Consider the following 55,449-nt stretch of genomic DNA (forward strand, 5'->3'; position numbering starts at 1 on the left):
GCCACCGCGATCTGGCACAACCACCACACCGGCGCACCAGTCACCAGATCACTGACCGCCTTCGATCACTGACCACATCGGAACTACTCGTCTAGACGCAGCGGATACCAGCGCAACGCCTTGAGTCGTCTCCCAAGCGCGGACATACGGGACGTACCTTCGTTGGATGTCGAGGATCACGGCCTCGATGCGGAGCATCGAGTCGACCCGGCACCACCCGAGCTCCAGGTAGCGCCAGTGCAGGAGCCAGTAAGAGCGCATCGACGGGTCGTACGCGATTATCCATTCGGAGAAGCGGGCCTTGATGTGCTCGATGGTGAGAGTGTCGTCGATCACGAGAACCTCCGCACCATTGCCCAGACGACCTTCCCTCCCGAAGCGCTCGGGGAGATTCCGTGTCGTTGCGAGTAGCTCCTGACTATCGCGAGGCCGCGTCCTTTCTCGCCGGCCGGGGTCGGGCGCTGTCGTCGGGGTAGCTCGTTCGCGGGGTCGTAGACGTAGATGGCGATAAGGTCCTTGATCGGGAAGATCGATATGTCGATCTGTTTCCCGGGGGCCGCAGCGATCGCGTTCGTGGCCAGTTCGGAGACGATCAACTCTCCGTCGTCGATCGTGCTGGGGCTACAGCCGAGCCCATCCAAAGTTGTGCGCGCGAATGCACGGGCCCGCTTGGCCTCTTTGGGGTCACCTGTGATCGTCAGGGTCCGGACGCTGTCCGGCTCCGTAGCACGTCGCTGTACAGATCGTCCCCTCGGACGCCAGCCCGAGACTGTCGAGGGCCTTTACAATCGGGACGATCGACGGTAGTGAGGTGGGTTATATAGACACGGCCGTTCGCGGGATCGTCACCGGCAACCACGAGGACATAGCCGCCTTAGAGGATGTGTGGGAGACGATCCGCACCCATGCCCTTTCCCAGCGAGAGTCGTTGGACCTCATCAGGAGAACGGCGGAAGAGAGATGGACGTGAACGAGGCGCAGTGGCGGAAGTCTAAGCGCAGCAGTGACAACGGCGGAAACTGCGTCGAGGTGAAGCTGATCGACGGCGAGTGATCAGATGAGCCTTACGGACGTGCAGTGGCGGAAGTCGAAGCGCAGCAGTGACAACGGCGGCGACTGCGTCGAGGTGACCGTGCTCGACGGCGAATGATCAGGCGGCGGTGGCCCCGGATGGACTCGCGAACGCGTTGCTGAGAAGGGAGACGGTCTCCGCGTCGCGGCGGAGGCCGTTTTCCGTTACGCATCTTCATCTTCGGGGCGACAGGAGGCAGGCATATGGATCAGGGATCCGGGGCCCCGGACGTGTTCGAGCCGGCGCGGCTCGGGCCGTTGACTCTTCGTAATCGGGTCATCAAGGCGGCGACGTTCGAGGGGATGACGAAGGGCGCGGTGGTCACCGATCAGCTCATCGAGTTCCATCGGCGGCATGCGGCGGGCGGGGTCGGCATGACGACGGTGGCGTACTGCGCGGTGGCGCCGGAGGGGCGTACCGAGCGGCATCAGATCTGGATGCGTCCGGAGGCGCTGCCGGGTCTGCGGCGGCTGACCGACGCGGTGCACGCCGAGGGCGCGGCGATCTCGGCTCAGCTCGGGCACGCCGGGCCGGTGGCGAACGGCAGGTCCAATGGCGTCCCCTCGCTGGCTCCGTCCGGGGGGTTCAACCCACAGAGCATGCGGATGAACCGCAAGGCCACTCCGGCCGACATCGAGCGGGTCACCAAGGCGTACGGCGACGCTGCGTTATTGGCGATCGAGGCGGGGTTCGACGCGGTCGAGATCCACCTGGGGCACAACTATCTCGCCAGTGCGTTCCTCAGCCCCAAGCTCAACAAGCGCCGGGACGAGTACGGCGGCTCACTCGAAGGCCGGGCGAAGGTGGCGCTCGGCATCGCGCGGGCCGTACGGGACGCCGTCGGGGACCGGATCGCCATCCTCGCGAAGTTCAACATGGACGACGGCGTACCGGGCGGGTTCTGGCTGGACGAGAGCCTGCAGGTCGCCCAGTGGCTGGAGCGCGACGGCGGCGTCGACGCGCTGGAGCTGACGGTGGGCAGTTCGCTGCTCAACCCCATGTACCTGTTCCGGGGCGACGCGCCGCTCCGGGAGTTCGCCGGGGCGTTTCCGCAGCCGCAGCGGCTGGGCATCGCGCTGGTCGGCGGGCGTTTCCTGCGGAGCTACCCCTACCAGGAGGCGTTCCTGCTGGACAGCGCCCGGCAGTTCCGCGCCGCCCTGAATCTGCCCTTGGCGCTGCTGGGCGGCATCACCGAGCGGGCGACGATGGACCGCGCGATGGCCGAGGGCTTCCAGTTCGTCGCCATGGCCCGCGCGCTGCTCCGCGAGCCCGACCTCGTCAACCGCATCCGGAAGGACCCCGCAACCCGGTCGCTGTGCATCCACTGCAACAAGTGCATGCCGACGATCTTCAGCGGCACCCACTGCGTACTCGCCTGAACACCGGCGGCCCCGCCCGGAAAGGACGATCCGCATGTCGCAGCGTTTCGCAGGAAAGGTCGCGCTGATCACCGGGGCGGCCTCCGGTATCGGTCGCGCCACCACACTCCGCCTGGTGGGGGAGGGCGCCACGGTGTTCGCCGTCGACCTCGACGCCGAGCGGCTGAAGGAGACCGCGTCGCTCGCGGACGGGACGGTCACCACCTGCACGGCCGACGTCTCCGACCCCGCGGCCTGCGCGGCGGTGGTCCGGGAGTGCGCCGACACCCACTCCCGGATCGACGTGCTCGGCAACATCGCGGGCGTCGCCCGGTCCGACCACTTCACCGAGCTGACCGTCGAGCAGTACCGCCGGCTGATGGGCGTCAACGTGGACGCGTGCTTCTTCCTCACCCAGGCCGCGGTGCCGCACCTGCTGGAGACCGGCGGGAACATCATCAACATCGCTTCCAGCGCGGGGCTGGTGGGACAGGCGTACACGGTGGCGTACTGCGCCTCGAAGGGCGCGGTGATCCAGATGACCAAGGCGCTGGCGATGGAGTACATCAAGCGGGGCATCCGCGTGAACGCCATCGCCCCGGGGGTGATCGACACGCCGCTCATCCACAGCTGGGAGTTCCCCGACGACGTCGAGGTCGACCTGCTGATGCGGTACGCCCCCCTCCGCAACGCGGGTGAGGCGGAGGACGTCGCCTCGCTGTTCGCCTACGTCGCCTCGGATGAAGGACGCTCGATCCACGGCGCGGTGCTCAGCGTCGACAACGGCATGGCCGCCGGCTGACCGACGCGGCGAAGCGAACGACCCGGTGACTCACCGAGTCACCGGGTCGTCTTCGAGCTCTTGCCTACAGGGCGGGCTTGCCCTCGCTGTAGACCCACGCCTTGAACAGCTTGTCCAGGTTCTTGTGGGTGAAGTGCTCGGTGAAGGCGACGAACTGCGCCGTCGTGGCGTTGCCGTAGCGGTGCTCGGCCGGCCACGCCTTGATCAGCTGGAAGAACACCTTGTCACCGACGGCCTTGCGGAGCTGGTGGATCGTCATCGCGGCCCGCGTGTAGGTCAGGTCGTCGAAGATGTGGTCACGGCCCGGGTCGGCGACCTTGCCGGTCCAGTCGGTGTCCGGGGAGTTGTACGCCTGGTCGAAGTACTGCTGCGCCGTCTGACCACCGTGCTGCTCGCTGTAGAGCCACTCGGAGTAGGTCGCGAAGCCCTCGTTCAGCCAGATGTGCTTCCACTGCGCCGGGGTCACGGCGTCGCCGAACCACTGGTGGCCCAGCTCGTGGGCGAGCAGGTCCGCGCTCGGGAGCGCCCCGGCCGACCGCCGCGCGTACACGGGACGGCCCTGCGTCTCCAGGGAGTAGCCGACGTTCGGGGCCAGCACGTTGATGCCGCCGACCGAGCCGAACGGGTAGCGGCCGTACAGCTTCTGCTCCCACTCGATGACGTCGGAGGTCGCCCGGTTGAAGTCGTCGGCGGCCGTGGCCGACTTAACCGAGGTCGGGTCGACGGCGGTGATGTTGCGCAGACCGCTCGGCGTACGGGTGTCCTTGACGTCGAAGTGGCCGATCGCCACCATGACGAGCTCGCTCGCGGTCGGCTGCCGGTCCACCCAGCGGTACGTCGTGGTCGACCCGTGCGTGCGCGTGCCGGCCGGCTCGCCGTTGGCCAGCGCCTGCAGGCCCTTCGGCACCGTGATGGTGAAGTCGTACGTCGCCTTGTCGTCGGTGCTGTCGTTGACCGGGTACCAGGTCGCGGAGCCGAACGGCTGGGAGAGCGCCACCGCGCCGTCGTGCGTCTGGATCCAGCCGGAGATGCCGAGCGCCTTGTCGTCGATCATTTGCGGGACGCCGGAGTAGGCGACGTCCACCGTGAACGACCGCCCCTTGTGCAGGCCGTGCGGAGGTGTGATCACCAGCTCCTGCGCGCCCGTGCGCTCGAACTTCGCCGGCTGCCCGTCGACCTTGAGCTTGCTGATCTTCAGCGGGCCGAGGAAGTCCAGGTCGAACCGGGAGAGGTTCTGCGTCGCGGTCGCGGAGATCGTGGCCTGCGCGTCGATCGCCTTGGTGCCGGCGTCGTACGAGAGCGACAGGCTGTAGTGCCGGGCGTCGTAGCCGCCGTTGCCCATGTCGGGGAAGTAGGGGTCACCGGCGCCGGGCGCGCCGGGGGTGAATCCCGTCTTGGCCTGTGCGGCGGAAAGGGGGGTGAGCAGTCCGGCAGCCGCCACGATGGCGGCGATCGACAGAGCTCGTGGGGTAAGCCTTGCCATGCACCTCTCCAGTTGTCTTCGAGGGCGCGACGCCTCAGGTGTCACGCGGGACACAGCATGCTCTCTGTCCTCGCCGATCACAAGGTTCCACTCGTGCTCACCACGAGGTCGGGCGCGTCTTTCCGTACAGCCACACCTGGAAGAACCTGCCGAGATCCCTGCCGGAGACCTTTTCGGCGAGCGCGATGAACTGCGCCGTCGTGGCGTTCCCGTGGCGGTGCTCGCTGGTCCACGCCCGCAGGATCGCGAAGAACTTCGCGTCCCCCACCTTCTGCCGCAGCGCGTGCAGGGTCATCCCGCCGCGCTCGTACACCGCGCGGCCGAACAACTGCGACCGGCCCGGCGCGGCCGTGGGCACCGACCACAGGTCCGGGCTGTCGACCTGGCGGTACCGCTGGTCGAACTGCGTCTGCACGGACGGACCGGTGCCGGTCCGCTCACCCCACAGCCACTCGGCGTACGTCGCGAAGCCCTCGTTGAGCCAGATGTCGCTCCAGCGGGTGATCGTGACGCTGTCGCCGAACCACTGGTGCGCCAGCTCGTGCGCGATCGTGGTCGGGTCGGCGCCCATCGTCGGGTTGTACTCCGGCTTGGTCTGCGTCTCGAGCGCGAACCCGACCCGGAGGTCGTCGATGACGCCGCCGGCCGACGCGAACGGGTACGGCCCGAACAGCTTCGACCACGCGTTCACGACCTGTGCGGTCGTGGCGTACAGCTTGTCCGCCGTGGTGGTCGTGACGGCCGGGTCGACCGCCGCGTACACGGGGACACCGCCGGGCGTACGGCCGGTGCGGACCTTGAACCGCCCGACGTCCACCATCGCCAGGTAGGTCGCCATCGGGGCGTCCTCGCGCCAGGTGTAGGTCGTCGAGTTCCCGCTGGTGGCGGCCTTGGTCTGGATCCCGTTGGCGATCGCGGTGAGGCCGCGCGGCACGGTGAGCCGGAAGTCGAAACTCGCCTTGTCCGCCGGGTGGTCGTTCGAGGGGAACCACGTGTGCGCCCCGCTCGGCTCGTCGCCGGTGAAGACCCCGTCCGAGGTGCTGATCCAGCCGTACCGGCCCAGCGCCGGGTCGTCGATCTGCCGGGGGGTCCCGGAGTAGCGGATCCGGACGGCGAACCGCCCGCCCCGGGCGATCGGCGTGGCCGGGGTGACGGCGAGTTCGCTGCCGGTACGGGAGTAGGAGGCGGTCCGGCCGTCGACCGTGACCTCGGAGACGGTCAGTCCGGTGAGGTCCAGGTCGAAGCGGCTCAGCGGGCTGGTCGCGACCGCGGTGACGGTCGCGGTGCCGGCCAGTTCGGGCGTCCCCTTGGGCGTGATCCGCAGGTCCAGGGCATAGTGCTGGACGTCGTAGCCGCCGTTGCCGTCACCGGGGACGTAGGAGTCTCCGGCGCTCGTGGCACCGACGGCGGGCGGCGCCGAGGCCGCCGCCGATGACCGGGCGGGGCCGCCGTGGGGCGAGCAGGCGGTGAGCGCGCCGACCAGCAGCGCGCTCACGGTGATCCGGGAAGAGGGAAGGCTCACCGCCCCAGCCTCGCCGCAAAACGCCGATAAAGCGAACTCGCCGTTTTGCCCGATCCGGCCCGCGAAACGGCGGAACCGGACCGGTCGCCGCGCCTTCGCAAAGAAGTTTTTGCGCGCCCCTTGCCGGAAATCTCCCCCTTCTCCGGAGATCGTCGACTACAGATTCCCGCGCCGTTCCTGCTCGCGCTCGATCGCCTCGAAAAGGGCCTTGAAGTTGCCCTTGCCGAAACCGAGCGAGCCGTGCCGTTCGATCAGCTCGAAGAAGACCGTGGGCCGGTCCTGCACGGGCTTGGTGAAGATCTGCAACAGGTAACCGTCCTCGTCGCGGTCCACCAGGATCCGCCGTTTCTGCAGCTCCTCGATCGGCGCCCGGACGTCACCGATGCGCTCCCGCAGCGCCGGGTCCTCGTAGTAGGAGTCCGGCGTGTCCAGGAACTCCACGCCCGCCGCGCGCATCGCGTCCACGGTGCGCAGGATGTCGTTGGTGGCCAGCGCGATGTGCTGCATGCCCGCGCCACCATAGAACTCCAGGTACTCGTCGATCTGGGACTTCTTCTTGGCGATCGCCGGCTCGTTGAGCGGGAACTTCACCTTTCTGCCGCCGTCGGCCACGACCTTCGACATCAGCGCCGAGTACTCGGTGGCGATGTCATCGCCGACGAACTCCTTCATGTTGGTGAAGCCCATGACACGCTGGTAGAACTCCACCCACTCGTCCATCCTGCCGAGCTCGACATTGCCGACGCAGTGGTCGATCGCCTGGAAGTACCTCTTGGCGGGCGGCGCCACGATCGGGTCGGCGGCGACGTACCCCGGCAGGTACGGACCGGAGTAGTCCGTCCGCTCCACCAGCGAGTGCCGGGTCTCGCCGTAGGCGGCGATGGCCGCGACCACGACCTTGCCGTGCTCGTCCTCCAGGACGTGCGGGGCCTCGACGCTCGTCGCGCCCTGGGAGATCGCGTGCCGGTACGCCGCCTCCGCGTCCGGCACCTCGATGGCCAGGTCGATCGCTCCGTCCCCGTGCTCGGCGACGTGCCGGCCGAGGTCGGTGCCGGCGCGGACGGCGCCCTTCAGCACGAACCGCGCGCCACCGGACTCCAGCACGTACGCGACCTCGTCCCGGCTTCCGGTCTCCGGCCCCTTGTACGCGACGCAGCGCATCCCGAACGCGGTCGAGTAGTAGTGCGCCGCCTGGCGGGCGTTGCCCACGGCGAAGACGACGGCGTCCATGCCCTTGACGGGGAACGGGTCCTCCCGGCGCGGGCGCGACGCGAGTTCCTGCCGCTCGGTTACCTCAGTCATGGCTACTCCCTGCACTGCGGTGGGCGAGGTTCCCCCACAATGTCGATCGCCAGGTACAGAGTGCGCAAGGCCCGACAGGTTCGCTGCACAACTTGTACAGTGCAGTCAGGCGAAGGTTGGGAGATCTGTACACCCTGCCCAGGAAATCCGTGAGGCGAGATGATCGACGACCTCGACGCCCGGTTGATCGGGCTGCTGACCGCCGAGCCGCGCATCGGCGTCCTGGAGTGCTCCCGCCGACTGGGCGTGGCGCGCGGCACCGTGCAGGCGAGGCTGGACCGGCTGCAGGAGCGCGGGGTCATCCGCGGGTTCGGGCCGGACGTCGACCCGGCCGCGCTGGGCTACCAGGTGACCGCGTTCGTCACCCTGGAGATCCGGCAGGTGGGCGGGCATGATCCCGTCGCCGCGCGGCTGGCGGCCATCCCCGAGGTCATCGAGGTGCACACGATCACCGGTGGCGGCGACATGCTGTGCCGCATCGTCGGGCGGGGCAACCAGGATCTCCAGCGCGTCATCGACCTGATCGTCGACGTGGAAGGGGTCCAGCGGACCTCCACCGTCATCGCGCTGGCCACGCCGGTGCCGCAGCGGACGCTGCCCCTCGTACGGGCCGCCACCCGGCCGTGACCGCACGCGTCATCGCCCGTACGCCGCCGGCGTACGGGCGATGACGCGCGTCAGGTCCGATCGTCTCGACGTTGCGGGATCGATCCGGGATTTCGGCCGGTGTCGCCGGGCGGGCGACCGGCCGTCGGGAGAACGGGGGCCTCAGCCGCCGACGTACGGCGTGGCATCGAGGATCTCGACCTCCATGCTCCGGCCGTTCGGCAGGTTGTACTTGGCCTTCTCGCCGACCTTCTTGCCGTTGATCGCGGCACCGAGCGGGGACTTGGGGGAGTAGACGTCGATCGGTGCGCCGCTCTCCTCCCGGGAGGCCAGCAGGAACGTGACCTCCTCGTCATCACCGACGAACTGCACGGTCACCGTCATGCCGGGGCCCACCACGCCTTCGGTGCGCGGTGCCTCACCCACGCGGGCGTTCTGCAGGATCTGCTGAAGCTGGAGGACACGGCCCTCCTGCTTGCCCTGCTCCTCCTTGGCCGCGTGGTATCCACCGTTCTCCCGCAGGTCCCCTTCCTCGCGGGCGGCCTCGATCTTCTGCGCGATCGCGATCCGGCCCTCACCCGTGAGGTAGTCCAGCTCTGCCTTGAGCCGGTCGTACGCCTCCTGGGTCAGCCAGGTGACGTTCTCATCGCGGGTCTCGGTCACGGGTACTCCTCATCCACAGGATGTGCGGCCGTTGAACTCTCTAGGCTACCGGCACTTGAACGTGAAGTAGCCGAGCGTCGAGAGCTTTATGCCGTTATGACGTTCATGTTTGTTCCCCAGTGGGGAGCCCTTTTTAACCTACGCGGCAGTCGTTGACGGTCACCGATGTGGCCCGTGAGGAAGTCGGCAGCTCCTGATGCCTCTCCACACTGCCGGTACCGGGCGGAACGGTCACCTCGGCCCGGCCGAGCTCGGAGTGGTCGGTGGCGTACGCGACCAGGGCGCAGCGCACGTCGTCGCCCTTCGGCTTGCTGATCTGGTAGTGCACCCGCACCGAGTGATCCGCCAGCTGGAAGGAGATGACCTCCGGGGTGATCCCCGGCCTGCCCTCCGAGAAGCCCACGATGATCGCCCAGCCCACGGCGCAGACCGCCACCAGGAGGCCGATGACCGCGTAGGCCACCTTGTTGCCCTTGTGGGCGCCCGGGCCGGCGGCGGGGTCGCCCGTTCCGGCGGTGTCGGGGTCGCCCGTGCGGGCGGTGTCGGGCGTGCTCATCGGCGTCGCGGCGTGGCCGCCTCGGGGTTCGCGCCGAGGTCGAACACCGCATCCCTCCCTCGAAATGTCGGTGGGGCTCGTTACCGTGGCCCCGCCCGGGAATCTTCGTGCGGGGGGCCGGTGTTCTCCGGAAGAATCCACCTGGCGGGAGCGGCCTTCGATGACCGGGGCCACCCGCGCGACGACTACGACCTTACGCTGACGGGGAGCCTACGTTGTCCGAGAGATCGACCGGTACGGAGCCGTTGCGCCTGATGGCCGTCCACGCTCACCCGGACGACGAGTCCAGTAAGGGCGCCGCCACGATGGCGCGCTACGCCGCCGAGGGCGTCGAGGTGCTGGTCGTCACCTGCACCGGCGGCGAGCGCGGGGACATCCTCAACCCCGCGATGGAGAAGCCGGAGATCAAGGCCAACCTCGCGGCGGTGCGCATGGAGGAGATGGCCAAGGCCCGGGAGATCCTGGGCGTGGAGCAGCAGTGGCTGGGCTTCGTCGACTCGGGGCTGCCCGAGGGCGACCCGCTGCCGCCGCTGCCGGAGGGCTGCTTCGCCCTGCAGCCGATCGAGGTCGCGAGCGAGCCGCTGGTCCGGGCGGTCCGGGAGTTCCGGCCGCACGTGATCCTGACGTACGACGACAACGGCGGCTATCCCCACCCCGACCACATCATGTGTCACAAGGTGTCGGTGGAGGCGTTCGACGCGGCGGGTGACCCCGACCGGTACCCCGGCACCGGCGAGCCGTGGCAGCCGCTCAAGCTCTACTACCACCTGACCTTCCACCAGGAGCGGTTCCAGGCGGAGCACACGGCGATGATCAAGGCCGGGCTCGAGTCGCCCTACGCCGAGATGCTCCAGCGCTGGGAGGACCGCCCGCTCCAGTGGGAGATCACCACCCGCGTGCCGTGCGCCGACTACTTCGAGGTCCGTGACCAGGCGCTCCTCGCGCACGCCACGCAGATCGACCCGAACGGGCCGTTCTTCGCCTGCCCGACGGAGATCAAGCGCGAGGCATGGCCGACCGAGGACTACCATTTGGCGCGTTCCCTGGTCGACACGGAGCTGCCGGAGGACGACCTGTTCGCCGGCGTCCGGGAGAAGGTGTGCCTGTCATGATGTATCTCGCGGTCAACGAAGACCAGGTCACCCCCGGGGTGGTGGCCTTCTTCATCGTCGCCGCGCTGGGCCTGACGCTCTTCTTCCTGATCCGTTCGATGAACCGGCACATCCGGAGGATCGAGGCGCCCAGCGAGGACGAGTTGCGGCAGGCCGACTGGGAGCGTCGGCAGAAGAAGAGCGTCCCGTCCGACGCGGACGAGCGCAAGGCCTGACGCCCCCCGGAGGACCTCCCGCCCGGAGTACCGGCCCTCGGTGTGACGAGGGCCGGTGTATCGCGCCGGGCCGGTGCGCCGGGTGAGGCCGCGGCGTCGGACCACGCAGGTGCGCCTCGGGTCGAGTCGCGGCGTCAGGCCAGGTGCGCCTCGGGTCGAGTCGCGGCGTCGGGCCGGGCGGGGGTGTCGCTTCAGGCCGAGGCGGGCACCCGTTGGACCGGGGATCGGCCCCGGAGCCGGTCGGCCGCGCCGGCCAGTCCGGCTCCGACGACGATCACGGCCAGTCCGGCGACAGCGTCGGCGATGTAGTGGTTGGCGGTCCCGATGACGACCGCGAAGATGGCGATCGGATAGGCCACGGCCAGGATCCGCAGCAGGCGGCGGGTGGTGTTGCGCGCGACCTGCCAGCCGCACCAGGCCGCCCAGCCCACATGCAGGGACGGCATCGCCGCGAACTCGTTGGTCAGACCGCCGAGGCCCTTGGGCGCGCTGGCGTCCCCGGACCACCAGCCCCATTCGTGGTACTTCGCGAGCGTGTCGACGAAGCCCGGCAGCATCCGCGGCGGGGCCGTCGGGAACAACGAGAAGCCCACCAGCCCGAGCAGGGTGGCGGCGACCAGCGTCGTACGGGCCCGCGCGTACTGCCAGGGGCGCCGCTTCCACAGCCACACCAGCACGACCGGCGTGACCACGTAGTGCAGGGTCGCGTAGGCGTACGACATCGTGATCCCGAGGACCGGCAGGCGGGAGACGGCGTGGTTGACGGCCCGCTCGTGGGCGAGGTGCAGCGCCCGCTCCAGGCCGAGCACGTGATGCGCGTCGGCGAACGCCTGCCCGTGGCCCGCCGCCACCAGCATCCGCACGCCGTCGTACATCAGGTACACGACGAAGAGCAGCAGTACCTCGCCCCACCATCGGTTGCGGGGGCGTGTCGAGATCGTGGGAAGTGCCGGGGGCGGTGCCGTGTACGCCCGGGGAACTTTGGTCACCAACGCGGGACCCCCTCCGCCGTCGTGCCTCTGTTCGAGGTCTGTCCGTACCCTCCTGCACCGGTGTTATGTGTAACGTACATCTACCTGGTTCATTCCCGACGCCCAGGGCCTCCGGTGCGTCTCCCGAGCGGGCTCTCAGGACGCTTTCAGGTAGCACTCAACTCAGCAGGTCACTATGGAGGGGTGACTGAAGCGCGACTTCTCGTGGTCGAAGACGAGCCCAACATCCTCGAGCTGCTGTCCGGCAGCCTGCGGTACGCGGGATTCGAGGTGGCGACGGCGACCGGCGGCACCGAGGCCGTCCAGGTCGCGCTGCAGCGTCGACCCGACCTGATCGTGCTGGACGTCATGCTGCCCGACATGGACGGCTTCGACGTCATCCGCCGGCTGCGCGGCGGCGGGGCCCACATCCCGGTGCTGTTCCTCACCGCGCGGGACGCCACGCAGGACAAGATCCGCGGGCTGACGCTCGGCGGGGACGACTACGTCACCAAGCCGTTCAGCCTCGAGGAGGTCATCGCCCGCATCCGCGCCGTGCTGCGCCGCGCCCAGGGCGGTCCCGCCGAGCCGCCGCCGCGCCTCAGTTTCGCCGACCTCGAGCTGGACGAGGAGAGCCACGAGGTCTGGCGGTCGGGCAAGCCGATCCAGTTGTCGCCGACCGAGTTCAAGCTGCTGCGCTACTTCATGACCAACGCCAACCGTGTGCTGTCCAAGGCGCAGATCCTCGACCACGTCTGGGACTACGACTTCCGCGGTGACACCGGCATCGTCGAGTCCTACGTCTCGGTGCTGCGCCGCAAGCTCGACAAGCTCGGCCCCCGGCTGATCCACACGCTGCGCGGGGTCGGTTACGTGCTGCGCCTGCCGCCGGAGCGCTGATGGCCGCCTGGGCGCGGAGCCTGTCCGCCCGGACCCCGTTGCGGATCAAGCTCATCGCCGCGGTCGTCACCCTCGTGATCCTGGCCCTCATGGTGGTCGGCGTCGCGAGCGTCTCGGTGATGCGCGACTACCTGCTGGGCCGCACCGACCTGCAACTGCAGGACCTGCTCCACCGGGCCGAACGCTCCCTGAGCCAGCCGGGCAAGCCGCTGCCGGGGCAGGGCGGCGGGTCCATCGTCCAGATTCGCGACGCCGACGGCAAGGTGGCCAAGAGCACGTCCGTGTCGCCCTGGGGGGTCGTCCAGCCGAACCCCGCGGTCCCGGAGGACTCGGCCTGGCTCGACGAGCACACCGACAAGCCGTTCACCGTCGGGGCGGAGTCCGGGGACATCCGCTGGCGGGTGCGCGTCGAGCCGGCCGGGACCGGCTACATCGTCGTGGCCATCGACATGACCGAGGCCGGGCGCACGGTGCGCAGGTTCGTGGGCGTCGAGCTGGTCGTCGGCAGCGTCGTCGTCGTCCTCATCGCCGGGCTCGGCATCGCGATCGTGCGCGCCAGCCTCCGCTCCCTCGAGGACATCGAGCACACGGCGGCCGCGATCGCGACCGGCGACCTGTCACGCCGGGTCCCCGACGCCGACCCGCGAACGGAGGTCGGCCGCCTGGGCGACGCGCTCAACGGCATGCTCGCCCAGATCGAGACGGCCTTCCACGCGCAGGCGCGGTCGGAGGCGACCGCCCGCGAGTCCGAGGAGCGCATGCGCCGCTTCGTCGCCGACGCCAGCCACGAACTGCGCACGCCGCTGAGCGTCATTCGGGGGTTCGCGGAGTACTACCGGCAGCGCGAGGACGTCGACCGCGCGGAGCTGGACCGGCTCATCGTCCGGGTCGAGGACGAGGCGGTCCGGATGGGCGCGCTCGTGGACGACCTGCTGCTCCTGGCCCGGCTCGACCAGCAGCGTCCCCTCGCCATGCACCCCGTCGACCTGCTCGCCCTGGCCGCCGAGGCCGTGCACGACGCCCGCGTCCTCGACGGGGAGCGGAAGATCACCCTGTCCGTGCGCAGCGGCTCGGCGTTCATCGTGACCGGGGACGAGCTCCGGCTGCGGCAGGTCATCCGCAATCTGCTGACCAACGCGCTGCAGCACACCCCGGCCGGTACGCCGGTCGAGGTGACGGTGCACTCCGGACGGCTGGGCGACTCCCCGGCGGCCGTGCTGGAGGTCGCCGACCAGGGGCCGGGCATGCCACGGGAGCAGGCGGAGCGGGTGTTCGAGCGGTTCTACCGGGCCGATCCCGCCCGCGGCCGCGGCGGCACCGGCCTCGGCCTGGCGATCGTCGCCGGCCTCGTGCACGCGCACGGCGGCACGGTCGAGGTCGAGACGGCACCGGGCGACGGCGCCACCTTCATCATCACCCTCCCGCTCGACCCGGACGCGGTCGAGGCGGACCCCGCGGAGACGGTCTCCGCGTAGGGCGCGTCCGGTCTTCGGCTTTTACCAGGGCCTTATTGCGCCAATTCTCAGGTTGGGCTCAGCCTCGTTCAAGACGCGGTGGACATCCTCGAAGTGTCAGACAAAGTACCGACTTTGGGGGACGAAGCCATGGAAACCCACGACCGGCCCGCGGACGAGCGTCCCGAGGAGTCGCAGCCCGGGACGAACCCGTCCGTGGAGTCACAGACGGGTTCCTCGTCCACAACCGAAGCGCAGCCCGACGACGTGCGCTCCTGGCCGCCGTCCGAGCCGCAGCCGTCCGAGGAGCGGACCGGACCGCTGAACCCGGTGCCGCCGGCGGCCGCCGAGACACCGGCCGAGCCGCCGGCGCACGGCCCGCAGGCGCCGCAGGGCGGTCAGGACGAGCAGTCGTACGGCGCGCGACCGGAGGCGGCGGCCTACGGAGTGCACGCCGAGCAGCCGCACGGCGCGGGCGCCGCGGCGTACGGAGCGCAGGCCGAGCACGGTGCCGGCGCCGCGGCGTACGGCATGCCGGGCCAGCAGCCTCCGCAGGGACCCGGAGCGTACGGATCGCCGTACGGCGCGCAGCCGGGCCCGTACGCGTACCCCGCCCAGACGCAGCAGCATCCCGCCGGCCGGCTGACGGCGCGGCGCAAGGTGGCCGCCAGCGGCATCGCCCTGGCCCTGGTCCTCGCCGGAGGACTCGCCGGAGGCGCCGTCGCGGCGCTGGTCGACCACGGCCGGACCGTGTACGCCAGCCCGACCGCCGTGCAGGGGGCGTCCAACAAGAGCGTCACCGGCATCGCGGCCATCGCCCAGGCGGTGCAGCCGAGCGTCGTGTCGATCACGGTGACCACCCAGACCGGCGAGGGCGAGGGCTCCGGCATCATCCTGCGCTCCGACGGCGTCATCCTGACCAACAACCACGTCGTGTCCGACGCCACCCAGGGTGGTCAGATGACGGTGAACTTCAGCGACGGGAAGAAGGCCTCGGCCACCGTGCTCGGCACCGACCCGTCCACGGACCTGGCCGTGATCAAGGCATCCGGGGTCTCCGGGCTCAAGCCCGCGACGCTCGGCAACAGCGACCGGCTCCAGGTCGGCGACCCGGTCGTGGCGATCGGCAGCCCGCTCGGCCTGGAGGGATCGGTGACCTCCGGCATCGTCAGCGCACTGCACCGCACCCTGAACGAGGGCGACGACCAGCAGCAACAGCAGCCCGGCTTCCCCGGCTGGGGCCAGCAGGGCGGGCAGCGGCAGAGCAGCTCGGGAGCGACGATCGGCGACGCGATCCAGACCGACGCGGCGATCAACCCGGGCAACTCCGGTGGTCCGCTGGTGAACGCCTCCGGCCAGGTCATCGGCATCAACACCGCGATCGCCACGTCCGGCGGCAGCAACGGCAACATCGGCGTCGGGTTCGCGATCCCGATCGACACCGCCAAGCAGGTCGCCGACCAGCTCATCAAGTCCGGCAAGGCCACGCACGCCTACCTCGGCGTCTCGCTGTCCGACGCGGCCGGCGACCAGCAGGGCGCGCTCGTCGCGGGCGTGCAGAAGGGCACCCCGGCGGCCGCGGCCGGACTGCAGGAGGGTGACATCGTCACCCAGATCGACGGCAAGACCATCGGGGACTCCCAGACCCTGTCCGCGGCGATCCGCGGCCACCAGCCCGGCGACAAGATCTCGCTGACCTACCTGCGGGGCGGCAGCAAGCACACGGTGAGCGTGACGCTCGCTTCCAACTCGGGCAGCTGACCCGAGCGACGAGGTCCCGGCGGGGGAACCAGCCAGGCGGCCCGGCGGAGCGGTCCCGAACGAGGGACCGTCTCGGCCGGGCCGTTTGCGTCTTGGCGCCGCCCGACCCGCCGTGAGCCGCCGGAGGAGGCGCCGTCGCCCGTCGCCCGTCGGGCAGGCGGTGGGCGTCGGGCGCCGGGGAGGGCTCCGGTCCGGGAGGTCGTCGGGGCCCTTGCCCGTGGGGGCAGGCGGCGCCCGGCGGGCGTCAGGCGCCGGGGAAGGTGCCGTCCGGGAAGCCGTCCGGGCCGTTGCCCGTCGGCAGCACGACCTTGTCGCCCGAGGACAGGCCGCCGGTGATCGCCACGTAACGGTCGCTCCGGACCCCGAGGCTCACCGTCCGCGTGACGCCCCGTCCGTCGTGTCGTACGAGCACGGTGGTCCTGCCGCCGGGCGCGGTCCGCACCGCGTCGGCGGGGACGTACAGCACGCTCTGGGCCTGGGCGGTCACGACGTCGACGGTCGCGCTCATGCCGACGAGCACGCCGTCCGGCGGGTCGTCCAGGGAGATGTTCACGCCCACCCGCGCCAGGTTGCCGCTGGTGGTGGCCGCCGGGTCGATGCCCGTCACCTTCCCGGTGTACCGCCCGTTCGGCGACATCCCGAGTCCGATCGTCGCCTGCTGGCCGACCTTGAGCCGATCCACGTCACCGAGTGAGAACAGGGCCCGTACCTGAAGGTCTTCCAGGTTGCCCAGCGTGAGGAAGCCGCTCTTCCCCGAACCGGTCTGGTCGCCGACCGCTCCCGCGATCGAGAGCACGGTGCCCGCCATCGGCGCCTCGAGGGTGGTGTCGGACAGCGTGCGTTCGGCCTGCCGTACGTTGACCTCCGCCTGGGTGACCTTCGCGGCGGCCTGTTCGGCGGCGTTCGGCTGGCAGCCGCCGCCACCCCCCGCGCCGGAACGGCCGCCGTCCGTACTGGGACGGCCACCGCCCGCGCCGGGCCTGCCGCCGGTCTTCGGGCGGCCACTCGGCTTCGGGCGCCCGGTCGGTTTGGGACGTCCGGTCGGCTTCGGACGGCCGGTCGGTGTCGGGTGGCCGGTGGGCGTGGGATGCCCGGTCGGCCGCGAGTGAGTGGGTGAAGGCGTCGGCGTCGGCCGCGTCGGGGTCGGCGTGGGTGTCGGGGTGGGCGTGGGTGTCGGGGTGGGCGACGTGCCGGTGGGCGTCGGGGCCGGCTTTCGCGTCGGCCGAGGCCGCCGGAAGCCGGCCGTCCGCACCGTCGTCCCGGACGCGCTCCCGGTGCCCCCGCTCGCGGCGTTCGCGCCCGCCGACCCGTTCGACGCGCCGCCGCCCGTGCCGCCGGAGCCCGCGCCGCCGCCGGTGCAGACACGCAGTGCGTCGGCGTAAGTCTGCTGAGCCGCCGTGAGCACTGCCTTCGCGACGGCGACCTGCTCCCGGGCCGCCGTGTCGTCGAGCCGTGCGAGGACCTGGCCCGCGTGCACCCGGGTGCCCGGCGTGACCTCGATCTCCTGCACCGTTCCGGAGGTCCCGAAGACGAGTTCGCGGGTGTCGGCACTCCGTACGGTGCCGGCGGCGCCGGCGGTGGCCGTCACGGTTCCGCGCCGCACCACGGCGTAGGCCGTGCCGGCGGCGGTGGAGTCGCCGAAGGCCACCACCCCGGTCGTGAGCATGAGCACCGCACCGGCGGTGAGCCACGGTGGCCTTCGGATATCGCGCATGGTCGGGCGGTTCACGCGCGGAATCCTGCCGGATGAAGGTCACAGGCACCCGAGCCCATCCTCAAAGTTCCCTGAAGGCGGCCTCTCCGACCGTGGTCGGCCACTGGTCGTGGCCTCGGAGCCCGTACCGCGGCCTTATGAGCTCACAGAAACCTCTCAGGATCGGATCAGGTTCGCCCAAGCAGTTTCCGGGACGCTGTGGCGGTGAAATCCCTCCTCCGACGTCGTAGCGTGCTCATCAACGGCGCTCTGGCCGTTCTGCTCGTGGGCGGTGCCGGGGTCGCGTACTTCTCGCTGAGCGACGACGCGGGCGCGTCGTCCCCGGGCCGGACCGTCCAGGTGAGCCGTGGCACCGTGGTCGCCTCGGTGTCGGCCTCCGGCGCGGTGGCCAGCGCCCGCTCCCAAGACCTCTCCTTCGCGACCAGCGGTACGGTCGACAAGATCAACGTTCAGGTGGGCGACAAGGTCAAGAAGGGCCAGGTTCTCGCCACCCTCGACGACGCGAACGCCCGGGACGACCTCGAGGCCGCGCGGGCCGCCCTGAACGCCGCCGAGGCCGGCGACACGTCGACCGCCTCGGGCTACTCCTCCTACATGCAGGCGAAGACCTCCTACAACAGCGCCCAGCGCGCCCTCGACGGCACCGAGCTCGTCGCGCCCTTCAGCGGCACCATCGTCGCGGTCAACGGCACCGTCGGCGGGTCCTCCAGCGGTTCGAGCAGCTCTTCGAGCAGTTCCTCCGGGTCGTCGGGCTCCGGCGGATCCGGTGGTTCCGGCGCCGGTGGAGCGGCCGGCGGCTCGTCGGGTTCGGCCGGTTCGGGCGGCTCGTCGAGCGGATCCGGCGGTGGGTTCATGACCATCGCCGAGACCTCCAAGCTGGTGGTCACCGGCGACTTCACCGAGGCCGACGTCGCCAAGCTCAAGAAGGGCCAGAGCGCGACCGTGACCTTCGACGCGGTCCAGAGCGCCCAGGCGTCCGGCAAGGTCACCGCCATCGACCAGACCGCGACCACCTCCAACAACGTCGTGCAGTACGGCGTCACCGTCTCGCTCACCGACCCGCCCGCCGGGCTCCGCATCGGGGCGACCGCCACGGTGCGGGTGACGACGGCGCGGGCGGAGAACGTGCTGTACGTCCCGACCGCCGCCGTCCGGACCGCGGGCGGCCGCAGCACGGTGACCGTGCTGCAGGGCGGCAAGCAGGTCGTTCAGGTCGTGCAGATCGGCGTCCAGGGCGACCAGGGCACCGAGATCACGTCGCGTCTCAAGGAGGGCGACCAGGTCCTGATCGCGCTGAGCTCCACGGCGGGCAGCGGCGGATTCCCCTCGGGTCGCTTCCCCGGCGCCGGCGGCGGTGTCGGCGGCGGCTTCGGCGGCGCCCGCGGCGGAGGCCGGGGGTGACCGTCCTCGACGTCCAGGACGTCACCAAGGTGTACGGGGCCGGCGACACGGCGGTGCACGCGCTGCGCGGTGTCCGCCTCGCCGTCGACGAGGGCGACTACGTGGCCATCATGGGCGCGTCCGGCTCGGGCAAGTCGACGTTGATGAACATCCTGGGCTGTCTCGACGTCCCCACGGGCGGCCGGTACCTCCTCGACGGCATGGACGTCGGCGCGCTCGACGACCGGCGGCTGGCGATCCTGCGCAACCGGCGCATCGGGTTCGTGTTCCAGTCGTTCAACCTGATCCCGCGGATGAGCGCCCTGGCCAACGTCGAGCTGCCGCTGGCGTACGGCGGCGTCAAGGCCGCGGAGCGGAGGCGGCGGGCGCTGGCCGCGCTGGACCAGGTCGGCCTCGCCGACCGCGTCGGGCACGAGCCGAACGAGCTGTCCGGCGGACAGCAGCAGCGCGTCGCCGTCGCCCGCGCGCTGGTGACCTCGCCGGCGCTCCTGCTGGCCGACGAGCCCACCGGCAACCTCGACACCCGCTCCACGGACGACGTGCTGGGCGTGCTCGACCGGCTCAGCGCCGACGGCCGCACCATCGTGCTGATCACCCATGAGGACGACGTCGCGGCGCGCGCCAAGCGGGTGATCCGGCTGGTCGACGGCCGCATCGTCGAGGACCGGCGCGCGGCGCCCGTGGCCGGCCCGCCGCCCGGACCGACGGGGACGGGGGTGTGGCACCGATGACGCTGGAAGTCCTCAGGTTCGCCCTGCGCGGGCTGGCCGCGAACAAGCTGCGCAGCGGCCTCACGACCCTCGGCATCCTCATCGGCGTCGGCGCCGTGATCATGCTGGTGGCGGTCGGGAACGGCTCGTCCCAGCAGGTGCAGAAGAACATCGAACGCCTCGGCACCAACACCCTGACCGTCATGCCGTCCACGTCGGGCGGCCGCGGCGGCGGGGGCGGGGGCGGCGGGCTCGCCCGGCTGCTCCGCGGGGCCGGCGGCGCGGCGCAGCAGACCGGGCCCCGCGCGCAGGCCAAGAGCCTGACCGTCGAGGACGCCCGCGCGCTGGCCGACACGACCGACGCGCCCTCGGTGAAAAGCGTCTCGCCCGTGGTGACCGCGTCGTCCGCCAACGCGACGTACGAGGGGACCGCCCACGCGATCCAGCAGTTCGTCGGCACGTACCCGGCGTACTTCGAGGCGTCCAACGACCCGGTGGCCCAGGGCACGTACTTCACCGACGACGACGTCCTGAACGACCGCAAGGTCGTGGTCATCGGGAACACGGTGGCGCAGGACCTGTTCGGCACGGTCGACCCGCTGGGCAAACAGATCACCGTCAGCGGGGTGAACTTCACCGTCGTCGGCGTGCTGAAGACCAAGGGCTCGTCCGGCTTCCAGGACGCCGACGACGTCGCCATCGCACCGCTGCCGGCCGTGCAGCAGAGCCTGACCGGCTACGGGGCGCTGAACCAGATCGTCGTGCAGGCCAAGTCGCCGAAGACGGTGGACGCCGCGCAGTCCGAGGTGACCGACATCCTGAACCAGCGGCACGACATCTCCGGGTCCAACACCGCCGACTTCCAGATCATGAACCAGGCCAGCCTGCAGTCGGCGATCAGCAGTAGCAGCCGGACGTTCACCGTGCTGCTCGGCGCGGTCGCGGCCATCAGCCTGCTGGTCGGCGGCATCGGGATCACCAACATCATGCTCGTCACCGTCACCGAACGGACCCGGGAGATCGGCATCCGCAAGGCCATCGGGGCGCCGAGGGGCGCGATCCTCGGCCAGTTCCTCGTCGAGGCCACCGTCCTCAGCCTCCTCGGCGGATTGCTCGGGGTCGCCGCGGGCGTGATCGGCAGCCAGTTCAAGGTGCTGGGAGTGCAGCCGGTGATCGTGCCGAGCTCGATCGCGCTGGCGCTGGGCGTGTCCGTCGCGATCGGGCTGTTCTTCGGCAGCTACCCGGCCAACCGCGCGGCCAAGCTCCGGCCGATCGAAGCACTTCGCCACGAATAACACGCGTAGGGAGAGACTGTGCCTGGAACACGGCGCAAGGGCGGCGACGCACCGGTCGACGAGGTGCCGCCGGAAGAATTGCTGCGCACCTCACCGTTCGACGGGAACCTCGCCGAAGAGCTGGCGGCCGCGGAACCGCGCAAGGAACGCCGGATCCCCTCGGCCACGATGGTCCTGGCCGCCGGGGTGCTGATCGTCGCCGGGTTCGTCGGCGGCGTGCAGGCGGACCAGCACTGGGGCAAGAAGCAGACCCCCGCCGGCTTCGGGCAGTTCGCCCGCGGCGGGCAGAACGGAACCGGCTTCCCGGGCGCGGGCGGCGGCTTCGGCGGCCGAGGCGCGCAGGGCGGCGCGCTGGGGCAGCGTGGCGCGACCGGTCAGGGCGGCGCGCCGACCGGCGGCTCCGGCGCGGAAGCGGCTCCCGGTGGCGGCGGGACGACCGGCACCGTGAAGCTCGTCGACGGCGACATCATCTACGTCCAGACCGCCAACGGGATCGTGCGCGTGAAGACGACCGGCTCCACGAAGGTCTCGGTGACCAAGAGCGCCAAGGCCAAGGACCTCAAGGCCGGTGTCTCCGTGGTCGTTCAGGGCACGCCGGGCCAGGACGGCAGCGTGACCGCGACCACGGTGATCCAGCGGCCCTGAGGGACCCGCGCCGGGAACGGTGCCCGACCCCACGGCCGGGCACCGGCACCGGGCCACGTACGGTCCGGCGCTGGGCCACGTACGGCCCGGTATCGGGCTGGGGACGTCCGGTGGAGGTCTGTCCGGCTGGGCGGAGATCCGCCGGACGCCCCGCCCCTCAGCTCGCCGAGGGGCGGGGGGAGAAGGTCGGAAGCAGCGGCTTGCAGGTCTTGAGCGCGGCCGCCACCTTCGGATCGGACGTCTTAAGCCCACCGAGGTAACGCATGCCCGGAGACGGACGGGCGCCCGGCGTACGGTTCGCGTCCGGCGACCGTACGGCCCCCGGCGTCGGGGTCGGCAGCGTCACGCCGTGGTCCTTGAGGCAACTGCGGAACGCCTGCAGCTCCTGCATGCCCTGGCGCTGTCCCTGCGGGGCGAGCGACTGGCAGGCGTCCCGTGCCTCCTGACTGATGTTGCCGAAGCCGCGACCGAACCCGCCGCCCTGTCGTCCCGGCTGACCGGAGGGCCGTCCGCTGGGGCGGGCCGTCGGGATGGTGACACCGTGCTGACGGAGGCAGGCGGCGTAGGCCGCGAAGCCGTTCGCACCCGTCCTACCGGCCGACCCGGACGGCGAGGACGCCGCCTTGCCGCCGGAGGATCCGCAGCCCGCGCAGACGGCGAGCGCGGCCACCGAGGCCAGCATCGCTCCGCCATGGAGGATTCGCATGGGCCGCGATGATGGCCGATCTTCCTGGAGCCCGCCTTCGGCCTGGCTGAAAGGTTCCTCCAGGATGCGGCCGCCCCGGCGCACCGCCGCACCACGGCCGGCCTGCGGCGCCGCGCGGTGGGTCCTCGCTATCGTTCGAGCCTGAGATGTCGTCGCCGCTCAGGAGCCCGCCGATGCCGCACTCGCCGAAGGTCTTCGCCGGCGTCGAGGTGATCCCGCTCTGCGACGCGGTGGGCCCCATGGGGCCCGCGCTGCGCCGGCCGCTGGATGAGACGTTCCTCGGCGCGACCGCCGAGAACTGGGCGGTGGTGGGCAGGGAGGAGTGGGTGCTGCACTTCCACTGCCACCTGCTGCGCGACCCGACCGGCCGTACGATCCTGGTCGACACCGGGGTCGGCGGTACGGAATCACCGGCCGCCGAGTGGGCGCCCGTGCCCGGCGCGCTCATGGCCGAGGTCGCCGCGACCGGGGTGCGCCCCGAGGACGTCGACGCGGTGGTGCTCACCCACCTGCACAGCGACCACGCCGGCGGCGCGGTCGTGGGCGGCCTGCCCGCCTTCCCCAACGCGCGGTACCTCATCCAGCGCGACGAGCTCGACTGGGTCCGCGGACCCGTACTGGAGCAGGTCGTACGCCCGCTGGGCGACGCCCTCGAAGTGGTCGACGGCCTGGTCGAGATGACCTCGGGCATCACCGTGGTGCCCACGCCCGGCCACACGCCGGGACACCAGGCCGTCGAGGTCGGCCCGCTGGTACTGAGCGGCGACGTCCTGCACCACCCGGTGCAGCTGGTGAACCCCGCCATCCGCTACGCGCACGACGAGGACCCCGAACGCGCCGCCGCCACCCGCGTGGCGCTGCTGGAACGGGTCCGGAGGCGTTCTGGCACCCTGGCCACGGCCCATTTCGCCGAGCCCTTCACCACCCTGACGCCGTAGCGCCGTGCCGGTCCCCGGAAGAACCGGCCGACGCGGTCGGCACCTCGGCGTCAGGCGCCGACCGGCCGCACCTGCCACCGGGAGCGGCGGCGGCCGGCGGCTCAGAAGGTGATGTCGCCGTGGACGTCGCGGGCCTGGACGGTACCGCTGACGGTGCCCCGGACCGGCTCGTCCGGGGCGAGGGCGCGCTCGGCGCGGGCGACCCAGTGGCGGATCTGCGCGGCCCCCTGCGGATCACGGGCGGAGTCGGCGATGAGGGCCTCGGCCAGCGCCCGCATCGCGTCCGGGTCGCCGGGGCGCTCACCGAGACGCTTGGCCGCCTCGACCGAGGTGCTGCGGCGGCCGAACACGCGCCGTACGACCGAGGTCAGGTCGTCCCAGAGCTGTTCACCGACCTTGCCGGTGGTGCCGTCGAAGATCTTCGACAAGAGAGTGACGAGCGCTGAGACCGAGAGCGGATCCACTGTGCACACTCCGACCGTTGTTCGACCCTGCCGACAGGTTAAGTCCTGGGCCGGGTCCGCGTCGGTGAACGCGCCAGGCGAGATCGATACGGTGGGGATGAGACGCACCGACCGACCGGCGGGACCACCCATGAATCGACTGAAGGACGCCACGAGCCCGTACCTCCTGCAGCACGCGGACAACCCCGTGCACTGGTTCCCCTGGGGGGACGAGGCGTTCGAGGAGGCGCGCCGCAGGGACGTGCCGATCCTGCTCAGCGTCGGTTACTCCGCCTGCCACTGGTGCCACGTCATGGCGCACGAGTCCTTCGAGGACGAGGCGACGGCGGGGCTGATGAACGACCTGTTCGTCAGCGTCAAGGTGGACCGTGAGGAGCGCCCCGACGTCGACGCGGTCTACATGGAGGCCACCCAGGCGATGACGGGCCAGGGCGGCTGGCCGATGACCGTCTTCATCACGCCCGGCGGGGAGCCGTTCTACTGCGGCACCTACTTCCCCCGGCCGCACTTCCAGCAGCTCCTGCGCGCGGTGGCGCAGGCGTGGCGGGACAAGCGCGACGACGTCATCACCCAGGGGCAGAAGGTCGTCTCCGCCCTGTCCGGGCCGACCGCGCTCGGCGGCGAGGGCGCTCCGGCCCCGGACGTGCCGGAGGCCGCCGTACGGGACCTGACGCGGACGTACGACCAGGCGAACGGCGGATTCGGCACGGCGCCGAAGTTCCCGCCGTCGATGGTGCTGGAGTTCCTACTGCGGCACGCCGCGCGTGGCGGCGACGGCCTCGCGATCGCCGCGGGCACGCTCGAGGCGATGGCGCGGGGCGGCATGTACGACCAGCTCGGCGGCGGGTTCGCCCGCTACTCGGTGGACGAGCGCTGGGTGGTGCCGCACTTCGAGAAGATGCTGTACGACAACGCCCTGCTGGCCCGCGTGTACGCCCACTGGTGGCGGCTGAGCGGCGGTCCGCTCGCCCGCCGGATCGCCCTGGAGACCTGCGACTGGATACTGCGGGAGCTGCGCACGCCGGAGGGCGGGTTGGCCAGCGCCCTGGACGCCGACAGCGAGAACGCCGAGGGCCGCCCCGAGGAGGGCGCCTACTACGTCTGGACGCCCGGGGAGCTGTCCGGGGTGCTCGGCGAGGAGGACGGGGCGTACGCCGCCGGGCTGTTCGGCGTGACCGAGGCGGGCACCTTCGAGCACGGCGCCTCCGTCCTGCAGTTGCGCGCGGACCCCGATGACGCCGAGCGGTACGCGCGGATCCGCGCCGCGCTGCTCGACGCGCGGTCCCGGCGGGTCCCGCCGGGCCGCGACGACAAGGTCGTCGCCGCCTGGACCGGCCTGGCGATCGCGGCCCTGGCCGAGTGCGGCGCGTACTTCGACCGGCCGGACCTCGTCGCCGCCGCCGAGGAGGCGGTCCGGCTGCTCCGGGAGACCCACTGGCGGAACGGGCGGCTGCTACGGACCTCGCGCGCCGGCAGCCCCGGAACGAACGCCGGGGTCCTGGAGGACTACGCCGACCTGGCCGAAGGGCTCATCGCGCTGTACGGCGTGACCGGCGACGCCGGCCACGCGCGGTTCGCCGGAGAGCTGCTCGACGTCGTCCTGGAGCGATTCGCCGACGGGCACGGCGGCTTCTACGACACCGCCGACGACGCCGAGCGACTGTGGAAGCGCCCGCAGGACCCGACGGACAACGCGACGCCGTCCGGCCGGTTCGCGGCGGCGGGCGCGCTCCTTTCGTACGCCGCGCTCACCGGTTCGGCCCGGCACCGGGAGGCGGCTCTGGCCGCCCTCGGCCCCGTGACGCCGATGGCGCAGCGCCACGCCCGCTTCGCGGGCTGGGGGCTCGCGGTCACGGAGGCGGCCCTCGCCGGTCCGCTCGAGATCGCCGTCGCCGGGCCGGCGGAGGACCCGCGCACCCGGGACCTGCACCGGGCCGCGCTGCTCAGCCCGCTGCCCGCGGTGGTCGCCGTCGGCGCCGGAGTGCCGCTGCTGGAGGGCCGCGCGCCCGTCGACGGGCGACCCGCCGCGTACGTCTGCCGCGACTTCACGTGCCGGCTCCCGGTCACGGAGGTCGGCGCCCTCCAGGAGCAGATTCGGGCGGCCTCCGGGCGGTGAGCGGCCGGCCCGGAAGCCCACTCATTGGAATCTCTGTCAATAAAGATCAGTGCCGGGCTTGATCTTTCCTTTACGGCCGTGTTACCTCAGAACAGGCGCCCGCCTGCCAACGGGCGACAGCAGTGGCTTATGAGGCATATGGGTCTCTGGACGACCATCGCCGTCGTAGGTCATAGTCGTACAACGCACTGGGGAGTGAGGGAGGGCGCCGTGCGCTGGCCGAGCCGCCGCATGCTTCCGACGGTCGTTGGCCTTTCGCTGGCCACCACCATCGCCGCCGATCTGGCGATCGTGGCCGCCGGGCCGTTCCACGCTCCGACCGTGCGGCTCCCCGGCGGGCGCTATGTCGCCGCAGCGGACAGCACGAGTTACCGGGTCGCGGCGCTGCAGAAGACGATTACGCCGCACCTGCTGATTGCCTCCGCGCAGACGCTGCCCGCCGACGCGGTGGCGAAGGTCCGCGAGGCGAAGGGCGTCAAGGCCGTGGAGGTCGTCGACGCGGCGCGGGCGCTCGTGGGCGGCAAGCGCGTGGGCGTGCTCGGCGTCGAGCCGTCGACGTTCCGCGCCTACACCCCCGAGGCGAGCGCCAAGTCCGACGCCCTGTGGAACAACATCGCGGGCGGCGACGTCGCGATCTCCTTCACGATGGGCCAGGACGGCGGCATTCCGCTGGCGTCCCAGACCCAGATCGGCGGGCAGACGCACCAGACGTCCGTGCGCGTCGGCGCCTACGCCACGATGGGCATCGACCAGGTCGACGCGGTGGTCTCGCACTACACCGCGCAGACGATCGGCATGCCGTCCGACAACGCCCTGCTCGTCAGCGCCCCGCACGCGGACCTCGCGAAGCTTCGCAAGCAACTGGCCAAGCTGCTGCCCAAGGGCACGAAGATGGCCACCCTGGAGTCCCGGTTCGACGGCCCGACCGTCCCCGGCGGCACCGCCGGCGCCCCGGGCCGCGTGATGACGGCCGACCAGGTCAACACGGTGATCCGGGCCGCCGAGTCCAAGATCGGCATGCCGTACGTCTGGGGCGGCGAGTCCGACCGCGAGGGCGGCTACGACTGCTCCGGCCTCGTCCAGTACGCCTTCGCCCAGGCCGGCATCAAGATGCCGCGGACGGCCGACATCCAGGCGTTCACCGGCTGGCGGCTGCCGTACAACCAGGCGCAGCCGGGAGACCTGCTGACCTGGAAGAACGACCCGACCTTCAACGGCGTCTCGCACATCGCGATCTACATCGGCAACAACAAGATGGTCGTCGCCCGGCACACGGGCACCCGGATCCAGATCCAGGACGTCTACCTGACCAACTTCTGGGGCGTCATCCGGGTCAACCCCCAGCTCGCCGCCACCAAGGCCTGACCCGCGCCGAGGATTGCGTATAGCGCATGATGCATATACCGTCGGATGCATGGGCTTATTCAGCGTCGAAGTGGAGCCGGAGGTCCGCGCCTGGCTCGAGCGTTTGCCGCTCCGGGATCTTGCCCGAGTGGACTTCGCAGTCGGACTGTTGGCGGAGAACGCCGAGACCCTCGGCGAGCCTTACTCGCGGCATCTTGGCGGGAAGCTCCGGGAGCTCCGCTTCTACCTTGGCGGTCAGCAGACCAGGCTGACCTACTGGCTTGCTCCTAGGCGTCGCATCGTGCTGTTGACGGTGTTTCGTAAGACCCGCCAGATAGAAGCCGCCGAGGTGGCTCGCGCGCTGCAAGCGCAGAAGGTTTGCGAGGCCGAGCACACCGACACCCATGTCGATGTATTCGATCGAGAGGTGGAGTGAGATGGCCGTAGAGCATGACCGGTGGGACGACATCATGGCCGCCAAGCGGCAGGAGCCGGAATTTCAAGAGGCGTACGAAGAGGCGCATCGTGCCTACGAACTCGGCAAGGCCGTACGGGAGAGGCGGTTGGCCCTCGGCCTGTCTCAGGTGGAGCTCGCACGCCGCGCCGGGATGACGCAGCCCGCGTTGTCACGGCTGGAGGCCGGTGGTGCGACTCCGACCATCGGCCTGCTCGAACGTCTTGCGCATGCGCTCGATGCCGATCTGGTGGTGTCGATCGTGCCGCACGCGGCCTGACGAATGGATGCGTCAGAGGGGGCAGCCGGCGGTGAGGTAGTCGAGGCCGTGGTCGAGCAGCGCCAGGATGTCGTCCTCGCCGCCGTTCTCCACCCAGGCCAGGAGCGTCGTCTCCCACACGGCGATGAGCGCGGCGCCGAACGCCCGTAGCTCGAAGTCGTCGACGGGGCGGCCCAGCCGCTCGGCGAGCGCCTCGATGATCCTCTCTTGAGTCTCCCTGGTCTGCTCCCACTGACGGGCGCGCAGGGCCGGAACGGCCAGCATCAGGCGGCTCCGGTCGAGGATCCGCTGCCGGTCGGCGGCCAGCATCTCGCCGATGAGCTCGCGGAGGACGTTGCGGAGCGCCTCCGTCGGGGCCAACTCCGCCGGCTGCCCGCGGAGCGCCTCGAGGATCAACGGGTCGTACTCGTCCGTGAGGACGGTGTCCTCTTTGGTCGGGAAGTAGCGGAAGAACGTGCTGGGGGACACCTCCGCCGCCTCGGCGATCTGCTCGACGGTCGTCGCCTCGTAACCCTGCTCCTGGAAGAGCCGGAGCGCGTGCTCCTGGATGGACCGCCGGGTCTTGAGCTTCTTCCGTTCGCGCAGGCCGAGGCGTTGTTCGAGAGACCGTTCAAGCGGAGACGTACTCATGGGTCGATTGTCCGTTATCAGCGGGCGCGTCGGCACCTCGACGCGGGAGCAGGATCAGCGCGAGCAGCGCGGCGAACACCATGATCCCGGCGCCCACCAGGAGCGTGACGTCCATGCCGTGGGCGAACGCGGCCCGTGCCGAGTGCAGCAGCCGTGGGTCGTGCAGGCGCTCGGCGACCGCCAGCCCGCCTCCGACCTTGGCCCGGGCCGCCTCGGCCGCCGCGGGCGGCAGCCCGGCGACGTCCACCCGCCCCCGGTAGCCCGCGGACAGCAGGCTGCCCAGGACGGCGGCCCCGAGCGCCCCTCCCACCATGCGGAGGGTCATGACGACGGCGGATCCGACGCCCGCCCGCTCGGCCGACAGGGCGCTCATGGCCGCGTTCGTCGAGGCGGGCAGCATCAGTCCCATCCCGAGGCCCGCGACCGTCAGCCAGCCGGCTGCGAGACCGTAACCCGACTCGGCCGTGGTCGTCGCGCCGTACGCCATCCCGGCGGTGATCACCAGGCCGCCGAGGGCGATGGTGAGGCGCGGGCCGATCCGCTTGGCGAGCGGGGCGCCGAGGCGAGCGGACACCACCAGCCCGCCGATGAGGGGCAGCAGCCGCAGTCCGGACCCGAGCGGGGTCGTCGCGAGCACGGCCTGGAAGTACTGCGGGACGACGAAGAGGACACCGAACATGGCGAACGTCAGCAGCGCCGCCGGGACGACCCCGCCGGTGAACCGCCGGTCGGCGAACAGGCGCAGGTCGATCAGCGGGTGGGCGACGCGCCGGGTCCAGGCGACGAAGGCGACGAGCGCGACCGCGCCGGCCACCATCACGCCCCACACGGCAGGGCTCGACCAGCCGTACTCCTCCTTCTGAATCGTGCCGTACACCACGGCGACCAGGCCGCCGGTGGACAGCAGCAGCCCGGCGAAGTCCGGCCGGGGGGCGGAGGAGGCCCGGGACTCGGGGATCAGGACGAACCCCAGGACGAGGGCGACCGCCGCGACGGGGACGTTGATCAGAAAGATCGAGCCCCACCAGAAGTGGTCGAGCAGGTAGCCGCCGATGATCGGCCCGAGCGGCAGACCGAGGAAGGAGGCGGCGGCCCAGGCGCCGAGGGCCTTCGGCCGCTCCTCGGGCGGAAATACCACGACCAGCACCGACATGGCGAGCGTTGTGATGGCCGCCGAGCCGATGCCCATGAGCGTACGGGCCGCGATCAGACCGGCGGGGTCGGCGACGAGCGTGGCGATGAGCGAGCCGACGAGGAAGAGCGCCAGGCCGCCGAGCAGCGTCTTCTTCCGGCCGTACCGGTCGCCGATCAGCCCGGCGGGGATGAGGAGGGTGGCCGAGACGAGGGTGTAGGAGGCGATGATCCACTGCAGGGCGCTCGTTCCCGCGCCGAGCTGCGCGGACAGCGTGGGGAGGGCGATGTTGAGCGCGGTGAGGTCGAGGCTGACGGCGAGCAGGATGACGACGAGGGCGGCCAGCACCCACCACCGCCGACCGCCGAGTGAGGTCATGATGGTTACTCCCTAATGATTGAGACACTGAAATGACAGTAACTCTCAAAATTGCGTCCCTGTCAACGCCAGGGAGCTCTTGGCTGGGGAGGAAGGCTGTGTAATCATGATTACATGACTACGACGGAAGGCGCGGAGGAGAAGCTCCGCGGGTGGTTCTCCGGCCGGCTGCCCGACGGGTGGTTCGAGGAGCCGCCGCGGGTCGTCCTCGACCGCGAGGAGATCAGTGTCATCGGCCGGTTGGCCGAGCCCGCGCTCGCCGAGGGCACCTCCGAGGCGGAGCGTTCCGAGGCGATCGCCGGTCTGATCCAGCGGTTCCGTGAGGACACCCGGGATCGCCGGGTCGACATCGCCCGGGAGGCCGAGCACCGCTTCGCCCGCAAGGTCTCCTGGGGCGTCGAGTGCGGCGGCGAGAAGGTCATGTTCACGACGCTGTCCGTCCCGGTGATGACCAGGCTCCGTCAGCCTGAGCGCAGGGTCCTGGACACGTTGGTCGACGCGGGCGTCGCGCGCAGCCGCAGTGACGCGCTCGCCTGGTGCGTCCGTCTCGTCGGCAAGAACGCCGACGAGTGGCTGGCCGAGTTGCGGGACGCGCTGCTGCACGTCGAGCGCGCACGGGCCGCCGGCCCTCGGCTCTGAGCCGCCCGGCGCGCCGAGGGCTCTCCGGAGCCCTTCGTTCCCGGTGTCTTAATCGAGAAAGCCGAAACATGCTCGAAACAAAAGAAGAATTGTCGGGCCCGGTCTAGGCCAAAGGTCTAATCCAGTGGTCTAATCCAAAGGTCTAAACCAATCCTCCTATAGCGACCTTCCTTGCGGTTGAGATCACTTTGCCGGGGGATGTTCAAAATGCCGCGCGTGGGTACACTCAACAAATCCCGACATCAACCATCGGGTGTCCCCGTGCGAAGGAGCGATCGTGGCGTATGAGGTCAAGGCCGGGTCGGTCGAGTGGAATCCGACCGCGGCCCGGCTGCGCGAACTCACCGAGAAGATGCCCAACTCCCAGGTGACCGAGTTCGGCAACGTGGTGGTCAAGGCCCGCGTGGACAGCCGCAGCGCCAAGTCCACCTACATCGTCGACGACTCCACCAACACCACCAAGCAGACGATCACCCGGGCGGAGTACGACCGCGTCGCCGCCGCACAGGACGAGTACCTCGCCGGCCGCGACGTCGTCGTCGTGGACGGTTACATCGGCAGCGATCCCGGCTTCCGGACCAGGGCGCGCCTGGTCATCGAGGCGTCGAACGCCAACATCGCCGGCATGCAGAAGCAGCTCTACTACCCGGTCGACGCGGACTACGAGCCGGCGACGTGGGACCCCGACACCACGGTGGTGTACACCCCGAACCTTCCGATGGAGGGCTACCCGAACGACCGGCTCATCGCCGTCGACCTGAACGCCGACATCACGCGGGTCTTCAATTCGGACTACTTCGGTGAGTCCAAGAAGGGCGGCCTGCGGATGTGGAACAACATCGTTTATGGGCGCGGCGGCCTTTCCCTGCACGCGGGTTGCAAAGTGATCCCGGTGGGCGGTGAAAACAAGACGGTGCTCATCGTCGGCCTGTCCGGCACCGGCAAGACGACGACGACTTTCACCACCCAGCTCGGCAGCAAGCCCGTGCAGGACGACTTCATCGCCCTGATGCCGCAAGGCCGTGTCTACACGACCGAGAACGGCTGTTTCGCCAAGACCTTCGGGCTGGACCCCGAATTCGAGCCGACCATCTACCACGCCACGGTGAAACCCGACGCCTATCTGGAGAACGTCTCGGTCGACGCCGACGGCAAGGTCGACTTCTTCGACACGTCCTACACCAAGAACGGCCGGACGACCTGGCCGTTCAAGTACGTCGACCCGTGGCCGGCCGACAAGGTGGAGCCCGCCGAGTTCCTGCTCATCCTGAACCGCAACGAGAACATCGTCCCGGGCGTGGCCCGGCTCGACCGCGCGCAGGCGGCCGCGTACTTCATGCTCGGCGAGACGACGGGCACGAGCGCCGGCGGCAAGGACGAGGAGGGCAAGTTCCTGCGGGTGCCGGGCACCAACCCGTTCTTCCCGCGCGACATGGCCGACATGGGCAACCGGATGCTCGAACTGCTCGACAGCCACGAGATGAAGGTCTTCGTCCTGAACACCGGCCGCGTCGGCGGCGGTGAGGGCGACGACCGGGCCAAGAAGGTCAAGATCCCGCACTCGTCGGCGATCGTGCAGGCGATCGTCGAGGGCACGATCGAGTGGGAGGACGACCCGGACTTCGGGTACGAGATCGCGTCGTCCGTACCCGGCATCGACGACATCGAGATCCTCCAGCCCCGGCGGCTGTACGAGCGCCAGGGCCGGATGGAGGAGTACGACGCCATGGTCGAGCGTTTGAAAGCCGAGCGTCGGGAATACCTCTCATCCTTCGCGGGCTTGGACGAGGCGATCGTCAAGTCGATCGGCTGAGCAACGCGGGGATGGGGTACGCCCCGGCGGCGGGACACCGCCGCCGGGGCGTTTCACGCCGGTCGGCTCCATGGCCGGTGGGTCAGGTCCTATGCCGGTCGGCTCCGCGGCCGGGCGAGGTCCCGCGTCGGTCGGCGGTATCCGGGCCGGGTCTGCCGCCCCGCCGTCCGCGTGAGCGGCGAAATATCAGGTCCGGGCGGGTCAGCGTCGGGTCAAGCATCCCGCGACGTCTCGATCTGGAGCAAACGAGCAATCTACGCTTACCCATGTGGGAGAACTACGCTGCGTCGATGGGTCGCGGCTCGAGGTGATCATGGTTCCGGTCCGCGACCGGGCGGGCACCCCGTACGAGGTCACGCTCGAACTCCAGCGCGACGGCCGGCCGTTCGGCGTGGTGGGGGAGCGCTGCGGGTACCTCCTGGCCACGCTCGCCCGCCGGGTCGCCGACGCTCGCGTCGACGGTTCACCGGTGGCCAGGGCCTGGCCCGACGCGGCCGATCGCTTTCCCGAACCCCCGGCCGCCACCGACGCCGTGGAGGGCCATCGGCCCGTCTCCCGGGAGCCCGAGCTGTTCGCGTTCCGGCGCCGGGACCGCGGCGAGACGCCCGGCACCGGCGAACTCCGGTGCACGCTGCGCACGACGTGCACCTGGCTGTCCGGCCCGGACCACCGCGGCGGTGAGTGGCGGCTGTCCCGGCGCGCCGTCGTGGAGGCATGGGGCCCGGACGGCCAGGGCGTGCGCGCGGTCCTGACCTCGGCGGAGCTCGCCGACCTCCTGGCGGCCCTGGTGGTCGAGGCCCGGCTCGTAGGCGCCGATTACCGAGACGTTGTCACGAGTTCACCGGTACGCGCCCGGCATGCGCCGTCTAGGGCGATAATTGACTACTAATCCCCCCCGGCGTCGTCGACGAAGAAGGTGCGCGCATATGGGTTTGCGAGACCTGGTCTACAAGCTCTACGAACGACGGCTTGAGACGAGGCTCCGCCCGGACACCGCGCCACGCCACATCGGCGTGATCCTGGACGGCAACCGCCGGTGGGCGCGATCGATGGGGCACCACGACGTCGCCACCGGGCACCAGCGGGGCGCCGACAAGATCTCCGAACTGCTCCAGTGGTCGCAGGAGACGGGCGTCGAAGTGGTCACGCTGTGGCTGCTGTCGACCGACAACCTCACCCGGCCGGCGCAGGAGCTGGACCCGCTGCTGGCCATCATCGAGAACACCGTGGAGGACCTGGCCGCCCAGGGCGGCTGGCGCGTCCAGCCGGTCGGCGCGCTCGACCTCCTGCCCGACAAAACCGCACGTGTGCTGAAGCAGGCGGCCGAAAGCACATCTGACGCTTCTGGCCTGATTGTGAACGTCGCCGTTGGGTATGGAGGTAGGCGTGAGATCGCTGATGCGGTGCGCTCACTCCTGCACGAACACGCGAGCAGGGGCACCAGCATCGAGGAACTGGCCGAGATCCTCGATGTCGAGCACATCGCGGAGCATCTGTACACCCGCGGCCAACCCGACCCGGACCTGGTCATCCGGACGTCGGGAGAGCAGCGCCTGTCCGGCTTCATGCTCTGGCAGAGCGCCCACTCGGAGTTCTACTTCTGCGAGGCCTTCTGGCCTGACTTCCGCAAGGTCGACTTCCTGCGGGCGATTCGTTCCTACGCCGCGAGGCATCGGCGCTACGGCTTCTGAACCCTCTGTAGAGCGTTACCGAACGGCCGGTTTCGGCCGGTCGACCACTCGGTGCGCATCTGTTCTCGGGCGGTTCCCTCGGCCTAGCGTCGTACCAGGTCCCCCCGAGGAAAGGGCGCTCTCCCAGGCGACCCGCCTGGGCAGGTGCCCGAAGGAGAACGAGTGGCCACACCTGCCGCCACCCGGCGCACGTACGTCCTCGACACCAGCGTTCTGCTCGCCGACCCCGGGGCGCTGACCCGGTTCGCCGAGCACGAGGTCGTACTCCCGATCGTCGTGATCACCGAACTCGAGGCCAAGCGCCACCACCCGGAACTCGGCTACTTCGCTCGGAACGCCCTGCGCACCCTGGACGACCTGCGCGTCGCCCACGGCCGCCTGGACGAGCCGCTGCCGATCGGCGACGAGGGTGGAACGGTCCGAGTCGAGCTCAACCACTCCGATCCGTCCGTCCTGCCGGCCGGGTTCCGGCTCGGCGACAACGACACCCGGATCCTCACGGTGGCGCTGTCACTGTCCCAGGAGGGGCACGACGTCGTACTCGTGTCCAAGGACCTGCCGCTGCGGGTGAAGGCCGCGTCGGTCGGCCTGGCGGCGGAGGAGTACCGCGCCGAGACGGTCGTCGAGACGGGTCACACGGGCATGGCGGAGCTCGAGGTGACGCCGGACCAGCTGGAGGAGCTGTACGACGCGGGCCGGCTCGAGCTGGACTCGGCGCGCGACCTGCTGTGCCACACCGGGCTCCGGCTGATCTCGACCGGCGGCTCGGCCCTCGGGCGCGTGCTGCCCGACAAGTCGGTACAGCTCGTGCGCGGCGACCGCGAGGTCTTCGGCCTGCGCGGGCGGTCGGCCGAGCAGCGGGTGGCGCTGGACCTGCTGATGGACGAGGACATCGGCATCATCTCGCTCGGCGGGCGGGCGGGTACCGGCAAGTCCGCGATGGCGCTCTGCGCCGGCCTGGAGGCCGTCCTCGAACGCCGCAGCCATCGCAAGGTCGTGGTCTTCCGGCCGCTGTACGCGGTCGGCGGCCAGGAGCTGGGCTACCTTCCCGGGACCGAGAACGAGAAGATGTCGCCCTGGGGCCAGGCCGTCTACGACACGCTGTCGGCGATGACCACGCCCGAGGTCGTCGAGGAGGTCCTCGACCGCGGCATGCTCGAGGTCCTGCCGCTGACCCACATCCGCGGCCGCTCGCTGCACGACTCGTTCGTGATCGTCGACGAGGCGCAGTCGCTGGAGCGCGGAGTACTGCTGACCGTGCTGTCGCGCATCGGCACCGGCTCGCGCGTGGTGCTCACCCACGACATCGCACAGCGTGACAATCTGCGCGTCGGCCGCCACGACGGCGTCGTGGCGGTGGTCGAGAAGCTCAAGGGCCACCCGCTGTTCGCGCACGTGACCCTGACCAGGTCCGAGCGCTCGCAGATCGCCGCCCTCGTGACGGAGACGCTCGGCGACGTCGGCGTCTGATCGGACGACGGCGGGGCTCCCCCGATCTCATGCGGGGGAGCCCCGTTTTCGTCACGGAACGGAGTCGTGCGCGCGGGAAGCGTCATGGTGTGACCAACATCACATAACGATCGCGCCACCATACGAACTCCCTGTTGGTCGCGGGTATTCGGCCGCATGTGTCCACTGTGGCGCGATTAGGCGTGAGATCAGTCACGCCATTCCGGTTGCGCAGTACCCCCCGTCTTAATGCAGTGTTGTCCGCCGTAAGCACTCCTGTGGGACACCCCCCGGTCCCGGCGCGTCCCCCCTGCGCCGTACGTCGGGAGGCATGCCCGCCCAGGGTGCCGCGCCGGAGACCGCGACGGCACCGGGGGTGAAGGCACTCGTACGCGTGCCCATGCGCGTACGACCGTCGGAAGGACCGCCTTGTACGGAGACCGTTTCGGGTCCCCCGGGCGAGACGATCGACAAGACGGCACGGAGCCTCACGGCGACGCTCGTTTCCCCGAGAACCAGCTCCCGTCCGCCGAGGACGTGAAGGTCGCCGGTTCTCCCCTTGCGCCGCAGCCCGTGCGGCCGGATCTCTCAGGCGCCACCTCTGCGATGCCCCTCCCGGGGACGGCCGAAACCGCCCCGGCCGATGGCTTCGCGGCCACTCACCACGACTACGACCCCGCGGACACCCGCCACGACCTCGGCGCGGTTCCTCCCGGCGGCCCGCTGCCGCCGAACGGCCCCGGCGGTCCGGGGGACGACGGATCCGAGTCGGCGGGCCGCGGCCGCCGCTCCTCGGGCAGGCTGCTGAAGATCGGCGCGATCGCCGCCGCGGCGGCCGTGGTCGTCGGCGGTGGCACCGCCGCCTTCGCGCTCACCGGCGGCGACTCCGGCTCGGGCAAGAAGTCCGCCGAACCCCCGGCCCAGCAGGTCCAGGCCCAGGCCCAGGCGCAGGCACCGGCTCCGATGACGGAGCAGCAGCGCAAGAGCCTCGAGACCGCGCGCCGCAAGGAACTGCAGAAGCGCGCCCTCCGGGCCGCCCGGAGCGAGAAGGACCGGCCGTCGCTGCTGGCCAAGGGCGAGCCGATCCCCACCAAGACCCCCACGCCCACGCCGCCGGGGGGCAGCGCCGGCAACCCCGTTCCGGCCGGCGAGGCTCAGCAGATCGCCAAGAAGCTGCTGCCGAGCTACGGATTCGACCCGAGCACGCAGTTCGGCTGCCTCGTGAACCTGTGGAACCGCGAGAGCGGCTGGCGGGTGCACGCGGCCAACCCCTCCGGCGCGTACGGCATCCCGCAGGCGCTGCCCGGCTCGAAGATGTCCAGCGCCGGGCCCGACTGGCAGAACAACGCCACCACCCAGATCAAGTGGGGCCTCGGCTACATCAAGAGCCGCTACAGCACCCCCTGCGGCGCCTGGGCGCACTCGCAGAGCACCGGCTGGTACTGACAGGCCTCCGCCGGCCCGGCGGCCACCGGCCGCCGGGCCCCGCCCGCGGGTCCCTGAAACACCCGCGGAGCTCCACCCGCAGGACCGGACAGCCCTGCGGAGCGCCATCCGCGGGATCGTGAAACGGCCCGCGGAGCACCACCCGCAGGGCCGGAAACGCCTGCGGAGCGCCACCCGCGGGAACGCGCAACGCCCGCGGTGCCGGCGCGGCGGAACATCCGCCGCACCGCCTCGGAAATCCGGCCGTCCCTCACGGCCGGACACGGCGTCCGACAGCGACGCCGCCGATGGCCCGGTCGCCTTCCTCCCGCTCCACGAAGGCTGCTTCGGCCGAGGCGGACACCGCTCGCCGCGCGACCGGCGCGTCGGCTGACGAAGGGTCCTTCTTGTTCCCCAACCGCCCGCATGGGTACTCCGTGGTCAAGGCCGTCGTCCTCTCCCTCGGCATCTGCCTCGGCATCGGTCTCGCCGCCGAGGCACCGGCCCAGGCCACGGCGCCGACCACGGCGGCCGCACGGTTCGCCACCGCCGGCGCGCAGAAGAAGCTCACCCGCAAGCAGCGGAACGAGCGCATCGCCAAGCCGCTCGTGAAGAAGCGGTGGACGCGCACGTACAAGAGCCAGTTCACCTGCCTGGTAAAGCTCTGGAACCGCGAGAGCAACTGGAATCACAAGGCGCACAACCCCTGGTCGGGCGCCTACGGCATCCCCCAGGCCCTGCCCGGCAAGAAGATGCGCAGCGCCGGCAAGGACTGGAAGACCAACCCGGCGACCCAGATCAAATGGGGTCTGGCGTACATCAAGGGCCGCTACACGACGCCCTGCCGCGCATGGTCACACATGCACAGGACCGGCTGGTACTGAGACCGATCGGCCGCCGCTTCACCGCGACACTCCTGATCGGCGGCAACAACTCGGTAAAAGAGCGGCACAAACGCAGCCGGGAGCGGTGTCGAGCCGGGCGTGTCACGGAACGTGTCATGGCGTGGTGACGGACCGCTCCCGGCCGGGACTCTCCGTCACCGTCACTCCGAAGCGCGAAACGTCGCGTACGGCGCCCCTCGCGGGGCGCCGTCCGGTGGCCCGGTCGCCCGCAGGGCAGCCGACGGCGGAGTGAAGGCCCGCTCGGAGCGTGACCGGCGCCCCGGCTGACGGAAGAGCCGACTTGGACCTCAAACTGACGGGACTCTCCCGGAGCGGCGTGGCCGCGCTCGGCAGCGCCGCCGCCCTGATCACCGGACTCACGGGAGAGCCCCTCGCACTCGGCGCGGTACCCGCCCACGCGTGGCCCGACATGGTGCCGCCCCGGCAGCCGCAGCTGTCCATCTCCGAGCGCAACAGGGTGCTCGCGCTGCCGTTCCTCGTCGAACACGGCTGGTCGTACCGGCAGTACCAGTGCCTCGACCGCCTGTGGATGCGCGAGAGCAGCTGGAACCACCGGGCCCGCAACCCGTGGTCGGGCGCGTACGGCATCCCGCAGGCGCTGCCGGCGGACAAGATGCGCACCGCCGGCTCGGACTGGCGGACGAGCCCGGCCACCCAGATCAAGTGGGGGCTGGGCTACATCCAGAGCCGCTACGGGAATCCCTGCGCGGCCTTGGGTCACTCGGCGGCCACCGGCTGGTACTGATCCGGTGCGCACCGATACGGCGAGGATCCGGCCGGCCGCACGGGCCGGCCGGACCGGGCCGGGCCCGCAGCGCCCCGTACGGCCATGGACCGGGCCGGAAACCCGCCGGCCGGGTCGCGGAACCGGCGGGCCGGGTCGTGGAACCCGCGGACCGGGTCGCAAACCGGCGAGCCAGGCCGAGATCGGAGCCGGGTCGGGGAACCGGCGGGCCGGGTCGCGGAACCCGCAGACCGGGTCGGGTCGGGGAACCGGCGGGTCGGGCCGGGATCGGAGCCGGGTCAGGAACCGGCGGGCCGGGTCATCGCGAGGACGTCGAGAGCGGCGTCGAGCTGCTCCACCGTCAACCGGCCGGCGTCCACGTGACCCCGCTCGAGGACGACCTCGCGGATCGTCCGGCGCTCCCGCAGCGCCTGCTTGGCGACCGCGGCGGCCTCCTCGTACCCGAGGTACCGGTTCAGCGGCGTGACGATCGACGGCGACGACTCGGCGTACTCACGGCACCGGTCGGCGTCGGCCTCGATGCCCTCGACGCACCGGTCGGCGAACAGCCGGGAGACGTTCGCCAGCAGGCGGATCGACTCCAGGATGTTCCGGGCGAGCATCGGCAGCATGACGTTCAGCTCGAAGTTGCCCGCCGCGCCGCCGAACGTGATCGCGGCGTCATTGCCGATGACCTGCGCGGCGACCTGGCAGACCGCCTCGGGAATCACCGGGTTGACCTTGCCGGGCATGATCGACGAACCGGGCTGCAGGTCGGGCAGCCGGATCTCGCTCAGCCCGGCGCGCGGCCCCGAGCCCATCCAGCGCAGGTCATTGGCGGTCTTCGTGAGGCCGACCGCGATCGTCTTGAGCGCGCCGCTCGTCTCGACGAGGGCGTCGCGCGCTCCCTGGGCCTCGAAGTGGTTCCGGGCCTCGGTGAGCGGCAGGCCCGTGACCCGCGCCAACTCGGCGATGACGCGTTCGGCGAAGCCGGGGGAGGTGTTGATGCCGGTGCCCACGGCGGTACCGCCCAGCGGCAGCTCGGCGAGCCGGGGCAGCACGGCCTCCAGCCGTTCGGCGCCGTACCGTACCTGGGCCGCGTAGCCGCCGAACTCCTGGCCCAGCGTGACGGGAGTGGCGTCCATCAGATGCGTCCGTCCCGACTTCACGACGGACCCGAACTCCTCGGCCTTGCGCTCCAGCGCGCCCGCCAGGTGCCGGAGGGCGGGGAGCAGTTCGTCCACGACCAGCCCGGTCGCCGCGATGTGGATCGAGGACGGGAACACGTCGTTGGACGACTGCGAGGCGTTCACGTGGTCGTTCGGATGGACCGGCCGTCCGAGCCGCTCCTCGGCCAGCGTGGCCACGACCTCGTTGGTGTTCATGTTCGAGGAGGTCCCCGAGCCGGTCTGGAAGACGTCGATCGGGAAGTGCGCGTCATGGTCGCCGTTCGCGACCTCCAGCGCCGCCTCCGCGATCGCGTCGGCCATGCCCTTGTCGATCACGTCGAGCTCGGCGTTGACCTTCGCGGCGGCCGCCTTGATGTGACCGAGCGCGGCGATGTGGGCACGATCCAACCGCTGTCCCGAGATGGGGAAGTTCTGCACCGCCCGCTGGGTCTGGGCCCGCCACTTCGCCCATGCGGGAACGCGCACCTCCCCCATGGAGTCATGCTCGACACGAAACTCCTGCGCTTCACTCATGGGTCGTTCTCCGGGTAGCAGTCGTCATCGTCCCCGTCCTTACCCGACTCACGGAGTGCCAGCCGTATTCCCGGCAGGGACCCGAGCGCGGCTCACTTCGTCAGGGAAGGGACTCGTACGCTCCGGCGAGCCACTCGACGGGGCCGGTGGCGGCCTCCGGGCCGCGGCGCAGGCGTACGCGGACCCGGGCGCGTCCGGCGCCGGCGGGAAGCCGGAGCTCGGGCGGCGCGGCGAACCGGCGACCGTTCGCCGCGCACTCGCCGTGCACCGTTCGGCCGGAAGCGCCCATGGCGTAGGCCGTGAACGACAGTCGGCGGGCACCGGACCGGCATACGAGGAGGACACCGACGCGGCGACCGTGGTCGGGAACGCTGAGCGTCAGCGTCGGCGCGTCCGGCCAGGTGCCGCTTCGCTTCGCGACCCGGCGCGACACGGGCCGGTCCGACGCGTCCAGCAATGTGGCGGGCAGCGCCGCCGGGGACCACGCGGGGAGGGGCGGGGACGAGGTGGCGGCGGGACTCCCGGGCGCCGTGGCCGGGGAGGTGGCGGACGGGCGGTCGCCGGAAGGGGCGTTCCGCGAGCCGGCCCAGCCGTTCAGCCCGGCGAGCACGCCGGCCGCCACCGCCAGGGCCAGCACACCGCCGGTCACCAGGGCGAGCGCTCCCCGCCGGTTCAGCCATCGATGCCTGCCGCGGGTGGATCCGGCGTCCGGCGCGCCGGGGCCCTCCGGTCTCGGGACGGGCAGCCAGCCCGCCGTCGACTGCGCGGGCGCCCGGCCCGGCGCCCCGATCGTCGGCAGATCCCGGCTGGTCCGGCCTGGTCCGGGGCGTCCCGGACCAGGCGGCGTGGGCTGGGCCCGGCGAGGCGGGGCGAGACCCGGCGCGACCTGTTCCGCGGCGCCGGTCCGGCCGAGGCCGGGCAGCGCGCGCCGGCGACCGTGGTCCCCGGCGGCGGGCGGACCGGGCCGCGGCCGTTCGGAGCCTCCGGCGGCGGGCGGGTCGGACCGCGGCCGCTCGGAATCTCCGGCGGCGGGCGGACCGGACCGAGCCCGTTCGGAACCCTCGGCGCCGGACGGAGCGGACCACGCCGGATCGGAGTCCCCGGCAGCGGGTGGAACGGACCGCTCACGGTCCGCGCCGCCGAGAGCCGGCGGGGTGGTCCGCGCGCGATCCGAGCCGCCGAGCGCGGGCGGAGTGGTCCGCGCCCGGCCGGAGGCGCCTAAGCCGGGCGGGGTCGGCTGCGGGCGGCCGGTCCGCCGGAGGCCGGACTGCTCCCGGCTGGACCACTCATGGCTGGACCGTCTGCTCGATCGGGTGCGCGACGCCTCCGCCGGCCGGGGCGGCAGCGGCGGCGCCGTGGTCGCGGCCAGCAGCGTGGCGGCGCGTTCGGCCGTCAGCCGCCGTACGGGATCCTTCTGCAGGAGCCCGTCGAGCAGCGGGCGCAGCTGTCCGGCGCGGACCGGCGGGTCGGGCTCGGCGGTGACCAGCGCGCTGAGCGTGGCCATCGCGGTCTCGAAGGCGTACGGGGGGCGTCCCTCGACGGCGGCGTAGAGCGTGGCGCCGAGCGACCACAGGTCCGAGGCGGGCGACGCGCGCTCGCCGCGGGCGACCTCCGGCGCGACGTACGCGGGGGAGCCCATGAACGTCCCCGACTGGGTGAGGGTGGTGGCGCCCTCGTACGTCGCGATGCCGAAGTCGGTGAGGACCACCCGCCCGGAGTTCTCCAGCAGGACGTTGCTGGGCTTGACGTCACGGTGGACGATGCCGGCCTCGTGCGCGGCGCGCAGGGCGTCGAGCAACTGCCGGCCGATGTCCGCGACGCGGACGGGGGAGATCGGGCCGTCGTCGACGAAGACGTCCTCCAGTGACCGGGCCGCGACGTACTCCATGACGAGCCAGGGACGGTCGTCCTCGACCACCACCTCGTACATGGCGATGAGGTTCGGGTGGTTCAGCCGGCCCGCGGACATCGCCTCGCGGTTCGTGCGCTTGATGAGGTTCAGCCGCTCGCGGGGTCTCAGGCTGGGCGGGAGGTGGACCTCCTTGACGGCGACCTCACGGTCCGCGGCCTCGTCGTGCGCCCACCAGACGACGCCCATGCCGCCCCGGCCGATCTCCTCGATCAGCCGGTAGCGACCGGAGAGCAAGCGGTCCTGAGACTCGGCCACGAAGCGCAAGATACCCGCGTGTGCCGGTCGCGGCACGCGGATCCCTACCGTGATCTTGCACTCACGTCGGTGCCGCTGCAAGATCGGAGCTGACCGGCACATCCGGTGTCGACGCCGTCGGAAGAGGCGTGAGGATGGAAACCTTTTCGGCTTCGGGGCTCGGTGGACCCACCGTCGTCGCGTCCGGTGTGCTGCCGTTGGAGGTCGACGACCCCGCGGCCATTGGCGGGCATCGTCTGGTGGCCAGGCTCGGCTCGGGCGGGATGGGCGTCGTCTACCTGGGGCGCGACCGGAACGGCGGGCTCGTCGCGGTCAAGACCGCACGCCCCGAAGACGCCGACGACGAGATCCTGCGCCTCCGTTTCCAGAGCGAGGCGGACTGCGCGCGGCGGGTGCCGGGGGGCTGGACGGCGCGGGTGCTCGCCGACGGCACCGCCGAGCGGCCGCCCTACCTGATCACCGAGTACGTCGAGGGTCCGTCGCTCGCGCACATCGTCGACACCGGCGGTCCCCTGCAACCGGAGCAGTTGCGCGCCCTCGCGACGGGGGTCGCGCGCGCCCTGACCGCGATCCACGGGGCGGGCATGGTCCATCGGGACCTCAAGCCCGCGAACGTTCTGCTGACGCCCACCGGCCCGCGGATCATCGACTTCGGCATCGCCCAGCGGCTGCCCGCCTCCGGCGGGCTGACCAGGGACGGCGTCGTGATGGGCAGTCCCGGCTGGATCCCCCCGGAGCGGCTGACCGGGCGGCCCGCCACCGCCGCGTCCGACGTCTTCGGCTGGGGCTGCCTCGTGGCGTACGCCGGGCTCGGCCGCAACCCGTTCGGCGAGGGGGACGGCGACGAGCTGGCGGGCCGGATGATCCACCAGCCGCCCGACCTGACCGGGCTGGACGCGTCGCTCCGCCCGCTGGTCGAGGCGGCACTGGCGAAGGACCCCGCGGAGCGGCCGCGACCCGCCGAACTCCTCGCGCGGCTCGGCGTCGCCGTCACCGCGCCGCAGAAGGCCGGGTACGGGCGGCGACCGGTCGTACCGGCCCTGGTCGCCGCGGTGGTCGCCGCCACGGCCGCCGCCGTCGTCGCCGCGCTGCTCTACGGAACGGACCAGGGGGAGCGCCGGCCGCCCACCGGCGGCGCCACCGTCGGGTCGCCCCGGCCCGGCACGCCCTCCCTCCGGCCGCGCGGCCACGCACCGCCCCGGCCGGCCTCGGCGGGCACCTCGCCCGCCACGCGCCGTACCGTGTCCCGCCGCACGCCCGCGAGGACGAGCCCGGCCGCAGCCGTCTCACCGACCACGGCCAAGACCGACAAGAGCGCCGTGAGCAAGGGTAAGGGCAAGGGCAAGAGCAAGGGCAGCAACGGGAACAACGGCAACGGGAACGGCCCGAACGGGAACAGCGGCAAGGGGAAGGGCAGCGTGGAGTAGCCGACCTCGCTCGAGGCCGGGCCGAGGAACTCCCGACGCGTCAGCGCCGCCCGATGGTCAGTAGCGGTCCCGTCGTGTCGGCGAAGAAGTCTTCTCCCTTGTCGTTCACGACGATGAAGGCGGGGAAGTCCTCGACCTCGATCTTCCAGACCGCCTCCATGCCGAGCTCCGGGTACTCCAGCACCTCGACCTTCTTGATGCAGTCCTGGGCGAGGCGGGCGGCCGGGCCGCCGATCGAGCCGAGGTAGAAGCCGCCGTGCGCCTTGCACGCCTCGGTGACCTGCTTGCTGCGGTTGCCCTTCGCCAGCATCACCAGTGAGCCCCCGGCCGCCTGGAACTGCTCGACGTAGGAGTCCATCCGGCCGGCCGTCGTCGGGCCGAACGAACCGCTCGCGTAGCCCTCCGGGGTCTTGGCCGGCCCGGCGTAGTACACGGCGTGGTCGCGCAGGTACTGCGGCATCGGCTCGCCCGCGTCCAGGCGCTCCTTGATCTTGGCGTGGGCGATGTCGCGGGCGACGACGAGCGGCCCGGTCAGCGACAGGCGCGTCTTGACCGGGTACCGGGTGAGCTCGGCGCGGATCTCGTCCATCGGGCGGTTCAGGTCGACGCGGACGACCTCGCCCTCGAGGTCGTCGTCGGTCGTCTCGGGCAGGTAGCGCGCCGGATCGGTCTCCAACTGCTCGAGGAACACGCCGTCACGAGTGATCTTCGCCAGGGCCTGCCGGTCGGCGCTGCAGGACACCGCGATCGCCACCGGGCACGACGCGCCGTGGCGGGGCAGCCGGACCACGCGGACGTCGTGGCAGAAGTACTTGCCGCCGAACTGCGCCCCGATCCCGAGCTTCTGGGTGAGCTCGAATACCTGCTGCTCGAGCTCCAGGTCACGGAAGCCGTGGCCGGTCGGGCTCCCCTCGGTCGGCAGCGTGTCGAGGTAGTGCGCCGAGGCGTACTTGGCGGTCTTGAGGGCGTACTCCGCGCTGGTGCCGCCCACCACGATGGCGAGGTGGTACGGCGGGCACGCGGCGGTGCCGAGCGACCGGATCTTCTCCTCCAGGAAGGAGAGCATCCGGTTCGGGTTCAGGACGGCCTTGGTCTCCTGGAACAGGAACGACTTGTTCGCGCTGCCGCCGCCCTTGGCCATGAACAGGAACTTGTACGCGTCGCCGGGCGCGGCGTACAGCTCGATCTGGGCGGGCAGGTTGCTGCCGGTGTTCTTCTCCTCCCACATGGTCAGCGGCGCCATCTGGGAGTAGCGCAGGTTCAGCTTCGTGTACGCGTCGTAGACGCCCCGGGCGATGTGGCGCTCGTCGTCCCCGTCGGTCAGGACGTGCTGGCCGCGCTTGCCCATCACGATGGCGGTGCCGGTGTCCTGGCACATGGGGAGCACGCCCGCAGCCGCGATGTTGGCGTTCTTCAGCAGGTCGAGGGCGACGAACCGGTCGTTCGGCGACGACTCCGGGTCGTCGAGGATCTTCCGGAGCTGCGTCAGGTGCGCGGGCCGGAGCAGGTGGGAGATGTCGTGGATCGCCGTCTCGGTGAGCAGCCGGAGCGCCTCCGGCTCGACCTGCAGGAACGTACGGCCGCCCGCCTCGAACTCGCTGATCCCGTCGCTCGTGAGCAGGCGGTACTCGGTCTCGTCCGGGCCCTGGGGGAGTAGCTCGGTGAAGGCGAATTCGGGCATCGGCTTCCTCGCTGACGACACGGTGATGTGGTCCCCAACTCTAGAACCGCCGGATTCCGGCACCGAACGCGGCTCGAGGACGGAGGTCCCTTGTCGCAGGACCCGAGGCCGGGTAATACAGCAAGGGGGGAAGTCATGCTGTCCATCGCCTACGCCGCCGCCCCGGGCGAGTTCCATCACCCGGCGCTCTTCTATCTCGCGATCGCCGTCTTCGGCATCGTGATCGTCTCCGCGATCGTGATCAGTCTGCTGATACTCGTTCTGCGGAACGTCGACCGTGAGTGGCCGGTCCGCTCGATCCCCAGATCAGCCCCGAGACCGCACCGGACGAGGGCGGCGCTGGCGTCCGGCGCACGGCGTCATCTGCCCCACCGCCGGCACCCGGTGTGAGCGGACCGCGTCCGTCGCGGCGTCATGGACGCGGCGCACCGGCGACGTCCACGCGTTCCTGAGCCGTCGGCGCGGGGACCGTCGTCGCCGGCCGCCGCGCCGGGCCGCCGAGACCGGCCGCGACGCCGCACCCGACCAGGAGGGCGCCGGTGAGCTCGGCCGGGCCCGGGGTGCCCAGTCCGAGCACCATCGTCGTGACCGCCGCGCTCACCGGGATCAGGCCCGCGAACAGCCCGGCCCGGTCCGCGCCGATCCTGCCCAGCGCGTCGTACCAGAGCAGGAAGGCTCCGACCGTCACGACGACCACCAGGTACGCGAACCCCGCCAGCTCGCCGACGGTGGGCACGCGCACCACGGAGGTGCCGTCCACGAGCAGGCCGGCGCCGAGCAGCATCGGGGTCGCGACGGCCGCCGAGTACGCCGACACCCGGATCGGCCCGAGCGTGGGCAGGAGCGGCACGGCGAGGAGTGAGAAGGCCATCTCGCCGGCCAGGGCGCCGAGGGCCAGCAGCAGGCCGGGGACGCTGCCGCCGCCGAGCCCGTTGGCCGCCGCCGCGCCCAGCGCCACGATGACCGCGGCGACCACGAGACGCGGGGCGGGGCGCCGCCGCTCCAGCAGCGGCGCGACGACCGCGAGGAGCACCGGGACCGCGCCCACCACCGTGCCGATCATCGCGGGCGTGGTGTACCGCGTCCCCTCGACGATGCAGACGTTGAAGCCGGCCAGCCCGGTCGTGGCGAGCGCCGTGACCAGCGCCCACTCGCGGAGCGTCAGGCGCCGGCGCGTCCGGGGCCCGCGGGAACGCTCGCTCAGCCGGGCGACGACCAGAAGGATCACGGCGGCGACCGCGTAGCGGACGGCCTGGCCGCCGTACACCGGGTAAGGGGCGATCACCGCGGACACGGCGGTCAGTGTGCCGACGAGGGTCATCGCGGCCGCGGCCTGGACGAGGCCGCGCGGGTTGGTGCTCTGCTCCATGGACTGAGACGCTAGGCAGTCATTGGTCCGAGTAGGAGGACCAATCGATCACCCGTAACGAGGACCATTCCGGAGGGCGGCGCGCGTGGACCTGCATCTGACGCTCGATCGTTCCACCGGCCGGCTCGCCGTCCAGGTCGCCGACGGGCTCCGTGACCTCGTACGACGCGGGGCGCTCGGCCCCGGTCAGCGGCTGCCCTCCACGCGCGACCTCGCCGATGACCTGAAGGTCTCCCGAGGCGTGGTCGTGACCGCGTACGAACAGCTCGTCGCCGAGGGGTTCCTCGTCTCCCGGCAGGGCGACGGCACGCGGGTGGCCCGCACCGCCGTGTCCCCGCCGCCGACGGCCACCGGCCCGGCGCACCGGCGAGTCCTCCGGCTCGCCGCGGGTACGGCGGCCGGACCGGTCGATCCACCCGGCATCGCGTACGACCTGCGGCCCGGCAAGCCCGACCTGACGTCGTTCCCGAGGGACCTGTGGGCGGCGACGACGCGGGACGTGCTGCGGAGTCTCCCGTACGCCGAGCTGAACTACCCCGACCCGGCCGGGACCCGGCGGCTGCGGACCGAGCTGGCGGGATACCTGGCGCGTGTGCGCGCCGCCGTGACCGAGCCGGACACGGTCGTGATCACCGCCGGAGTGGCCCACGCGCTGGCGACCGTCCCCCGCGTCCTCGGCGAGGAGGGCCACCGGCTGCTCGCCGTCGAGGACCCCCTGGCCCACCAGCAGATCCCGCTCATTCGGGCGACCGGCATACGGATGGTCGGCGTCCCCGTGGACGAGGAGGGAATCGACGTCGCCGCCCTGGCCCGCACCCCCGCGCGGGCGCTGCTCATCACCCCGGCGCACCAGTTCCCGACCGGCGTCGTCCTGTCGCCCCGCCGTCGCGCGGCACTGGTCGAGTGGGCGCGTGCCGTCGACGCTGTGATCATCGAGGACGACTACGACGGGGAGTTCCGGTACGACCGGGACCCGGTCGGCTGCCTCCAGGGCCTGGCCCCCGAGCGGGTCGTCCTGGCCGGATCGGTGAGCAAGGCGCTGTCCCCGGCGCTGCGGCTCGGCTGGGCGGTCGCACCACCGTGGCTGGCGCACCGGCTGCGCGCCGCGCGGGCGCTGTACGACCTCGGCCCGGCAGTGCTCGACCAGCACGTCCTCGCCCGGCTGATCGCCACCGGAGCGTACGACCGGTACCTGCGCGGCATGCGGCGGCGCTACCGGGACCGCCGTGACGCGTTCGCCGCCGCCCTGACCCGGCGCCTGCCGCGGGTCCGCGTCCACGGCGTCTCCGCCGGACTGCACGCGTACGTCGAGCTGCCCGCCGGTACGGACGAGGCGGGGGTCGTCGCCCGGGCCGCCGCGCTGGGCGTCGCGGTCGAAGGCGTCGCGCCGATGCGCGTACGGCATCCCGGCCCGCCCGCGATCGTCGTCGGCTACGCGCGCCTGCCGGAACGCCGGCTCGCGGAGGCGGTCGACCTCCTGGCACAGGCGGTCTCGTCCTGAGGCCGAGACGCGGCCGAAATGACTGTGTCGAAGTGTTGAACGCGGGTAGGACGTGCGGCGATGAGGAGGATCAAGAATGAGTCTTGACGAAGCCGCCCGCCAGCTCGAACTCGCCGCCCACGACACGCAGGTCGCCTTCGACTGCATCGGCCTCGGCGACATCGAACGCGCTCATACCCATACCATCACCGCCCGCGCGGCGGCCGACGCCGCGGAGGCCGCCCTGCGGATCGCCCTCACCGAGATCAAGACCCCCGAGGAGGCCGAACGCGCCGGTGAGGAGGCCATGCGCCGCCTCCAACAGGAGATGAGCCACCCCACCCGGCCATAAGCCCGCCGCCGACACCGCGTTCCCGCTCCCCGCGGGGACGCGGTGAGCCGTATTCACGCGGCGCTTCTCCCCAGGCGAGTCCGCCTGCCGGCGACGGCCGGCGGAGCCGCGCGTGGCCACCCCCACCGCGCCCTGCCCCGCGTTCCACGCCGGTCTGCGCACAACGCTCGGCAAAGACGGCGGCATACCCGGCAAAGGCCGCATCCTCGTGACGCGGCGGGAGTTTCACCGAGCATTAGGCGCGCCGCGTAGGCGACGGGGCGTTCGGCATCGCCTTCTTCATCGCGCGGGTACGAAATCGCGCGCCGCGAGGGCGTCCTGAAGCGCGATCGCCGTCGGAGCGACCTCGATGTCGCGCCGTCCTCGCACGGCGACCCAGGTGGATCTCCAGGGATCGAACAGGATGCCCCAGCGAGGGAACTCGGCGCGCAGGCGCGCGAGCCAGGACCCGGTTCCCGCTTCGTAGGGACGCGCGGCCGCTAAGACCGCCGAATCGACGCGAGTGACGGGTTCCGCCGGGGCCTCGCGCCCTCGGTGGTACGGCTGCGGGGTGCTCACGGGCGGCCTTCGTCGGCGACGTGCAGGACCTTCGTGATGAGGGCGGCGGCGCGGTCGATCTGCTCGGCCGGGCACATGTACTCCGTCTCCAGCGCTGCGTCGCGGGTGGGACCCGTCCAGCACCAGTACCAGTGCAGCGATCCGTCGTCGGGCGCAATGGCCACGTACTGCGAAAGACCCGGATTCATCGCCGCGCCGCGCGGATCGTCGGTCATCGATGCCCTGGGGTTCCAGGCCATCAGGGCACTGGTCCCGGCCCTCACCTCCAGACCGTGGCCCCGCAGCGCCGTGGCGAGTTCGTCCAGCCGGGCACGGATCGCCCGCTCCTGCCGGAGGACACCTTTCTCCAATGTAGACATTTCCACCTTTGCCGCTGATTCCTCGACACCGTCGACCCCTGAAATACCGGACAATTGTTCGATCCTTTCTCTCTGCTTGCGATGCCTTGATATGCAGTCTCAGAATGCATTCACATGGCATGGATGTCGCCGTTCCACGGCACATCCGGATAGCGCTGGAAATGAGGAGGGATCGCCATGCAGGCCAAGCCGTCGCCGGATCCGAAGTCGTCCATGTGGGCGTGGATGGCCCACGACCTGCGCTTTCACCGCGCCCAGCGCGGCCTGACGGGGGACGCCGTGGCGGAGATTCTCAACTGTGCGCGGTCCAGCATTTCCAGGCTGGAGAACGCCGAGGCGAAGCTTGACGACAGGCAGGCGGCGGCCCTCGACCGGACCTGGCGCACGGGCGGCCACTTCTCCATCCAGTTGTGGGACGCCCAACTGGGCCACGACCCGAATTGGCATCAGCAGCATCTGGACATCGAGGCGCGGTCCTCGGTGATCAAGGTCTTCGAGGCGCTCGTCGTCCCCGGCCTGCTACAGACTCCGGAATACGCTCACGCGGTCATCGCGACGAGCGGTGTGTCGAACGTCGATCGCCTGGTGGAGGAGCGAATGTCCCGTCAGGCGATATTGACGCGGGACGGCCCGCCCGTATTGTGGGTGATGATCACAGAAAGCGTGCTCGACTGGCCGATAGGAGGCCCGGCGGTGATGCGGAGTCAACTCGCCCGCCTCTTGGAGGCGTCTGAACTGCTGAATGTCGGGATTCGCGTCGTCCCCCGGTCTGCGGGCGCCCATTTTGGGGTGGACGGCAGCTTCAAAATCATGTCGGGTCCGTCGGGTGACGTGGCCTACACCGAGTCCCCGGGCGGCGGGCGGCTGGTGCCGTCGGCGGAGGAGGTCCGGTCGTACCTTCTCCGGTACGACCGCATCGGCCAGCAGGCCCTACCCGAGGATCAGTCGCGAGAACTGATCGAGCGAGTCATGGAGATGATGAAATGAGCATCCCGGTCTGGCGGAAGAGCAGCCGCAGTGGAGCGCAGCAGGGCGACTGTGTTGAGGTCGCGGTCGTCGAGACGGACGCGCGGCCGTCCTGAGGCGGTCCGGTCGGCGAATCGGTTCTGACATGGTCGCCGACCTTTTGGTCCGTATTCACCGGCTGCGTCTCGCGGACGACGTGCTGGCCGGCGGCGACCTGGTCGGTCCGGCAGTACGAGAGCTTGATACGGCTGTGGCCATGCATCGGGCAGGCGGTTTCAGCGAGCAGGTCGGCCGGTCCCTCCTCTCCGCGATCGGCGAGCTGGCACAGATCGCCGGCTGGATCGCCAGCGACGCGGGTCTCGACCGGCGGGCCGAGGAGATCTACCAACTCGGTATCAGCGCGGCGCGTGAGGCCGGTGACCGGACCTCAGCGGCCAACTTGGTCGGTTCCCTCGCCTATCACAAGACCAATACGGGAGCTCTCGAAACCGGTCTGGACCTCGCCGGCGCAGCGCTCGACGAGGCGGGCGATGACGCGCCGCCTCGAGCGAAGGCGCTGTTCTGGGACCGCGTCGCCTGGGCATACGCGAAGACCGGTCAGGCACTCCCGGCGGCCCGAGCCCTCGGGCGGGCGTCCGAAACTCTCTCCCGGCACGGCGGCGAAGAAGACCCTTCCTACCTCTACTGGGTCGACGAGGGCGAGCTTCAAATCATGGAAGCCCGTGTCCACGTGGAGTTGCGGCGTCCGCTTCGAGCGGTGCCCGTGCTGACCGAAGTGCTCGGTCGGTACGACAGCACGCACGCTCGAGAACTCGCGCTGTACCTGTCCTGGCTCGCGGTCGCCCTCGCTGATGCCAACGAGCCCGAGGAAGCCGCAGACACGGCCCGCCGCGTACTGGAACTCTCGGCCGACATGCCGAGCGAGCGCACCGCCCGGCGCTCCCACGCCGTTCTCGCCCGTCTCCGCCCGTTCCGCGATGTCCAGGAAGTCCGGAACCTTATTGACGACTATGGCTGTCAGGCTTGAAGGCGTGTGCGGAACGCTCGGCAATGGCGACGGCATATCAGACGAAGGCCGCATTTTCCTCATGTGGCGGCGGCTTTGCCGAGCCTTCGGTGCGCCGGTGCGTGCTGCCGCTCAGGCGACGGGGCGTTCGGCGACGGCGGAGTTCGGCGTCGCGCCGTCGACGGGCGTCGGTTCGAAGGCCCGCGCCGTCACCAGGACCACGAGGCACAGCGCGGCGCCCACCACGTAGGCGAGCCACAGGTCGGAGGCGACCGCGCCCGCGATGGCCGCGCCGAGCACGAACCCCGCGTAGTTGAAGACGTTCACCCGGGAGACGGCGATGCCGAGTCCCGTCGGGTCGAGCCGGCCGGCCGCCGAGAAGGACGTGGGGACGACGACGGACAGGCCGACTCCGGCGACGGCGAACCCGATGATGGCGACCACGGGATTGGGCGAGAGTGCGGCGGTGAGCAGTCCGAGGCCGCCGATCAGCCCGCCCGTGGCCACGACCTTCGCGGCGCCGTGGGCGCGTACGAGCAGGTCCGCGCCGGTCCGGCTCAGCATCATGCAGACCTGGTAGGCGACGTAGCCGAGCGGGGCGACGGCCGGGGCGGCGTGCAGGTCGTCCTCGAGGTACTTCGCGCTGTAGCTGGAGGTCGCCGAGTCCGCGATGTACATGCAGGTCACCGCGGCGCCGATGACGATGATCGGCTTCCAGGGCACCCTCTTGGCGGCGGCCTTCAGCTGCTGACCACCCGGCCCGGTGGCCTCCATCGCCTTCGGATACAACTGACGGCCGGCCACCAGGGACACCACGACGCCGAGGGCCGCCGGGACGGCGAATCCGGTGCCGAGGCCGATGTGGGTCTTGTTGGCGAGCGCGCTCCACAGGCCCGCCAGGATGCCCGCCGCGCTCCACACGGCGTGGAACCCGGTGAGCAGGCTCTTGCCGTACCGGGTCTCGGCGGTCACCGCCTGGGCGTTCATCGACGCGTCCACCGCGCCGACGAACAGGCCGAACAGCGCCGCCGCGCCGTACAGTGCGAGGTTCCCGGGGGCGACGCCGATCGCGACGATCGACAACAGGACGAGCGGCTGGGCGATCCGCAGGACGGGTCCGCTGCCGTACCGGGCCATGAGCGAACCGGCGAGCACGCTGCCCACGCCGGCGACCAGAGGGACGGCCAGCAGGACGAGCGCGAGGGCACCGTCGCTGAGGTGATGCGCCTTCTGCAACTCCGTGATGCGGGTCACGAGGGCGGCGAAGCTCAGCCCCTGTACTCCGAAGGCCGCGTACGCCGCGCGCCGGCCGCGCCGGGTCCGTTCATCGATGTCCGCCGCCACGCTGCCCTCCGGAACGTGAAATACGTTCGCGTCAGCGTAGGTAGCCGCTCACGCCAGGTCAATACATCTCTTTCGCCCGGCACGGTGCGGACGCGCCGACAATGAGCTGCATACTTGCCGCAGTTGCGAATTACTTGCAATAGTGCTGTGCATGTCGACCTACTCGCTGCCGGATCTGCCCTACGACTACGCCGCACTGGAGCCCGCGATCAGCGGGGAGATCCTGGAGCTGCACCACGCCAAGCACCACGCCGCCTACGTGAAGGGCGCCAACGACACCCTCGAACAGCTCGAGGAGGCCCGCTCCAAGGAGACGTTCGGCTCACTGGTCGGGCTGGAGAAGACCCTGGCGTTCAACGTCTCCGGGCACGTGCTGCACTCGATCTTCTGGGACAACCTGTCCCCGGACGGCGGGGACCGGCCCGACGGAGAGCTCGCCGCGGCGATCGACGAGCACTTCGGCTCCTTCGACGCCTTCGCCGCGCAGCTGACCACCGCCACCCAGACCGTTCAGGGATCCGGTTGGGGCGTGCTGGCCTACGAACCCCTCGGCCGGCGGTTGATCGTCCAGCAGGTCTACGACCACCACGGCAACGTCGGCGTCGGCTCGATCCCCCTGCTGGTCTTCGACGCCTGGGAGCACGCCTACTACCTGCAGTACCGCAACGTCCGTCCGGACTACGTGGCCAAGCTGTGGTCACTGGTCGACTGGAACGACGTCGCGACCCGCTTCACCGCCGCCCGGGGCTGACCCCGCCGCCAGCCGCGGCGCCGGCCGGATCATGCTCCACATGTCCCTGCGGGCCGGCGCCGCACCCCGGGAGCCTAGATGACCGGATCCGGCGGGCCGTACGCCGGGCAGGGCCGCCGTCAGTCGATGAGGCGGCGGCGCATGCCGCGGACGGCGAGGACCCACATCAGCGCCGCGAACAGCGCGAGCGCGCCCACGTGGCCGAGGTCCGTCAGCGGCCGGAAGCCGAACACGGCGTGCCGGACCAGCTCGACGCAGTGGTACAGCGGATTGCAGTGCGCCGCCGTGTGGGCCCAGCCCGGCAGCGCGCTGATCGGGAAGAACGTGCCCGCCACCAGGAACAGCGGGGTCAGAACCCCCGTGATCACGTAGTCGAAGCTGTTGATCGACGGGACCACCGTGGACATCCACACGCCGAACAGCGCGAACCCGGTCGCGGTGAGGATCGTGACCACCGGCACGGCGAGCATGCCGACGGACGGGCGCAGGCCGAAGAGCATCGCGACCAGCAGCGGCGCGCAGGAGAACAGCCCGCTCTTGACGGCGATCCACGACGCCTCGCCCGCCACGAGCTCGTGCACGTCCACCGGCGCCGCCAGCATCGCGTCGTAGGAGTGCTGGTAGATCCGGCGGATGTAGGTGTTGAACATCCCCGGGAACACCGACGTGAACAGCGCGGCCGTGGCCACGACCCCCGTGCCGACGAAGTCGACGTAGCGGTAGCCCGCGACGCTGCCCAGGAGCGATCCGAAGCCGAAGCCGAACGCCAGCAGGTAGAAGGTCGGCTCGACGGTCGAGGCGAACGACGAGGAGGTCCAGTAACGCCGGAAGAGAGCCAGCTCATGCCGCCAGACGCCGCGTACGGGCGCCCACTCGAACCGGCGGAGTCTCGCGTCAGCCATCGTTCTCTCCGGTCAGGACCACGAACACGTCTTCGAGGCTGGCCGCCCGCCGTACGACCCGGTCCCCGTCGCCGAGCGCGGCGGCCAGCGACGGCGGGATGTGCTCGGCCCGCAGCACCGACACGGTCGGGCCGGTGCGGCGGGTCGGCAACCCGGCCCGGCGTACGAGCGCCTCGATCTCCGCGAGCCGGTCGGGCGGGCCCTGGTGCTCCTCGACGCTGCCGCCCGCGTGGTGGGCGATCAGGTCGCCGGGCGTGCCCTGCGCGACGATCCGGCCGCCCGCCATCAGCGCGCAGGTGTCGGCGAGGCGTTCGGCCTCCTCGATGTAGTGGGTGGACATCAGCACGGTCGTGCCGTCGTCGCGCAGCGCGGCGATCAGGCCCCACAGGTCGGCGCGGACCTGGGGGTCGAGGCCGACGGTGGGCTCGTCGAGCAGGACGAGGCGCGGGGAGTGCACGAGCCCACGAGCGACGAGGAGCCGTCGGCGCATGCCGCCGGACAGGTTCACGACGCGGGTCCTGGCGCGCTCGGTGAGCCGGGCGATCTCCAGGGCGCGGTCGACGGCCCGGCGCCGCCCGGCCCGGGGGACGCGGTACAGGTGCGCGAAGACCTCGAGGTTCTGCCGGACGGTGAGCTCCTCGTCGAGGTTGTCGGTCTGCGGGACGACGCCCATGAACGCCCGCGCCTCCTTCGACTCGGCCGGGACGGGGTGGCCAAGGACGGTGATGGCGCCCTCGTCGGCGCGGGACTGGGC

General features: G+C 71.1%; 57 protein-coding genes and 1 pseudogene (1 of these 58 only partly in view). 36 read left to right on the forward strand and 22 right to left on the reverse strand.

The features are described 5' to 3' along the window. Window positions 1-48: 48 nt before the first annotated feature. The gene (locus AB0K82_RS33175; RefSeq protein ID WP_364404652.1) at window positions 49-336 is read right to left on the reverse strand and encodes a hypothetical protein; all 288 of its coding nucleotides are present in this window, start codon (window positions 334-336) and stop codon (window positions 49-51) included. Beyond that, window positions 333-701 carry an ATP-binding protein gene (locus AB0K82_RS33180; RefSeq protein WP_364404768.1) on the reverse strand — a complete coding sequence of 123 codons (369 nt, stop codon included), beginning with the start codon at window positions 699-701 and terminating at the stop codon, window positions 333-335. Before AB0K82_RS33180 ends, AB0K82_RS33175 begins: the two co-directional genes overlap by 4 nt. 38 nt (window positions 702-739) lie before the next feature. Here AB0K82_RS33180 and AB0K82_RS33185 point away from each other — a divergent pair. The 5 genes and pseudogenes from AB0K82_RS33185 to AB0K82_RS33205 form a co-directional block, all read left to right on the forward strand. Then, a pseudogene (locus AB0K82_RS33185) lies at window positions 740-970 on the forward strand (Scr1 family TA system antitoxin-like transcriptional regulator); the annotation flags it as partial. Continuing rightward, entirely contained in the window at window positions 961-1,053 is a 93-nt protein-coding gene (locus AB0K82_RS33190; protein WP_364404654.1) for a DUF397 domain-containing protein, read from the forward strand. The pseudogene AB0K82_RS33185 and the gene AB0K82_RS33190, both read left to right, overlap by 10 nt. Before the next feature lie 4 nt (window positions 1,054-1,057). Continuing rightward, a complete protein-coding gene (locus AB0K82_RS33195; RefSeq protein ID WP_364404656.1) occupies window positions 1,058-1,150 on the forward strand; it encodes a DUF397 domain-containing protein in 93 nt (30 codons plus the stop codon). 125 nt (window positions 1,151-1,275) lie between these two features. Further along, on the forward strand, window positions 1,276-2,451 hold the full coding sequence (locus AB0K82_RS33200) for an NADH:flavin oxidoreductase (RefSeq protein ID WP_364404658.1): 1,176 nt from the start codon (window positions 1,276-1,278) through the stop codon (window positions 2,449-2,451). A 34-nt stretch (window positions 2,452-2,485) separates the two neighbouring features. Then, on the forward strand, window positions 2,486-3,232 hold the full coding sequence (locus tag AB0K82_RS33205) for an SDR family oxidoreductase (RefSeq protein WP_364404660.1): 747 nt from the start codon (window positions 2,486-2,488) through the stop codon (window positions 3,230-3,232). Between the two features lie 64 nt (window positions 3,233-3,296). Here the strand turns inward: AB0K82_RS33205 and AB0K82_RS33210 are convergent, their stop codons facing one another. The 3 genes from AB0K82_RS33210 to hppD form a co-directional block, all read right to left on the reverse strand. Next, window positions 3,297-4,715, reverse strand: a complete 1,419-nt coding sequence (locus AB0K82_RS33210; protein ID WP_364404662.1) for a M1 family metallopeptidase — start codon at window positions 4,713-4,715, stop codon at window positions 3,297-3,299. Window positions 4,716-4,812: 97 nt separating this feature from the next. After that, complete coding sequence (locus AB0K82_RS33215; protein WP_364404664.1) at window positions 4,813-6,237, reverse strand: M1 family metallopeptidase; 1,425 nt, start codon at window positions 6,235-6,237, stop codon at window positions 4,813-4,815. Window positions 6,238-6,393: 156 nt separating this feature from the next. After that, window positions 6,394-7,539: a 4-hydroxyphenylpyruvate dioxygenase gene (gene hppD, locus AB0K82_RS33220; protein ID WP_364404666.1), complete on the reverse strand. Its 1,146-nt coding sequence runs from the start codon at window positions 7,537-7,539 to the stop codon at window positions 6,394-6,396. 159 nt (window positions 7,540-7,698) lie between these two features. Between hppD and AB0K82_RS33225 the strand changes: the two genes are divergently transcribed. After that, window positions 7,699-8,166, forward strand: a complete 468-nt coding sequence (locus AB0K82_RS33225; RefSeq protein ID WP_345354467.1) for an Lrp/AsnC family transcriptional regulator — start codon at window positions 7,699-7,701, stop codon at window positions 8,164-8,166. Between the two features lie 141 nt (window positions 8,167-8,307). On the opposite strand, the gene greA is transcribed toward AB0K82_RS33225, so the two are convergent. Both greA and AB0K82_RS33235 read right to left on the reverse strand, forming a co-directional pair. Continuing rightward, window positions 8,308-8,808 carry a transcription elongation factor GreA gene (gene greA, locus AB0K82_RS33230; RefSeq protein ID WP_345354465.1) on the reverse strand — a complete coding sequence of 167 codons (501 nt, stop codon included), beginning with the start codon at window positions 8,806-8,808 and terminating at the stop codon, window positions 8,308-8,310. Between the two features lie 133 nt (window positions 8,809-8,941). Next, entirely contained in the window at window positions 8,942-9,364 is a 423-nt protein-coding gene (locus AB0K82_RS33235) for a DUF4307 domain-containing protein (RefSeq protein WP_364404668.1), read from the reverse strand. Between the two features lie 254 nt (window positions 9,365-9,618). On the opposite strand from AB0K82_RS33235, the gene mca reads away from it, so the two are divergent. Together mca and AB0K82_RS33245 are read left to right on the forward strand one after the other, a co-directional pair. Then, complete coding sequence (gene mca, locus AB0K82_RS33240) at window positions 9,619-10,476, forward strand: mycothiol conjugate amidase Mca (RefSeq protein WP_364404769.1); 858 nt, start codon at window positions 9,619-9,621, stop codon at window positions 10,474-10,476. Next, on the forward strand, window positions 10,473-10,691 hold the full coding sequence (locus AB0K82_RS33245; RefSeq protein ID WP_364404670.1) for a hypothetical protein: 219 nt from the start codon (window positions 10,473-10,475) through the stop codon (window positions 10,689-10,691). Before mca ends, AB0K82_RS33245 begins: the two co-directional genes overlap by 4 nt. A 191-nt stretch (window positions 10,692-10,882) precedes the next feature. On the opposite strand, the gene AB0K82_RS33250 is transcribed toward AB0K82_RS33245, so the two are convergent. Further along, window positions 10,883-11,680: a phosphatase PAP2 family protein gene (locus AB0K82_RS33250; protein ID WP_364404672.1), complete on the reverse strand. Its 798-nt coding sequence runs from the start codon at window positions 11,678-11,680 to the stop codon at window positions 10,883-10,885. A 186-nt stretch (window positions 11,681-11,866) separates the two neighbouring features. Between AB0K82_RS33250 and AB0K82_RS33255 the strand changes: the two genes are divergently transcribed. The 3 genes from AB0K82_RS33255 to AB0K82_RS33265 all read left to right on the forward strand — a co-directional run bounded on the left by AB0K82_RS33255 (window position 11,867) and on the right by AB0K82_RS33265 (window position 15,777). Next, window positions 11,867-12,562, forward strand: coding sequence for a response regulator transcription factor (locus AB0K82_RS33255; protein WP_345354458.1), 696 nt, complete (start codon window positions 11,867-11,869; stop codon window positions 12,560-12,562). Then, the gene (locus tag AB0K82_RS33260; protein WP_364404674.1) at window positions 12,562-14,037 is read left to right on the forward strand and encodes a HAMP domain-containing sensor histidine kinase; all 1,476 of its coding nucleotides are present in this window, start codon (window positions 12,562-12,564) and stop codon (window positions 14,035-14,037) included. The genes AB0K82_RS33255 and AB0K82_RS33260 overlap by 1 nt, the downstream gene beginning before the upstream one ends. A gap of 129 nt (window positions 14,038-14,166) precedes the next feature. Then, window positions 14,167-15,777, forward strand: coding sequence for a trypsin-like peptidase domain-containing protein (locus AB0K82_RS33265; protein ID WP_364404676.1), 1,611 nt, complete (start codon window positions 14,167-14,169; stop codon window positions 15,775-15,777). A gap of 244 nt (window positions 15,778-16,021) precedes the next feature. Here AB0K82_RS33265 and AB0K82_RS33270 read toward each other — a convergent pair whose 3' ends face one another. Next, window positions 16,022-17,506 carry an efflux RND transporter periplasmic adaptor subunit gene (locus AB0K82_RS33270; protein WP_364404678.1) on the reverse strand — a complete coding sequence of 495 codons (1,485 nt, stop codon included), beginning with the start codon at window positions 17,504-17,506 and terminating at the stop codon, window positions 16,022-16,024. Between the two features lie 189 nt (window positions 17,507-17,695). Here AB0K82_RS33270 and AB0K82_RS33275 point away from each other — a divergent pair, with 189 nt between their 5' ends. Genes AB0K82_RS33275 through AB0K82_RS33290 form a run of 4 tightly spaced genes read left to right on the forward strand, consistent with a single transcriptional unit; the run spans window position 17,696 to window position 21,542 of the window. Continuing rightward, a complete protein-coding gene (locus AB0K82_RS33275) occupies window positions 17,696-18,892 on the forward strand; it encodes an HlyD family efflux transporter periplasmic adaptor subunit (protein WP_364404680.1) in 1,197 nt (398 codons plus the stop codon). Further along, window positions 18,889-19,623 carry an ABC transporter ATP-binding protein gene (locus AB0K82_RS33280; protein WP_364404682.1) on the forward strand — a complete coding sequence of 245 codons (735 nt, stop codon included), beginning with the start codon at window positions 18,889-18,891 and terminating at the stop codon, window positions 19,621-19,623. Before AB0K82_RS33275 ends, AB0K82_RS33280 begins: the two co-directional genes overlap by 4 nt. After that, window positions 19,620-20,897 (forward strand): ABC transporter permease, encoded by a 1,278-nt coding sequence (locus AB0K82_RS33285; RefSeq protein WP_364404684.1) that lies wholly within the window; start codon window positions 19,620-19,622, stop codon window positions 20,895-20,897. The genes AB0K82_RS33280 and AB0K82_RS33285 overlap by 4 nt, the downstream gene beginning before the upstream one ends. Before the next feature lie 18 nt (window positions 20,898-20,915). Further along, window positions 20,916-21,542, forward strand: a complete 627-nt coding sequence (locus tag AB0K82_RS33290; RefSeq protein ID WP_364404686.1) for a hypothetical protein — start codon at window positions 20,916-20,918, stop codon at window positions 21,540-21,542. Between the two features lie 157 nt (window positions 21,543-21,699). On the opposite strand, the gene AB0K82_RS33295 is transcribed toward AB0K82_RS33290, so the two are convergent. Then, window positions 21,700-22,248 (reverse strand): hypothetical protein, encoded by a 549-nt coding sequence (locus AB0K82_RS33295; RefSeq protein WP_364404688.1) that lies wholly within the window; start codon window positions 22,246-22,248, stop codon window positions 21,700-21,702. A gap of 173 nt (window positions 22,249-22,421) precedes the next feature. Between AB0K82_RS33295 and AB0K82_RS33300 the strand changes: the two genes are divergently transcribed. Beyond that, window positions 22,422-23,186 carry an MBL fold metallo-hydrolase gene (locus AB0K82_RS33300; protein ID WP_364404689.1) on the forward strand — a complete coding sequence of 255 codons (765 nt, stop codon included), beginning with the start codon at window positions 22,422-22,424 and terminating at the stop codon, window positions 23,184-23,186. A gap of 101 nt (window positions 23,187-23,287) precedes the next feature. On the opposite strand, the gene AB0K82_RS33305 is transcribed toward AB0K82_RS33300, so the two are convergent. Continuing rightward, window positions 23,288-23,614, reverse strand: coding sequence for a hypothetical protein (locus AB0K82_RS33305; RefSeq protein ID WP_364404691.1), 327 nt, complete (start codon window positions 23,612-23,614; stop codon window positions 23,288-23,290). 166 nt (window positions 23,615-23,780) lie between these two features. Here AB0K82_RS33305 and AB0K82_RS33310 point away from each other — a divergent pair, with 166 nt between their 5' ends. The 4 genes from AB0K82_RS33310 to AB0K82_RS33325 all read left to right on the forward strand — a co-directional run bounded on the left by AB0K82_RS33310 (window position 23,781) and on the right by AB0K82_RS33325 (window position 27,844). Then, window positions 23,781-25,766, forward strand: a complete 1,986-nt coding sequence (locus AB0K82_RS33310; RefSeq protein WP_364404692.1) for a thioredoxin domain-containing protein — start codon at window positions 23,781-23,783, stop codon at window positions 25,764-25,766. Between the two features lie 210 nt (window positions 25,767-25,976). Continuing rightward, entirely contained in the window at window positions 25,977-27,131 is a 1,155-nt protein-coding gene (locus AB0K82_RS33315; RefSeq protein WP_364404694.1) for a C40 family peptidase, read from the forward strand. A 49-nt stretch (window positions 27,132-27,180) separates the two neighbouring features. Then, window positions 27,181-27,546 (forward strand): type II toxin-antitoxin system RelE/ParE family toxin, encoded by a 366-nt coding sequence (locus AB0K82_RS33320; RefSeq protein WP_364404696.1) that lies wholly within the window; start codon window positions 27,181-27,183, stop codon window positions 27,544-27,546. Continuing rightward, on the forward strand, window positions 27,521-27,844 hold the full coding sequence (locus AB0K82_RS33325; protein WP_364404698.1) for a helix-turn-helix transcriptional regulator: 324 nt from the start codon (window positions 27,521-27,523) through the stop codon (window positions 27,842-27,844). The genes AB0K82_RS33320 and AB0K82_RS33325 overlap by 26 nt, the downstream gene beginning before the upstream one ends. A gap of 12 nt (window positions 27,845-27,856) precedes the next feature. On the opposite strand, the gene AB0K82_RS33330 is transcribed toward AB0K82_RS33325, so the two are convergent. Continuing rightward, window positions 27,857-28,474 (reverse strand): TetR family transcriptional regulator, encoded by a 618-nt coding sequence (locus AB0K82_RS33330; RefSeq protein ID WP_364404700.1) that lies wholly within the window; start codon window positions 28,472-28,474, stop codon window positions 27,857-27,859. Beyond that, complete coding sequence (locus tag AB0K82_RS33335; protein ID WP_364404702.1) at window positions 28,455-29,984, reverse strand: MFS transporter; 1,530 nt, start codon at window positions 29,982-29,984, stop codon at window positions 28,455-28,457. Before AB0K82_RS33335 ends, AB0K82_RS33330 begins: the two co-directional genes overlap by 20 nt. A 114-nt stretch (window positions 29,985-30,098) precedes the next feature. Here AB0K82_RS33335 and AB0K82_RS33340 point away from each other — a divergent pair, with 114 nt between their 5' ends. From AB0K82_RS33340 to AB0K82_RS33375, 8 genes are all read left to right on the forward strand, one after another. Continuing rightward, a complete protein-coding gene (locus tag AB0K82_RS33340; RefSeq protein WP_364404704.1) occupies window positions 30,099-30,623 on the forward strand; it encodes a hypothetical protein in 525 nt (174 codons plus the stop codon). A gap of 277 nt (window positions 30,624-30,900) precedes the next feature. Next, a complete protein-coding gene (locus AB0K82_RS33345; RefSeq protein ID WP_364404706.1) occupies window positions 30,901-32,436 on the forward strand; it encodes a phosphoenolpyruvate carboxykinase in 1,536 nt (511 codons plus the stop codon). Window positions 32,437-32,704: 268 nt separating this feature from the next. Further along, on the forward strand, window positions 32,705-33,325 hold the full coding sequence (locus AB0K82_RS33350) for a hypothetical protein (protein ID WP_364404708.1): 621 nt from the start codon (window positions 32,705-32,707) through the stop codon (window positions 33,323-33,325). A 37-nt stretch (window positions 33,326-33,362) separates the two neighbouring features. Beyond that, the gene (locus tag AB0K82_RS33355; protein ID WP_364404711.1) at window positions 33,363-34,127 is read left to right on the forward strand and encodes an isoprenyl transferase; all 765 of its coding nucleotides are present in this window, start codon (window positions 33,363-33,365) and stop codon (window positions 34,125-34,127) included. Between the two features lie 162 nt (window positions 34,128-34,289). Then, entirely contained in the window at window positions 34,290-35,597 is a 1,308-nt protein-coding gene (locus AB0K82_RS33360) for a PhoH family protein (RefSeq protein WP_364404713.1), read from the forward strand. Window positions 35,598-36,182: 585 nt separating this feature from the next. Further along, complete coding sequence (locus AB0K82_RS33365; RefSeq protein ID WP_364404715.1) at window positions 36,183-37,022, forward strand: lytic transglycosylase domain-containing protein; 840 nt, start codon at window positions 36,183-36,185, stop codon at window positions 37,020-37,022. Window positions 37,023-37,408: 386 nt separating this feature from the next. Beyond that, window positions 37,409-37,885, forward strand: a complete 477-nt coding sequence (locus AB0K82_RS33370) for a transglycosylase SLT domain-containing protein (RefSeq protein ID WP_364404716.1) — start codon at window positions 37,409-37,411, stop codon at window positions 37,883-37,885. A 301-nt stretch (window positions 37,886-38,186) separates the two neighbouring features. Next, window positions 38,187-38,651: a hypothetical protein gene (locus tag AB0K82_RS33375; protein WP_364404718.1), complete on the forward strand. Its 465-nt coding sequence runs from the start codon at window positions 38,187-38,189 to the stop codon at window positions 38,649-38,651. 278 nt (window positions 38,652-38,929) lie between these two features. Here AB0K82_RS33375 and AB0K82_RS33380 read toward each other — a convergent pair whose 3' ends face one another. Together AB0K82_RS33380 and AB0K82_RS33385 are read right to left on the reverse strand one after the other, a co-directional pair. Beyond that, window positions 38,930-40,333 carry a class II fumarate hydratase gene (locus tag AB0K82_RS33380; RefSeq protein WP_364404720.1) on the reverse strand — a complete coding sequence of 468 codons (1,404 nt, stop codon included), beginning with the start codon at window positions 40,331-40,333 and terminating at the stop codon, window positions 38,930-38,932. 100 nt (window positions 40,334-40,433) lie between these two features. Next, window positions 40,434-42,500, reverse strand: coding sequence for a protein kinase (locus tag AB0K82_RS33385; RefSeq protein WP_364404722.1), 2,067 nt, complete (start codon window positions 42,498-42,500; stop codon window positions 40,434-40,436). Window positions 42,501-42,634: 134 nt separating this feature from the next. Here AB0K82_RS33385 and AB0K82_RS33390 point away from each other — a divergent pair, with 134 nt between their 5' ends. Continuing rightward, window positions 42,635-43,927, forward strand: a complete 1,293-nt coding sequence (locus AB0K82_RS33390; protein ID WP_364404724.1) for a protein kinase — start codon at window positions 42,635-42,637, stop codon at window positions 43,925-43,927. Window positions 43,928-43,967: 40 nt separating this feature from the next. Here the strand turns inward: AB0K82_RS33390 and AB0K82_RS33395 are convergent, their stop codons facing one another. Then, window positions 43,968-45,608: a fumarate hydratase gene (locus tag AB0K82_RS33395; RefSeq protein WP_364404726.1), complete on the reverse strand. Its 1,641-nt coding sequence runs from the start codon at window positions 45,606-45,608 to the stop codon at window positions 43,968-43,970. A gap of 135 nt (window positions 45,609-45,743) precedes the next feature. Between AB0K82_RS33395 and AB0K82_RS33400 the strand changes: the two genes are divergently transcribed. Further along, window positions 45,744-45,998: a hypothetical protein gene (locus AB0K82_RS33400; RefSeq protein ID WP_364404728.1), complete on the forward strand. Its 255-nt coding sequence runs from the start codon at window positions 45,744-45,746 to the stop codon at window positions 45,996-45,998. Between the two features lie 22 nt (window positions 45,999-46,020). On the opposite strand, the gene AB0K82_RS33405 is transcribed toward AB0K82_RS33400, so the two are convergent. Beyond that, window positions 46,021-46,977 (reverse strand): DMT family transporter, encoded by a 957-nt coding sequence (locus AB0K82_RS33405; RefSeq protein WP_364404730.1) that lies wholly within the window; start codon window positions 46,975-46,977, stop codon window positions 46,021-46,023. 85 nt (window positions 46,978-47,062) lie between these two features. Here AB0K82_RS33405 and AB0K82_RS33410 point away from each other — a divergent pair, with 85 nt between their 5' ends. Next, a complete protein-coding gene (locus tag AB0K82_RS33410; RefSeq protein ID WP_364404732.1) occupies window positions 47,063-48,478 on the forward strand; it encodes a PLP-dependent aminotransferase family protein in 1,416 nt (471 codons plus the stop codon). A 76-nt stretch (window positions 48,479-48,554) separates the two neighbouring features. Further along, the gene (locus AB0K82_RS33415) at window positions 48,555-48,809 is read left to right on the forward strand and encodes a hypothetical protein (RefSeq protein WP_364404734.1); all 255 of its coding nucleotides are present in this window, start codon (window positions 48,555-48,557) and stop codon (window positions 48,807-48,809) included. 279 nt (window positions 48,810-49,088) lie between these two features. Here the strand turns inward: AB0K82_RS33415 and AB0K82_RS33420 are convergent, their stop codons facing one another. Both AB0K82_RS33420 and AB0K82_RS33425 read right to left on the reverse strand, forming a co-directional pair. Continuing rightward, window positions 49,089-49,367 (reverse strand): hypothetical protein, encoded by a 279-nt coding sequence (locus AB0K82_RS33420; protein ID WP_364404735.1) that lies wholly within the window; start codon window positions 49,365-49,367, stop codon window positions 49,089-49,091. Next, entirely contained in the window at window positions 49,364-49,726 is a 363-nt protein-coding gene (locus tag AB0K82_RS33425) for a hypothetical protein (protein ID WP_364404736.1), read from the reverse strand. The genes AB0K82_RS33420 and AB0K82_RS33425 overlap by 4 nt, the downstream gene beginning before the upstream one ends. A 177-nt stretch (window positions 49,727-49,903) precedes the next feature. On the opposite strand from AB0K82_RS33425, the gene AB0K82_RS33430 reads away from it, so the two are divergent. The 3 genes from AB0K82_RS33430 to AB0K82_RS33440 are packed head-to-tail and all read left to right on the forward strand — an operon-like array spanning window position 49,904 to window position 51,719. Further along, entirely contained in the window at window positions 49,904-50,713 is an 810-nt protein-coding gene (locus tag AB0K82_RS33430) for a helix-turn-helix transcriptional regulator (RefSeq protein ID WP_364404737.1), read from the forward strand. Next, window positions 50,710-50,808: a DUF397 domain-containing protein gene (locus AB0K82_RS33435; protein WP_364404738.1), complete on the forward strand. Its 99-nt coding sequence runs from the start codon at window positions 50,710-50,712 to the stop codon at window positions 50,806-50,808. The genes AB0K82_RS33430 and AB0K82_RS33435 overlap by 4 nt, the downstream gene beginning before the upstream one ends. A gap of 29 nt (window positions 50,809-50,837) precedes the next feature. Next, entirely contained in the window at window positions 50,838-51,719 is an 882-nt protein-coding gene (locus tag AB0K82_RS33440; RefSeq protein ID WP_364404739.1) for a hypothetical protein, read from the forward strand. A gap of 111 nt (window positions 51,720-51,830) precedes the next feature. On the opposite strand, the gene AB0K82_RS33445 is transcribed toward AB0K82_RS33440, so the two are convergent. Beyond that, entirely contained in the window at window positions 51,831-53,042 is a 1,212-nt protein-coding gene (locus AB0K82_RS33445) for an MFS transporter (RefSeq protein WP_364404740.1), read from the reverse strand. A gap of 151 nt (window positions 53,043-53,193) precedes the next feature. Here AB0K82_RS33445 and AB0K82_RS33450 point away from each other — a divergent pair, with 151 nt between their 5' ends. After that, window positions 53,194-53,793: a superoxide dismutase gene (locus AB0K82_RS33450; RefSeq protein ID WP_364404741.1), complete on the forward strand. Its 600-nt coding sequence runs from the start codon at window positions 53,194-53,196 to the stop codon at window positions 53,791-53,793. A gap of 119 nt (window positions 53,794-53,912) precedes the next feature. Here AB0K82_RS33450 and AB0K82_RS33455 read toward each other — a convergent pair whose 3' ends face one another. Next, the gene (locus AB0K82_RS33455; RefSeq protein ID WP_364404742.1) at window positions 53,913-54,695 is read right to left on the reverse strand and encodes an ABC transporter permease; all 783 of its coding nucleotides are present in this window, start codon (window positions 54,693-54,695) and stop codon (window positions 53,913-53,915) included. Further along, on the reverse strand, window positions 54,688-55,449 hold the 3' portion of the coding sequence (locus AB0K82_RS33460) for an ABC transporter ATP-binding protein (protein ID WP_364404743.1). The gene runs 174 nt beyond the window's last position; only the last 762 of its 936 coding nucleotides appear in the window; the start codon falls outside the window, past its right edge — the gene reads right to left on this strand; its stop codon occupies window positions 54,688-54,690. Before AB0K82_RS33460 ends, AB0K82_RS33455 begins: the two co-directional genes overlap by 8 nt.

The sequence above is a fragment of the Actinoallomurus sp. NPDC052274 genome, from assembly GCF_040679475.1.
Lineage (GTDB): Bacteria > Actinomycetota > Actinomycetes > Streptosporangiales > Streptosporangiaceae > Actinoallomurus > Actinoallomurus liliacearum.

Coding starts and splice junctions, on each gene's coding strand:
- AB0K82_RS33355 (WP_364404711.1), top strand. CDS start 33,363: ATGGGTTTGCGAGACCTGGTCTACAAGCTCTACGAACGACGGCTTGAG.
- AB0K82_RS33235 (WP_364404668.1), bottom strand. CDS start 9,364: ATGAGCACGCCCGACACCGCCCGCACGGGCGACCCCGACACCGCCGGA.
- AB0K82_RS33340 (WP_364404704.1), top strand. CDS start 30,099: ATGACTACGACGGAAGGCGCGGAGGAGAAGCTCCGCGGGTGGTTCTCC.
- AB0K82_RS33210 (WP_364404662.1), bottom strand. CDS start 4,715: ATGGCAAGGCTTACCCCACGAGCTCTGTCGATCGCCGCCATCGTGGCG.
- AB0K82_RS33200 (WP_364404658.1), top strand. CDS start 1,276: ATGGATCAGGGATCCGGGGCCCCGGACGTGTTCGAGCCGGCGCGGCTC.
- AB0K82_RS33440 (WP_364404739.1), top strand. CDS start 50,838: ATGGTCGCCGACCTTTTGGTCCGTATTCACCGGCTGCGTCTCGCGGAC.
- AB0K82_RS33245 (WP_364404670.1), top strand. CDS start 10,473: ATGATGTATCTCGCGGTCAACGAAGACCAGGTCACCCCCGGGGTGGTG.
- AB0K82_RS33335 (WP_364404702.1), bottom strand. CDS start 29,984: ATGACCTCACTCGGCGGTCGGCGGTGGTGGGTGCTGGCCGCCCTCGTC.
- AB0K82_RS33395 (WP_364404726.1), bottom strand. CDS start 45,608: ATGCCCGAATTCGCCTTCACCGAGCTACTCCCCCAGGGCCCGGACGAG.
- AB0K82_RS33425 (WP_364404736.1), bottom strand. CDS start 49,726: ATGTCTACATTGGAGAAAGGTGTCCTCCGGCAGGAGCGGGCGATCCGT.
- AB0K82_RS33295 (WP_364404688.1), bottom strand. CDS start 22,248: ATGCGAATCCTCCATGGCGGAGCGATGCTGGCCTCGGTGGCCGCGCTC.
- AB0K82_RS33330 (WP_364404700.1), bottom strand. CDS start 28,474: ATGAGTACGTCTCCGCTTGAACGGTCTCTCGAACAACGCCTCGGCCTG.
- AB0K82_RS33300 (WP_364404689.1), top strand. CDS start 22,422: ATGCCGCACTCGCCGAAGGTCTTCGCCGGCGTCGAGGTGATCCCGCTC.
- AB0K82_RS33260 (WP_364404674.1), top strand. CDS start 12,562: ATGGCCGCCTGGGCGCGGAGCCTGTCCGCCCGGACCCCGTTGCGGATC.
- AB0K82_RS33430 (WP_364404737.1), top strand. CDS start 49,904: ATGCAGGCCAAGCCGTCGCCGGATCCGAAGTCGTCCATGTGGGCGTGG.
- AB0K82_RS33405 (WP_364404730.1), bottom strand. CDS start 46,977: ATGGAGCAGAGCACCAACCCGCGCGGCCTCGTCCAGGCCGCGGCCGCG.
- AB0K82_RS33285 (WP_364404684.1), top strand. CDS start 19,620: ATGACGCTGGAAGTCCTCAGGTTCGCCCTGCGCGGGCTGGCCGCGAAC.
- AB0K82_RS33380 (WP_364404720.1), bottom strand. CDS start 40,333: ATGAGTGAAGCGCAGGAGTTTCGTGTCGAGCATGACTCCATGGGGGAG.
- AB0K82_RS33190 (WP_364404654.1), top strand. CDS start 961: ATGGACGTGAACGAGGCGCAGTGGCGGAAGTCTAAGCGCAGCAGTGAC.
- AB0K82_RS33450 (WP_364404741.1), top strand. CDS start 53,194: ATGTCGACCTACTCGCTGCCGGATCTGCCCTACGACTACGCCGCACTG.
- AB0K82_RS33390 (WP_364404724.1), top strand. CDS start 42,635: ATGGAAACCTTTTCGGCTTCGGGGCTCGGTGGACCCACCGTCGTCGCG.
- mca (WP_364404769.1), top strand. CDS start 9,619: ATGGCCGTCCACGCTCACCCGGACGACGAGTCCAGTAAGGGCGCCGCC.
- AB0K82_RS33435 (WP_364404738.1), top strand. CDS start 50,710: ATGAGCATCCCGGTCTGGCGGAAGAGCAGCCGCAGTGGAGCGCAGCAG.
- AB0K82_RS33365 (WP_364404715.1), top strand. CDS start 36,183: ATGCCCCTCCCGGGGACGGCCGAAACCGCCCCGGCCGATGGCTTCGCG.
- AB0K82_RS33265 (WP_364404676.1), top strand. CDS start 14,167: ATGGAAACCCACGACCGGCCCGCGGACGAGCGTCCCGAGGAGTCGCAG.
- hppD (WP_364404666.1), bottom strand. CDS start 7,539: ATGACTGAGGTAACCGAGCGGCAGGAACTCGCGTCGCGCCCGCGCCGG.
- AB0K82_RS33320 (WP_364404696.1), top strand. CDS start 27,181: ATGGGCTTATTCAGCGTCGAAGTGGAGCCGGAGGTCCGCGCCTGGCTC.
- AB0K82_RS33400 (WP_364404728.1), top strand. CDS start 45,744: ATGCTGTCCATCGCCTACGCCGCCGCCCCGGGCGAGTTCCATCACCCG.
- AB0K82_RS33205 (WP_364404660.1), top strand. CDS start 2,486: ATGTCGCAGCGTTTCGCAGGAAAGGTCGCGCTGATCACCGGGGCGGCC.
- AB0K82_RS33225 (WP_345354467.1), top strand. CDS start 7,699: ATGATCGACGACCTCGACGCCCGGTTGATCGGGCTGCTGACCGCCGAG.
- AB0K82_RS33325 (WP_364404698.1), top strand. CDS start 27,521: ATGTATTCGATCGAGAGGTGGAGTGAGATGGCCGTAGAGCATGACCGG.
- AB0K82_RS33455 (WP_364404742.1), bottom strand. CDS start 54,695: ATGGCTGACGCGAGACTCCGCCGGTTCGAGTGGGCGCCCGTACGCGGC.
- AB0K82_RS33310 (WP_364404692.1), top strand. CDS start 23,781: ATGAATCGACTGAAGGACGCCACGAGCCCGTACCTCCTGCAGCACGCG.
- AB0K82_RS33415 (WP_364404734.1), top strand. CDS start 48,555: ATGAGTCTTGACGAAGCCGCCCGCCAGCTCGAACTCGCCGCCCACGAC.
- AB0K82_RS33195 (WP_364404656.1), top strand. CDS start 1,058: ATGAGCCTTACGGACGTGCAGTGGCGGAAGTCGAAGCGCAGCAGTGAC.